The 57671-nt window shown below is 46.8% G+C and carries 39 protein-coding genes and 1 pseudogene (2 of these 40 cut by a window edge); 13 read left to right on the top strand and 27 right to left on the bottom strand.

Features of this window, described 5'->3' with window-relative positions; all coding sequences use genetic code 11:
• Positions 1-244: the 5' end (the start) of a S66 peptidase family protein gene (locus tag GO755_RS18610; protein WP_157586760.1), read on the bottom strand. The gene continues 785 nt to the left of window position 1, outside the view; 244 of the gene's 1029 nt are visible here — the first part of the coding sequence; the start codon lies at positions 242-244; its stop codon lies off the left edge, out of view.
• 113 nt (positions 245-357) lie between these two features.
• On the opposite strand from GO755_RS18610, the gene GO755_RS18605 reads away from it, so the two are divergent.
• The 3 genes from GO755_RS18605 to GO755_RS18595 all read left to right on the top strand — a co-directional run bounded on the left by GO755_RS18605 (position 358) and on the right by GO755_RS18595 (position 3379).
• Positions 358-906, top strand: coding sequence for a DinB family protein (locus GO755_RS18605; protein WP_157586758.1), 549 nt, complete (start codon positions 358-360; stop codon positions 904-906).
• Positions 907-1140: 234 nt separating this feature from the next.
• Positions 1141-2508, top strand: a complete 1368-nt coding sequence (locus tag GO755_RS18600; RefSeq protein ID WP_157586757.1) for a DUF4403 family protein — start codon at positions 1141-1143, stop codon at positions 2506-2508.
• A 97-nt stretch (positions 2509-2605) separates the two neighbouring features.
• The gene (locus GO755_RS18595) at positions 2606-3379 is read left to right on the top strand and encodes a M90 family metallopeptidase (protein ID WP_157586755.1); all 774 of its coding nucleotides are present in this window, start codon (positions 2606-2608) and stop codon (positions 3377-3379) included.
• Between the two features lie 121 nt (positions 3380-3500).
• Here GO755_RS18595 and GO755_RS18590 read toward each other — a convergent pair whose 3' ends face one another.
• Positions 3501-4874 (bottom strand): amidohydrolase family protein, encoded by a 1374-nt coding sequence (locus tag GO755_RS18590; RefSeq protein ID WP_157586753.1) that lies wholly within the window; start codon positions 4872-4874, stop codon positions 3501-3503.
• A gap of 230 nt (positions 4875-5104) precedes the next feature.
• Here GO755_RS18590 and GO755_RS18585 point away from each other — a divergent pair.
• Positions 5105-5765: pseudogene (locus GO755_RS18585) on the top strand (epimerase).
• Positions 5766-5868: 103 nt separating this feature from the next.
• Here GO755_RS18585 and GO755_RS18580 read toward each other — a convergent pair.
• The 3 genes from GO755_RS18580 to GO755_RS18570 all read right to left on the bottom strand — a co-directional run bounded on the left by GO755_RS18580 (position 5869) and on the right by GO755_RS18570 (position 8023).
• Positions 5869-6219, bottom strand: coding sequence for a YciI family protein (locus GO755_RS18580; protein WP_157586752.1), 351 nt, complete (start codon positions 6217-6219; stop codon positions 5869-5871).
• A gap of 202 nt (positions 6220-6421) precedes the next feature.
• Positions 6422-7195 (bottom strand): helix-turn-helix domain-containing protein, encoded by a 774-nt coding sequence (locus tag GO755_RS18575; RefSeq protein ID WP_157586750.1) that lies wholly within the window; start codon positions 7193-7195, stop codon positions 6422-6424.
• 24 nt (positions 7196-7219) lie between these two features.
• Entirely contained in the window at positions 7220-8023 is an 804-nt protein-coding gene (locus tag GO755_RS18570) for a hypothetical protein (protein WP_157586748.1), read from the bottom strand.
• Positions 8024-8095: 72 nt separating this feature from the next.
• On the opposite strand from GO755_RS18570, the gene GO755_RS18565 reads away from it, so the two are divergent.
• The gene (locus GO755_RS18565) at positions 8096-8821 is read left to right on the top strand and encodes a pseudouridine synthase (protein ID WP_157586746.1); all 726 of its coding nucleotides are present in this window, start codon (positions 8096-8098) and stop codon (positions 8819-8821) included.
• 82 nt (positions 8822-8903) lie between these two features.
• On the opposite strand, the gene GO755_RS18560 is transcribed toward GO755_RS18565, so the two are convergent.
• The 3 genes from GO755_RS18560 to GO755_RS18550 all read right to left on the bottom strand — a co-directional run bounded on the left by GO755_RS18560 (position 8904) and on the right by GO755_RS18550 (position 13814).
• Complete coding sequence (locus GO755_RS18560; protein WP_157586744.1) at positions 8904-11861, bottom strand: helicase-related protein; 2958 nt, start codon at positions 11859-11861, stop codon at positions 8904-8906.
• Positions 11862-11878: 17 nt separating this feature from the next.
• A complete protein-coding gene (locus GO755_RS18555) occupies positions 11879-12577 on the bottom strand; it encodes a nucleotidyltransferase domain-containing protein (RefSeq protein WP_157586742.1) in 699 nt (232 codons plus the stop codon).
• A 154-nt stretch (positions 12578-12731) separates the two neighbouring features.
• A complete protein-coding gene (locus GO755_RS18550) occupies positions 12732-13814 on the bottom strand; it encodes a PDDEXK nuclease domain-containing protein (RefSeq protein WP_157586740.1) in 1083 nt (360 codons plus the stop codon).
• Positions 13815-14055: 241 nt separating this feature from the next.
• Here GO755_RS18550 and GO755_RS18545 point away from each other — a divergent pair, with 241 nt between their 5' ends.
• The 3 genes from GO755_RS18545 to GO755_RS18535 all read left to right on the top strand — a co-directional run bounded on the left by GO755_RS18545 (position 14056) and on the right by GO755_RS18535 (position 19097).
• Positions 14056-14934: a ThuA domain-containing protein gene (locus GO755_RS18545; RefSeq protein ID WP_317165902.1), complete on the top strand. Its 879-nt coding sequence runs from the start codon at positions 14056-14058 to the stop codon at positions 14932-14934.
• A gap of 3 nt (positions 14935-14937) precedes the next feature.
• The gene (locus tag GO755_RS18540; protein ID WP_157586738.1) at positions 14938-18135 is read left to right on the top strand and encodes a PVC-type heme-binding CxxCH protein; all 3198 of its coding nucleotides are present in this window, start codon (positions 14938-14940) and stop codon (positions 18133-18135) included.
• A gap of 95 nt (positions 18136-18230) precedes the next feature.
• The gene (locus tag GO755_RS18535) at positions 18231-19097 is read left to right on the top strand and encodes a sugar phosphate isomerase/epimerase family protein (protein ID WP_157586736.1); all 867 of its coding nucleotides are present in this window, start codon (positions 18231-18233) and stop codon (positions 19095-19097) included.
• Between the two features lie 103 nt (positions 19098-19200).
• On the opposite strand, the gene GO755_RS18530 is transcribed toward GO755_RS18535, so the two are convergent.
• The 17 genes from GO755_RS18530 to GO755_RS18450 form a co-directional block, all read right to left on the bottom strand.
• Positions 19201-20154: a sugar ABC transporter substrate-binding protein gene (locus GO755_RS18530; protein ID WP_157586734.1), complete on the bottom strand. Its 954-nt coding sequence runs from the start codon at positions 20152-20154 to the stop codon at positions 19201-19203.
• A gap of 7 nt (positions 20155-20161) precedes the next feature.
• Positions 20162-21088, bottom strand: a complete 927-nt coding sequence (locus tag GO755_RS18525; RefSeq protein WP_227687002.1) for an ABC transporter permease — start codon at positions 21086-21088, stop codon at positions 20162-20164.
• A 228-nt stretch (positions 21089-21316) separates the two neighbouring features.
• The gene (locus GO755_RS18520; protein ID WP_157586730.1) at positions 21317-22816 is read right to left on the bottom strand and encodes a sugar ABC transporter ATP-binding protein; all 1500 of its coding nucleotides are present in this window, start codon (positions 22814-22816) and stop codon (positions 21317-21319) included.
• Between the two features lie 156 nt (positions 22817-22972).
• Positions 22973-24136 (bottom strand): Gfo/Idh/MocA family protein, encoded by a 1164-nt coding sequence (locus tag GO755_RS18515; RefSeq protein ID WP_157586728.1) that lies wholly within the window; start codon positions 24134-24136, stop codon positions 22973-22975.
• Between the two features lie 91 nt (positions 24137-24227).
• Positions 24228-25256 (bottom strand): sugar phosphate isomerase/epimerase family protein, encoded by a 1029-nt coding sequence (locus GO755_RS18510; RefSeq protein ID WP_157586727.1) that lies wholly within the window; start codon positions 25254-25256, stop codon positions 24228-24230.
• Positions 25257-25279: 23 nt separating this feature from the next.
• Entirely contained in the window at positions 25280-26503 is a 1224-nt protein-coding gene (locus GO755_RS18505; protein ID WP_157586725.1) for a class I mannose-6-phosphate isomerase, read from the bottom strand.
• A gap of 131 nt (positions 26504-26634) precedes the next feature.
• Positions 26635-27702 carry an aldose 1-epimerase family protein gene (locus GO755_RS18500; RefSeq protein ID WP_157586723.1) on the bottom strand — a complete coding sequence of 356 codons (1068 nt, stop codon included), beginning with the start codon at positions 27700-27702 and terminating at the stop codon, positions 26635-26637.
• A 115-nt stretch (positions 27703-27817) separates the two neighbouring features.
• On the bottom strand, positions 27818-28597 hold the full coding sequence (locus GO755_RS18495; RefSeq protein ID WP_157586721.1) for a 3-keto-disaccharide hydrolase: 780 nt from the start codon (positions 28595-28597) through the stop codon (positions 27818-27820).
• Between the two features lie 68 nt (positions 28598-28665).
• Complete coding sequence (locus tag GO755_RS18490; protein ID WP_157586719.1) at positions 28666-31365, bottom strand: c-type cytochrome; 2700 nt, start codon at positions 31363-31365, stop codon at positions 28666-28668.
• A 357-nt stretch (positions 31366-31722) separates the two neighbouring features.
• Positions 31723-33240 (bottom strand): RagB/SusD family nutrient uptake outer membrane protein, encoded by a 1518-nt coding sequence (locus GO755_RS18485; RefSeq protein WP_157586717.1) that lies wholly within the window; start codon positions 33238-33240, stop codon positions 31723-31725.
• Positions 33241-33337: 97 nt separating this feature from the next.
• The gene (locus GO755_RS18480) at positions 33338-36556 is read right to left on the bottom strand and encodes a SusC/RagA family TonB-linked outer membrane protein (RefSeq protein WP_157586715.1); all 3219 of its coding nucleotides are present in this window, start codon (positions 36554-36556) and stop codon (positions 33338-33340) included.
• Between the two features lie 257 nt (positions 36557-36813).
• Entirely contained in the window at positions 36814-39000 is a 2187-nt protein-coding gene (locus GO755_RS18475) for a c-type cytochrome domain-containing protein (RefSeq protein ID WP_157586713.1), read from the bottom strand.
• A gap of 101 nt (positions 39001-39101) precedes the next feature.
• Positions 39102-40556 carry a DUF1501 domain-containing protein gene (locus GO755_RS18470; RefSeq protein ID WP_157586711.1) on the bottom strand — a complete coding sequence of 485 codons (1455 nt, stop codon included), beginning with the start codon at positions 40554-40556 and terminating at the stop codon, positions 39102-39104.
• A 115-nt stretch (positions 40557-40671) separates the two neighbouring features.
• Positions 40672-42984: a PSD1 and planctomycete cytochrome C domain-containing protein gene (locus GO755_RS18465; protein WP_394351033.1), complete on the bottom strand. Its 2313-nt coding sequence runs from the start codon at positions 42982-42984 to the stop codon at positions 40672-40674.
• A 61-nt stretch (positions 42985-43045) separates the two neighbouring features.
• A complete protein-coding gene (locus tag GO755_RS18460; protein WP_157586708.1) occupies positions 43046-44482 on the bottom strand; it encodes a DUF1501 domain-containing protein in 1437 nt (478 codons plus the stop codon).
• A 242-nt stretch (positions 44483-44724) separates the two neighbouring features.
• Positions 44725-47091: a DUF1549 domain-containing protein gene (locus tag GO755_RS18455; RefSeq protein WP_317165906.1), complete on the bottom strand. Its 2367-nt coding sequence runs from the start codon at positions 47089-47091 to the stop codon at positions 44725-44727.
• 40 nt (positions 47092-47131) lie between these two features.
• Positions 47132-49267: a bifunctional aldolase/short-chain dehydrogenase gene (locus GO755_RS18450; RefSeq protein ID WP_157586706.1), complete on the bottom strand. Its 2136-nt coding sequence runs from the start codon at positions 49265-49267 to the stop codon at positions 47132-47134.
• Between the two features lie 156 nt (positions 49268-49423).
• Between GO755_RS18450 and GO755_RS18445 the strand changes: the two genes are divergently transcribed.
• The 3 genes from GO755_RS18445 to GO755_RS18435 all read left to right on the top strand — a co-directional run bounded on the left by GO755_RS18445 (position 49424) and on the right by GO755_RS18435 (position 53100).
• Entirely contained in the window at positions 49424-50440 is a 1017-nt protein-coding gene (locus GO755_RS18445) for a GntR family transcriptional regulator (protein ID WP_157586704.1), read from the top strand.
• 338 nt (positions 50441-50778) lie between these two features.
• The gene (locus tag GO755_RS18440; RefSeq protein WP_157586702.1) at positions 50779-51537 is read left to right on the top strand and encodes a class I SAM-dependent methyltransferase; all 759 of its coding nucleotides are present in this window, start codon (positions 50779-50781) and stop codon (positions 51535-51537) included.
• A 60-nt stretch (positions 51538-51597) separates the two neighbouring features.
• The gene (locus GO755_RS18435; protein WP_157586700.1) at positions 51598-53100 is read left to right on the top strand and encodes a Gfo/Idh/MocA family protein; all 1503 of its coding nucleotides are present in this window, start codon (positions 51598-51600) and stop codon (positions 53098-53100) included.
• An 88-nt stretch (positions 53101-53188) separates the two neighbouring features.
• On the opposite strand, the gene GO755_RS18430 is transcribed toward GO755_RS18435, so the two are convergent.
• Both GO755_RS18430 and GO755_RS18425 read right to left on the bottom strand, forming a co-directional pair.
• Positions 53189-53587 (bottom strand): hypothetical protein, encoded by a 399-nt coding sequence (locus tag GO755_RS18430; RefSeq protein ID WP_157586698.1) that lies wholly within the window; start codon positions 53585-53587, stop codon positions 53189-53191.
• A gap of 80 nt (positions 53588-53667) precedes the next feature.
• Positions 53668-54807: an FG-GAP repeat domain-containing protein gene (locus GO755_RS18425; protein ID WP_157586696.1), complete on the bottom strand. Its 1140-nt coding sequence runs from the start codon at positions 54805-54807 to the stop codon at positions 53668-53670.
• A gap of 524 nt (positions 54808-55331) precedes the next feature.
• On the opposite strand from GO755_RS18425, the gene GO755_RS18420 reads away from it, so the two are divergent.
• A complete protein-coding gene (locus GO755_RS18420) occupies positions 55332-56219 on the top strand; it encodes a Nif3-like dinuclear metal center hexameric protein (protein WP_157586694.1) in 888 nt (295 codons plus the stop codon).
• Positions 56220-56822: 603 nt separating this feature from the next.
• Positions 56823-57671, top strand: partial view of a SusC/RagA family TonB-linked outer membrane protein gene (locus tag GO755_RS18415; protein ID WP_157586692.1) — the start only. It continues 2382 nt past the right edge of the window; 849 of the gene's 3231 nt are visible here — the first part of the coding sequence; it begins with the start codon at positions 56823-56825; its stop codon lies beyond the right edge, outside the window.

Below are 57671 nucleotides of genomic sequence, written 5' to 3'. Positions count from 1 at the left end.
GGTACCCGTAGCGATCATAGATATGTGGGCCGAGTTTGGTTTGAAATCCCAGCGCCAGCAATGACTCCTGAGCAATCTTCACCGTTTCCTGACTGTAGGCTGGAGCCGCCGGACAAAACAGGCCAATTGCATCGCCCTGCTTTAACCGGCTGGGTTTTATAATTGTAGTTGGCGGCTGATTTGACGTCAGCGAAAGAAAGGGTGCAAGGCTGGTCGCCTGTAGAAATGAACGACGTGAAGGCATCGAAATTGGAGATCTATCTGTGCAGAAAGATAACCGAAAACAGGCGACTGGGCAAGCGCACTCAGTAGCTCTATACTCTATAGACCTTTTGATGTGAATTAACCAACATAGCTATGCTAACCAAATCACATTTACGATTCCTTCGCGTCTTATTGGGCCTGTTTTGGGCGTTTACAACAGTCCAGGCCGCTGCGCCATTAACAACCATTTCGCAACTGACGGCCGACTGGCAACGGGCTAAAGAATACACCAAAGAGTATTTGGATGTAATGCCAGAAGACGGAGTAAACTACAAACCAACCCCCGAAATCCGCAGTTTCGCCGAGCAGATGTTACACTTAGCGGCCGCCAACTACAACTTTGGCGCATTGGCCAGTGGCAAACCAAATCCAATGCAGGGCAAAAAACTGGAAGAAATGGCCGAGCTTAAAAACAAGGCGGCTCTGACCAAAGCCGTCATGGACAGCTACGATTTCATGATTGACGGCGTGAAAGGTATGACCGATGCTCAATTGGGTGAATCGGTGAAAATGGGGCAACGCGAAATGACGAAAGAAGTTGTTTTGTCAAAAGCGTTTGAACACCAAACCCACCATCGGGGTCAGTGCACGATCTATATTCGAATGAAAGGGGTTAAGCCACCGCAGGAGAAATTGTTTTAATATTGAAAACATGAAGGCTCGCCCAAAGCGGGCCTTCTTCATGTTTAACGTATAGCGTTATAAGTCATTCAATTCTACCCACGGGCTTTAGCCTGTGTTTTATTTCGATGCATGCACGGGCTAAAGCCCATGGGTACAACACGACGCTGAAAACATACACACCGGCCCATCAGTTATTGAATAGCCAGTTTGCAAGAACGTTTTGACTTGCAATCAATTGGGTATTTTCTGTTAATGAGGACACCACCATCACGTTATTATTTTATTGCTCTTGGACTTATTGTTCTTCTAGGACAATGCCAGAACAAACAGCCTCAAGCCCCCAAAGCCGAAGGTTTCGATCCGCCTATACCTGAAACGATGTCGTATGTGGCTGGCCCCATTACATTTCAATTGACCGAGTTACAAGAGAAAATCAATAAGGAGCTCAACCCTGTTTTGGTCGGCAAACAAACCAAAGACGGCAAAACGAAAGGGATTATGTCGCTTCGGGTCAAGCGCCTGGGTTCGGTTCATGTTGAGTACGCCGATCAGCAGATAAAGCTGTCGGCACCACTTCAAATGTGGCTCACAAGGCCCTTTAGCCGCGATACGACGCCCCCTGAAAAGCCTTTTTGTGCGATAAACGTACATTTCAAAAGTCCAATCAGCGTAACACCCGACTGGCGTCTAGCCAGCCATACAACCTTTACGGATTATACCTGGATCGTTCAACCCAAGATTGTTGGCATTTCGCTAACCAATCTGGTTGAGAACCTGTTGGAAAAGCACAAGAGTGCGATTGAAATGGCCATCGATTCGGCAGTTCATAAAGAACTCCGACTCGATAAAATGGTGAAACCGATCTGGCACGATATGCAAGACCCGCTGCTGATTAACAAGGAGTATGGTCTTTGGTTAATTCCTAAACCCGTCAGTGTATCATCCGGCTTAGTGACAGGCGATTCGACCCAGTTAACAACCCATGTGCGGATTGCCATGGAAACGAAAACAGAGGTAAAGCCCGAAAAACCAGTACATGCGCGCACCCCATTGCCTCTTTTGCAGAAACGGGAGCAGGTTTCGCAAATCTCGGATTTGCATCTGATGAGTTTTGTTCCCTACTCCGATATTAATCGAATGCTGGCGCTTACAGTAAAGAATAAAAAACTGGCACTGGGCAGCCTGACAATCAAAAGTATTTCGGTTTATGGAGGCCAGCATTCGCTGATTGTAAAAGCCGATCTGGCTGGACTTCTGGATGGCATCGTTTACTTACGAGGCAAACCAACGTTCGATACGTTAACCAACACACTGAAAATCAAAGATCTAGATTTCGATGCAGAATCGGGCAGTGTATTGTCGAAAAACACAGGAGCTGTTTGGCACGACGGTTTGCGTACCTTATTGCAAGGGTTACTGACGATTCGATTAGCCGATGATATTGCTAAGATACCTCAGGAAATCGATAAGGCGTTTGAGAAAGGAGGAGCCGGGAAGAAAACGGATCTGGGGATAAACGCCTTTCGATTTACACCCCAGAAAATAGCCATTCGACCCGACGGCATCCAGACTCTGATTAATGTTGAGTCGAAAATAGTGTTGAAAGTAAACAAGTTATAATCTTTATTTTTTGACAGGATTTACAAGATTTTCAGGATTTTTATTCTATCTACTAATCTTGTAAATCCTGTTAATCCTGTCGAAAACAATTCATTTTATGGTTCTTTTTATCAGCCTAGTTGTATTAATAATTGGTTGGCTCGTTTGGCGATACCTGAGCCAGAAGCAACAGGACGCGCAACCCCTGCCCAGCAACTATCCGCAATTATTACAAGCCTATATCCCTTATTATCAAGAACTAAGTCCAGACAAAAAGAAGCTATTCGAAGATCGGGTCAATCATTTTCTGCATCATGTCAAGATCGAAGGCGTAGCTACGACTGTCGACGATGTTGACAAAGTTTTAGTAGCCAGTAGCGCTATTATTCCTATTTTCGGTTTCACCGATTGGTATTATCCGCTGACCAACGTACTACTCTACGAAGGCAGCTTCAACGCCGATTTTCAGACGACGGGCGAAGGGAGAAATATTCTGGGTATGGTCGGTGAAGGCGGTGCCTTGCAGAGCACGATGGTATTGTCGAAGCCGGCTCTGCACGAGGGGTTTGCCAATGAAACTAGTAAAGGCAACACGGGCATTCATGAATTTGTCCATCTCCTCGACAAGGCCGATGGCTCTACGGATGGTTTGCCAGAATATCTCCTGGAGAAAGACCACATTAAACCGTGGTTGCAATTGATCCATAAAAGTATCCACGATATCAAAGCCAATCATTCCGATATCAACCCATACGGTATTACTAACGAAGCCGAGTTCTTCGCCGTCGTATCTGAGTACTTCTTCAAACGCCCTGATTTACTGCACGAAAAACACCCGGAGCTTTTCGCAAGACTGGAAGAAATTTTCCATCAGCATCCGTTGGAAGAGTAGACAGACTGGCGCAGGTATATCGAGGTACTATTAGCCCACGGCTTTAGCTGTGGGCTAATACAGGTCTGTTTCCGGCGATTGTTTAACTCAAATTAATTTATTCGGACTAATTCAACCCCTTCTACTGCTTCTCCAGTTTCTTCAACTCCTTCTGAATATACTCTTTCGATAACCAATTCGTACCAATCATAACGCCTTCGATGTTTTTGGTCTGATTGATATCTTTCAATGGGTTGCCGCTAAGCAGCACTAGATCTGATACGTTACCAGTTTTAACGGTTCCCCAATCTGGCTTGTTGAAATAAGATGCGACGTTGACGGTTCCGGTGCGCAGGACTTCATAGGGCGTTAATCCAGCATCGACCATGTACTTCATTTCGTGGTGAATCGAGAAGCCAGGCACGTTGAAAATTTGGGGAGCATCGGAGCCAAGCAACAGCTCAACGCCGTTTTTCTGGCATTCATAAATCAACTTCCGGCGAATCTGAATCAGCTTTTCGGCGTGTTCTTTTGAAAAGTTGGGATTAGCGAGGTAGCCAACTTTTGTGTTCACCCAACCTTTTAGCTGTTCTGGTTTCATATATTTCATTTCTGGATCATTGGAAAACGCATCTGCCGGAAGTGGAGAAAGCCAGCGTTCAGCCAGTGCTTGCGTGGGCACCACTCGAATATGTTTTTCCCGCAATCCTTTCACGAGTTTCGGAATTTGCGAAGCATCGGCCCGATAGGCAATCCAGGACGCAAACAAACCCGTTTCTGGTTCAGCTAACGTATCGGATCGTGGGACGATGGCCTCGACAAATCCATCCATATGGTCAATCGACGAATAACCTGCATCGATAGCTCGCCAAACACCTACATTAAAGGATACGTGACCTGCAAATGGAATACCGACTTCGTGGGCCGTTTTGGCAATCGCTGGAAACGTCTCTTTGGTAAGCCCCGGATGTAGTTTCAGAAAATCATAGCCAGCCGCTTTCTGCTCCCTCACCATTTCGGCACCTCGCTCGGCAGTTTTTACCGTTTGACCATTGAATGACGGGCCAGTTGCATAAAAGTGCGGACCAAGAATTTCACCATTATTGATTTTGCTGCGTAGCTCCAGATGTTTAGGGTGTCCCAGCATTCCCCGAATGGTTGTGATGCCGTTTGCCAGATAGAGAATCAGCACTTCTTTCATCGGTTCAATGTCATCAATAGGCGGAACGTGGGCGTGGATTTCGGCCCAACCGGGCGTCAGGTATTTGCCTTTCGCATCAATGACCAATGCCTCTTTACCGAATTTCACGCTTCCCTCATTGCCCATTGCTGTTATCCGACCATTGCGCACGACGACAGTCTGGTTGTCAATCACGCGCTCCCGATCCATAGGAATGACATTCACGGACTTGAATACAATGTCGCGCTGGCCGTTGCTGGTGAGCTCCTGAGCGAGAAGCAGAGAGCACGGAGCCAGGAGCAGGGTTATGAGTAGAAGGGAGAGGAGGAGTTTCATAGTTATACTAAAGCTTTTGGTTAGGAGGTCCTTGTACCCATGGGCTTCAGCCCGTGTTTCATTCTCTAATTAATACACGGGCTAAAGCCCATGGGTACAACCTAATTAGCTAAGTCGTTGAACCTATTCGGATTGGTTCGGTTTGGACTAATAGCCATCAGGTCGGTAAATTTATTCAATTCAGTACGAATTACCGACGAATTTTAGCTTAGCCTAAAACGATCTACTCTATGAAAATCAACGCAATAATAACGGGTGCCACGGGCATGGTGGGCGAAGGTGTCCTGATCGAATGTTTGCAACATCCTGATGTAGAACAGGTGTTGGTCATCAACCGGAAACCGGGCGGTGTAGTGCACCCCAAGCTGAAAGAAATTATCCACAAGGACTTTTTCAATCTGGCCCCCATCGAGAGTCAACTGAGCGGCTATAATGCCTGTTTTTTTTTGCTTGGGTGTCTCGTCGGTTGGAATGAAAGATGACGAGTATAAGCGTATGACCTACGATCTGACTATGAACTTTGCTAACGTACTGGCAAAGCTTAACCCTGACCTGACCTTCGAGTATGTGTCTGGCGGTGGTACCGATAGCACCGAGAAAGGTCGTCTGGCGTGGGCACGTGTGAAAGGTGCTACCGAAAATGCGCTGATGCGACTGTTCAAAAACTCGTATATGATGCGTCCGGGCTTTATGAAGGCGACGCCCGGCCAGAAAAACGTGAAGAGTTATTACAAATACCTTGATTGGTTATATCCTATTGGCCGGGCGCTTTATCCTTCTGGCTTTTCAACTTTGCAGGAGTTGGCGCTCGCCATGATCAAATCGGCTGCGAATGGGTACGAAAAGCAGATTCTGGAAGTGAAAGACATTGTTGCGCTAGCAAAATGGTGATTTTTTAAACGCAGAGAAAGCGGAGGTTTCGCAGAGAACACAGAGATTAATTAGTTTAGGCTCTGTGTTCTCTGCGAAACCTCCGCTTTCTCTGCGTTTAAAACTAGTTTGCAGGAATAGAGCGTATTTGTACTTCTCTGACCTCTACGGTGGCTCCATAATCCAGCGTTGGGCAGTCTTTGGCCATTTCTACGGCACTATCCAGATTGGCGGCCAGTACTCGAATTACACTCGTTACTTTAAAATCCGCATCGGCCACAACTCCCTGTTCTACTTCTCGTTGTGATCCTGTCACAACAAAACCGGGCTGTGTAATCAGGCTACTTCCTACAAAGGTGCCCTGGTCTGTCCAGAATTGAATCAGTTTCCTCCACTTTTCGGTATTCAGCGCCTGTTGCTCTGGCGTTAAAGTCTTCTGGATACTGAATCGTATCAAAAAAACATACTCATTCATAGTCGTTTGTGTTTTGTTTATAGCCTAATTGGCCGACACAAAACTAGATGGATGAGCAAGTCCAGAATTGTAAAAAATCACTGACTTGATAGTCAATAGAACGCAGATAATTATGAGGTCAATGATCAATTATGATTTAGCATTAAGCTGATCGTAAAAATCTTGTAAAATCAGAAGGATCATAAAAATCAGCGGCCCATCTTCACCAATAGCCTCCTGATTGAAAGAAAAGATGAGGAACCTGGCCTGTGAATGACCGAAAGTCTTTGATGAAATGGGCCTGATCGAAATAGCCAGCCTGGTGGGCCATTTCTGTCAGACTTTGCGTAGAAGAATACTGATTAATCACCGAACGTAACCGTACGATTTTCGAAAACTGCTTGGGTGAAGTTCCTACAATTCGCCGGAAGCGTTTCTCGAAAGGGTCCTGACTAATGGGCAAATCGGCTAGTAATTCGTTGATGCGTACCGTGCCGTTGGACAATTGAATTTGCTGGATGGCCTGCTGCACTAGCCAATCGGTGGTGGTTTCCTGTAGCCTCGCGATTAGGAAGTGCTCTACGATTGTCACACGCTGTTGATTGTTTTTTGCTTCGGCCAAACGTTCTTCCACTTCGCTTACAATCTTGCGTGGCATCAGCTCATCTAGTGTGGCACTGCTACCAAATAATTCGTGAAGAGGTTCTCTAAACAAAGCCGCAGCTCCGCCTTCATTAAAAATGACCAATAACGTAGCTGCCTCCGGAGTATAATCAACCAAACGCATTGAGTTTCGTAAACCCGTTATCACCGCTGTGGGCATAGGCCCTACGTTGACGCCTTCCGCATAACGCACGTTTCCTTTATACCGAAACGCCATGACAATAGACGTGCTAGGCAGCAGTTTATTAACCATCCCTTGTTCACTCTCAATGAGCATGAACGCCTTGACAAATGGCCTTAATCGCTCAACCGGGAAATAGCGTTCTGTTTTCATCGGCGTACCTTAACTGGCTATTTTTCACTCAACTACCGAAACGATAACGTAATTGTCGTTTCGAGTAATTCCGTAAAACACCTGTTTGTTTTTGATGCTTCGGTCGATAGCAAATGCCTGCCCTTCGCTGACGGTCGGAATGGTTTTTACGTATTGAAGTGTATGTCCACGTTCGGGTAATTTCAACGCATACATCTCGGGTTTATCGTGACCAGTGCAGTAAAGAAGACCATCAGGCCCCCACGTTCCACCCGACGTGCTGTAAGGTGCAAAAGCTTGCAACACATTCGCTGGAAACGCCCAGACTTCGAGTTGCTGCCAATTCTCATTGAATTTGACCAATGTTGTCCAGCGATTATCGCGCCCCTCGGCCATCGACTTGTTTGAGTAATTTGCAAACGCTACCCACCAATAACCGTCGTGAAAATCGGCCCAGGTCATGGAACCGGGAAAGAGCCCAAAGCTATGATTGCCAATGTGCTTCAACGTTCGCGTGTCGAAAATCTCAATCGAACTCGCCATCGGTACGTCGGGGTAATTCGAGTGTGTGCAATAGAGTTTCTGACCAATCACTACGCCACTGTTCATGTGTTTCAACAAGCCCGTACTGTCACTCCAGGCCGCGACCTGCTTGCCATCAGATTTGGTATGCTTCGTCAGCGAGTGATTGTTGATGACGTAAAAATAGGTCTGATCGACCGCGACGCCCTGCTGAACTTCTTTCAGCTGAAACCGCCGGATTTCGGTCGTCTTCTGGGCTTTACTTATAGTTGAAGAAACTAGAATTAGTAGCAGAACAACACTCGTCTGTAGCCAATAAACGCGCATGTTTTTTGAGTTTCGCTGGTAATGGGCGTAAGTTACAGGGCATCCTACTATTTTTGGTATTATTTGTCGCGAATGAATTCATCTCCAGATACAGCTCCTCTTCTCACCATTCTTTACCAGTCCGCTGATTTAGTTGCTATCAATAAACCACACGGTTTGCTAGTTCACCGTTCTCCCATTGCCAGCAATGCCAGCGAATTTGCCGTACAGATTCTCCGAGATCAGTTGGGGCATCGTGTGTATCCCGTTCACCGGCTCGACCGCAAAACGGGTGGCGTATTACTCTTCGCCCTAACCGAATCCATGAACTCGCTCATGCAGCAGCAGTTTATGGAAGGTGGCGTTGATAAAAGTTATCTGGCCATTGTCCGCGGTTTTACACCCGACGAACAGACCATTGATTATGCTTTACGTAACGATGAAACGGGTGTATTCCAGGATGCAGTAACCCATATCAAGACGCTTCAACGAACCGAAATCCCTCTGCCATTTGGCAAACACGCTACGTCTCGTTATTCGTTGGTGGAGCTAACCCCAGATACCGGCCGCATGCATCAGTTGCGCAAACACATGGCGCATATTCTCCACCCCATCATCGGCGATCGACCTCACGGCTGTAACAAGCAAAACAAGCTGTTTAAAGAGCATTTCGAGATGAACACCATGCTTCTACACGCCCGTCAGCTCAAGTTTACGCACCCCATTACTGAGGAACGGATTACGATTATAGCCCCTTTTCAGACGGAGTTTGAGCGGATGTTGGGGGAGTTGTTTCGCGAGGCTAGTCCAGTGAAATAATTAGGTACAACTTTTTATTATTTATTTGCAGCTAGCAGCTAGAGGAATAATGTAGTCAATACTCAATTCCATATGAGCCTTATTAGGTATTGCCTTTATTAGTAGGATTATGTCTGGCTTTCTTTTTCTGTCGGAATTTCTTAAGTAAATCGTCAGAAAACGTCTTCTTCCACTTTGGGGCCAAATAAATACTACACAAAATAAGCAGGTCATCCGTTGACGACGTGCTTATTTTCTGCCAGTTATTAACAGCCCGTTTCGTTGCTCGTTCTACAGTTCCGACATCAATAGGCGCATTATCGGTGTCTTCTTGACAGGCAAGCAGGTCAATTACAGCAATCGGATTGTTTTCATGCTCGAATGCTCGCGATTTGAGATTGTAAAGGATAATGTGTTTTTGTGCATCCTTCTCAATAAGTACAGCGATTCGTGGTTCGTTACTTTTGTAAATGCGTGATGAATATAAACTGTCGTTAAGCTTCGCAACAAGATCTCGGTGTTTATCAAAAATGGCGGTGTGATGAGCGAGCGGATCATGGATGGTACCGTCGTCAGCCGCGTTGAAACTGCCAACGAAAGCCGCTTCTTGCTCAGGATTCGTCAGATCAATTTCCTCTTCATCGGATTCGGGCAGAATCGATAAGCCAAACGTTTTATTAGATCGATCGTGGTGTTTCCGCATGCTCTCAAACACGGAGGCAATCTTGTTGCAGGCTTTAGAAGCCGCATCTTTTTGGCTTGGCTCAAACGTGTAGATATACACTTTACGGGCTGGGTCAACCGTGAAGCGAATAATTCGCCCGGCCCGCTGAAACACAATATCGGCACTGTCGGCCGGATCGTAATTAACAACTACGTTTGCATCCTGTAAGTTGACACCGATGCCGTTGGCATCGGTACAAATAAGTACATTGACAGGGAAAGTAATTTTCTTTGTGCCGCGCGAGATAGGCGAGAAATTATCCATAATCTCGTTACGCTTATCGGTATCTTTCAGTGCATATCCTTCTTTTCCTTGCCGTACCACCATACACTCGACTGATAAGGACGGCTTTATCTTTTGTAAAAACTCAGTAATAAACAATGCCGTTGCATGACGCTCAACGAAAACCAATGCCTTCTCTTTTCCATCAACTACATGTACTTTAAGCAGGTCGCACAGTTTCTGAACCTTATCATCTCGTTTCAATAACTCAAGACGTTGCTGAATATGGTACAGTTTTTCCCGACGAAGTTTTATGTCTTCACGCATCAGAAAACCGTATGGCTTACCAGCTTCTTCATCTGGGAAAGCCGCCATTTCTTCCTCTGAATATCGTTGATAATCAGGAAATAAAGGAGGAGCAGGTGCTTTAGCCTGATCGTCGCGCTTGCCAAGCGTGAGCAGATTTTTTATCAGGCATTGTACTACAGCAGGGGGTGAACCCAGCCATGATGTAATGAAATGTCCATTAGCTGAGTTAATCCCGAATGAGCGGTAATCATCCCGCCTGTCATCAAAACCATCACCTACATTTGGTGTATCCTGCGCAAACAAACCGGCGTCAAACGCTGCACGTAGGTCTTCAAACTCGGGTAGCTTATAGCTAACTTTCCGTAAATAAACTCGTTCCGGCATGAAACGCGGTTGTGTGCCGAATTGAATGAAGACACGGTTGTTTACAGTATCGCCCCGCTCCCTTGCCAACGTCAATACCTGTCGAAGGCCAAGTGAGCTAACAAAATTCAGTTTGGTTAATTGGGCTAACGTTAGTCCTTTTCGTTTCTTTTCTACGTTCTGTTTCTCCAAGGTTTCGGGCAAAAAGCGGAGCAAACTCTCAATATTACCCGGATTGGTGCCATAAGGCGTGGCTGTTAGCAAAACAATCAAGGCTTTTCGCTCTTCGACAAGCGGTCGTATCCGGTCAAGAGCAACACCGCCACGGGCTTTTTCGCGCTTAGCTTCGTCTCGGTATTTTTTGTCTTTCTTTTGCCAGTCGGAACGATCTTGATTGCGGTATGTATGGGCTTCATCAATGAGAATGAGCGTCTTGTCTGTCACATCGCTTAGGCGCTGGTCTAGCTGGGCCACTTTGTGGTACGGTCGCTCCGAGGTGGACATGAATAACAAGTGACTATTAAACAGATCGTCATGAAAATCTCTAAGCTTCAGTTGTTTCTTCCACTCAGCGTGTACGGCAGACGGTGCTATCAGGACTACGTTCTGAATAATATTCAGATGCTTTAACAGAAACACAAGTTCAGCCCCAATAATGGTTTTGCCCAAGCCTGTAGCAGCTAGAACTACAGCAGCCCTATGTTGTTTACAAGCTTCGATAGCCCGCACAATGACCCACTGCTGATAGTAGACAGGCAGATGCAAACCAGGTACGTTACCTCGATCAAAGAGAATATCGAAAGCTGTCAGGAATTTCAGGTAAGCATGAAAAGGTGGTGCTAGCTTGAGCCATTCTTCCAAAACCTTTAAAATGGGTAGTGTAACATCTTTAGCTGTTTTTGAGGCCTCATCGAACCAATCGCTGGATTCTTTGATGACGGCTGAATCTCGGCTGGCACTGATCTGTTCGTGCTGCGTAAGGATGCCATAGACTGTATAGTTGCCGGAACCATGGCATAACACTGTTTGGTCGCAGATGTAGAACTTACAGTGGTAATCTACATCCATAGAGCGAGCATCATAGATAATAAACTCCTTCGCTTTTATCCGTCGAATAACATCTCGCACAATGGGCGTATAGTAACCTGTTTTTTTTCCTTTATCTAACTCAGTTTTAATCTCATCACGTACGGCCAGCCGGGCGTTGTCGCCTTCGTTACGGCCAACCAGAATATGAAACTGAACCGATGATTGATTCGGGAGGAGATAACGACGGCCAAGGGTGTAGCCAGCTAACCGGAAGTAGCCACTGGCAACGCGAATTAGCTTTCGGACTTCGGGGTAATAGGCTTTCAGAAACACACCAAGCGTACCCGCACCAACGCCATGTAGCGGCTTACCCGTTTCCGTATCCAGGATGAGCCGGGACTTAGGTTGCTTCATGAATAGGTTATTGTCAGCTACGCCAGAAGATCTGTCAACTGTGTGATAAGTGATTTAGGATATATCTGTAAAGTCTCCGTCTCTTTCAAGACTTCGTCGTCTATTGGGTGTAGGCTGATGTAACGGGACTTGTTCCTAAGAAATACCTTCAAGTCAGATTCTGGGAAACACAGCTGCTCAAGGAATCCGCCAATATGCCGTCCGCTTTTCATGGCTGCTCTTGTATATTCCTGTCCCTTCTTACGGCGCACTTCTGGATCATTAAATTTTGATGTTATTTCAACCGCAATATCAACATCGCCTAAATCTGTACTATCGGGCCGGATATAGCTACCAAACAGAATTACTTTTGTTATCTTATGCACATACTTTTCATTGCAATTCACCTCCTCTACGCGTTTCATAAATTCTGCTAAAATTTGATCAGCTTTCTGCCGACTAATCCTTGGAACCGCGCGTGCTAATCTCAACGAACGGCCAAGTGGAAGCAGTTCATGCCATACTTCTTCATTAAAATCTGGGTCTATCTGATCACTGATGATTTGCTCACAATAGCCAAGTCCTATCAATTCTGAACAAAATCTATTTGCGTCTTCCGGAGACATAGCAAAAAAGTAGGTGATACTATCTAGACAGAACCGCTCATGTCGTTTGAAGAAGTCTCTAACTTTTAGGACTGGCTGACCTGCGATGATTTGGCCTTTTTCAATTTTCATTGGTGTGGGATGTTACAATTAATGACGCAGCAAGTTATATTTTCGGGCTTATAAGGTTATAGTGTTTATAGTTAAACGGTTATAAATCCATCTCTATCTTAAGATATGCGTTTTATACGGCATTAGAGAAAGTGAGAATATATTGTATAGTATCTCAGTCAAGCAGCTTCCTCAATGATTCAGGATCAGGCAATACGTTCCGCAGGTGTTCCGGTAGGTCTGAACTGAGTTGATAGGTTGCTACACCCATCGGATTTTGAATGGCCTGAAAGGCGTAGTCAACTGTCTTGTCGTTTTTCTCTTTGCACAGCACAATACCTACTGCCGGATTTTCATCGGGCATTCGCTCCTGATCATTCAATACATTTAGATAAAAGTTTAGTTGTCCAGCATCAGCAGGTTTAAACCTTCCCTTTTTCAGTTCAACGGCAACCAGGCATTTCAACTGGCGATTATAGAAAAGCAGATCGACAAAGAACTCTTCGTCATCGACCAGTAGCCGGTGCTGATTCCCAATAAAAGCAAATCCTTTCCCTGCCTTAAGAATAAAATCCTTGATATTTTGCACAATACCTTTCTCAACAACTCGCTCATCATCTGCTTCTACATTAATAAAGTCGAGCAAATACTCATCTTTGAAAGCCTGAAGAGCTGACTCCCGAATCGTTTCCGAGAGTGTATTTGAGAAATTATTAGCTAAAGTCTGGTCGCGTTTCTGATAGACTTTCGCCTTGATTTGCCAATCAAGCATTTCGTGAGTCCACTGATTAGCTACAGCTTTTTGCATGTAAAATACGCGTTCCTGTAGATCGTGGCAACGGTTCAGTAACAGAATATGATGCGAGAAGCCAATCCCTAAAAAGATATTTAATTCGATATCATTCAATTGGGCAGACACCGTCTGCCCAATTGAATTCCCTTGTTCATTCGCCCCTTTTGGCTGATTAGTCATCAATTGACTAAATACCTGCGAATAGGCATCTGCGAACTGACGCATATTCTTTAGGTTTCTGTAAGAGAAGCCCTTAAGACCTGGCAATTGTTTCTGCAAATCGATTGAAAGCTGTTCCAAAACCTTCGCTCCCCATTTTTCAGCGGCAATTTTTTCGGACAATCGTTTCCCTACAGCATAGTAAAGCAGTAATAATTCGCTATTGACCATACGGGCTGCTCGGTAGCGGCTTTGCAGGATATGGTCTTTAAGTTCCAGTAAAAAGCTAGTATAGTTTGGTTCCATAATAAGGTTACGGTTAGGCGTAAGAACAAGCTAAAGTAACCAAATAAATATATTTTAATTACTAAAAGACAAAAAAGCCCATTTACAGATTAATAGGCTCAACTTCGAGCGCTTCATTTCCTTATTTTGCGTGACAGCGGATTTATGCCGCATCCCCCTATCCTCACCCATATCTATAACCTCATGTTTTTTAATAGTAGGCCAATCAAATTTTTCGCTTTTCAATTGTAAAAAATCTGACGTGAACACGAAACGTAGAACTTTTCTTCAGACAGTCGCCGGATTAGTCAGCCTGAGTGCCCTACCGGGTCTGGCCACGGCAAAAGCCCCAAAGAAGCCACTGGTGGTGTTTGTTACCGGCGATCATGAGTATAGTGGCGAACTAACCTTACCACTTATTGCCGCTGAACTTGAGAAGAACTACGGCATGCGGACCAAAGTCCTGAAGGCTTACCCCGACTATAATGGCGAAAAAGATATTCCCGGCCTTGAAGCCCTGAAAGAGGCCGATCTGGCCGTTTTTTATCTGCGTTGGCGTCAACTCCCCAAGGAACAACTCCAATTCATTGACGACTATCTGAAATCAGGCAAGCCTGTCATGGGCTTCCGTACCACAACGCATGCGTTCAACTTTCCCGAAGGTGATGAGCGCATCCGGTGGAATTCGTTTGGCGAGTTTGCATTTGGCGCTCCTCCGGGTTGGGGTGGCAAGGCGGCCCATACACACTACGGACACAAGAGCACGACCGATGTGACGATCATTCCAGAAGCGGCCAAGAATCCGATTCTTACGGGTGTTGCTCCGAGCTTCCATGCATCGTCCTGGCTTTATCGCGTTCAGCCCGATTATCCGGCCAAAGGGTCAACCTGGTTGCTGATGGGCAAATCGGTGAACCCTGATAAGCCAGCCATCGAAAACCCTGTTGCCTGGACATGGAAAAACGAATGGGGCGGCAAAGCTTTCCTGACCACGCTAGGACACCCCGAAGATTTTCAGGTCGAATCGTTTCAGCGGCTAGTTATCAATGCGATTCACTGGGAGTTAGGGCTGCCGATCCCAAAAAAATGGAAGGGAAAAATTGACATCAATGTGCCCTACGGCCACCCAAAAAAATCCTGATTTATGAAATCGTTTGTTTCTAGTAGAACTAACATCTATAGCTTACTCCTGATTGTTGGCGCTATCCTCATCGGGTTTAGTGCTTTTCAGTCAGGCCAACTGTCAAGTTCAGGTAATGCCTTTCAGCCGATCACGCTGAAGAAAGGCACACATATCAGTCTGATTGGCAACAACTTGGGCTCTCGAATGATGAATTTCGATCATTTTGAGACCGAAATGCAGGTTCGCTACCCCGACGATCAGCTTTATATCCGTAACATGTGCGATCCGGGCGACACACCCGGTTTCAGACCTCGTTCGAGCCGGTTTTCGCCCTGGGCTTTTCCGGGTGCCGAGCGTTTTCAAACCGAATATGCGAACCCATCGGATAGTCAGGGCCAGTTTGAATCGCCGGATGAGTGGCTTACTCGGCTCAAAACCGATGTGATCATCGCCTTTTTTGGCTACAACGAATCCTTCCAGGGAAAAGCGGGGCTGGACAATTACAAAGCTGAGCTGGACGCTTTTATCAAACATACGCTGAGTCAGAAATACAACGGCACTACAGCTCCACAGCTGGCTATTGTATCGCCCATCGCGTTCGAAAACTTATCCGACAAATACGATCTACCAAATGGCAAAGTCGAGAACGAGAACATTTCGCTCTATGCGAATGCCATGAAGGAAATCGCAGAGAAAAACAAGGTCCTTTTTGTCGATGCCTATACACCTTCTCAGCAGTGGTACGATTCCATCGCAGAACCACTGACAATTGATGGTTCTCAACTAACCGATGAAGGTTACAAAAAGCTAGGCCCTCTGCTCGTCGACCAGGTTTTCGGCAAATCGTCGCCTAAAGCTGAAGCCAGACGGAAACTGGTTTATGATGCTGTTATAGAGAAAGACTGGATGTTTCATAACGACTATAAAATTCCGAATGGCGTTCACGTCTACGGTCGTCGCTATAACCCATTCGGGCCTGACAATTATCCTGCTGAAATCGAGAAAATCCGGCAGATGACGGCCATTCGGGATACAGCGGTATGGCTCGCGGCATCGAAAGGCGAAAAAATGGACGTTGAAGCTGCCGATGAGCGAACAAGAAAACTGCCTGAAGTAAAAACCAATTTTAACCCGGAGAAAAACGGTAGTCTGACGTATCTGTACGGGCAGGAAGCACTGAGCAAACTTAAAGTGCCACAAGGCTATAAAATCGAATTATTTGCTTCCGAAGAAGAGTTCCCCGATCTGGCGAAACCCATGCAAATGTCATTCGATAACAAGGGGCGGCTTTGGGTGGCAGCTATGCCCAGCTATCCGCACTACAAACCCGGTGACCCGAAGCCCAATGACAAAATCCTGATTCTGGAAGATACCAACGGCGACGGGAAGGCCGATAAGCAAACGGTTTTTGCTGATCACCTGCACCTTCCGCTTGGCTTTGAAATCGCTAAAGAAGGCGTCTACATCTCACAGGGACCGAATTTAAAGCTTTTCACCGATACAAACGGTGACGACAAAGCCGACAAAAGTGTGATTCTGATGAGTGGCTACGACGATCACGACACCCACCACAATAGCCACGCTTTTTGCGTTGATCCATCTGGCGCGATTTACTCTGGCGAAGGGGTGTTTTTGCACACCAACGTCGAAACTTCGTATGGACCGGTTCGAGCTACGAATGGCGGATTTTATCGTTATGCCCCCCAACTGCACAAGCTGGAACGCACGGCGCAACTTTCCATCCCGAACCCCTGGGGTATTGCCTTCGACGATTGGGGTCAACCGTTCTTCGCCGAAACCTCCAGCCCGGATGTTCGCTGGATGATGCCCGGTTCGGTACTACCTCGCTATGGCGAATACACCCACAAGTCGGTTCAATTGGTTGAAGATGCGCACCGGGTTCGGCCTACTTCTGGTTTGGAATTCGTATCCAGTCGCCATTTCCCAGACGATATTCAGGGTGATTTCCTGATCAATAACACCATCGGTTTCCTGGGCACGAAAGAACACACGCTCGTCGACGATGGAACCGGCTATAAGAGCAAGCACCGCGCGGATTTAGTAGTAAGTGAAGACCGCAATTTCCGGCCGGTCGATATGGAGTTTGCTCCCGATGGTTCACTGTATTTGATCGACTGGCACAACATTCTGATCGGCCACATGCAGCACAACGCCCGCGATCCCCTGCGCGACCATTCACATGGCCGGGTGTATCGGATTACGTATCCCTCACGCCCACTGGTGACGCCGGCTAAAATAGATGGCGCCAGTGTCGAGCAATTGCTGGACAATCTCAAACTGCCAGAATACCGCACCCGTTACCGCACCCGCCGTGAACTCCGCGGTCGGGATGCCTCGGAGGTATTAGCCAAATTGAAAACGTGGGTAGCTGGTCTAGACAAAAAAGATCCTCGTTACGAGCACCATCTGCTGGAAGGCTTATGGGTGAGTTGGGGCATGGACAAAGTCGATCAGACTCTGCTCCGGCAAGTGCTGAAAGCCAAAGATTACCACGCCCGAGCTGCTGCCGTTCAGGTAGTTCGATACACTGGGCACCAAGTGAAGGATCAGGCTGATTTGTTGATGCAGGCAGTTAAGGATGAGAATAGTCGGGTTCGGCTAGATGCTATCGTTGCCGCTTCCTGGATCGGGAAAGAAAAGGGTCTTCCTATTCTGGCCGAAGCTGCCAAAAAGCCACTGGACGATTGGATGATTCATGCCTACGATGCCGCCGTTGCGCACCTGAAAGGCGAAAACGTGAAGAAGGAGAAAGAAGTAGCAGAGAAAACAACGCTAAAAGGCCCGGATTTGGCGATGTTTAATATGGGTAAAGCAATCTACGCCAAAGAAGGTTACTGCACCACTTGCCACCAACCCGATGGCAAAGGCCTTGCGGCTTCTGGATTTCCGCCACTTACGGGTACGAATTGGGTGTCTGGCAACGAAGAACGACTGATAAAAATAGTCTTAAAAGGTGTTATGGGACCAATCGAAGTGGTTGGTAAGAATTATCCTGGACAAGTGCCTATGACCCCCTTTGGCGGCTTGTTGAAAGACAATGAAATTGCTGCCGTATTGACCTACGTACGGAATTCCTTCGGTAACAACGCTTCGCCCATTACGCCTGAAAAGGTGAAACAGGTCAGAGCGGCCACGGAACGAAAAAAAGACTTCTATTCGCCGGATCAATTGTTGAAAGATCATCCGATGGAGAAGTGATTATCAACCAGAGAGTGGTGTCAGATTCTTAAATCTGACACCACAAGTCAAATAGTGACTAGGCCAACTACATGAAAAAACAAAGTCTTTAACTAATGCCCAATTCACTAGTTTCACCCGTCGGCTTCAACGTATTAGCCTGGACAGCTGTAATGTCCGAAGAATTGAATCCGATCACAGAGCGGCTTAAAACCATCGGTTATGATGGAATCGAGTGCTTTGTCGATAATACAGATGTTTCTGCCTACCGCCAGTTTGGCGATCACCTGAACCAGCTTGGCTTGCAAAGTACTTGCGTCGTGGTGGTGGGTCCCGACGAAAATCCGGCCAGCGAATCAGCTAAAGTTCGGGAGCAAGCCGTTGATTTTTTGAAAGGTGTCATCGACCGCGCCCATGCCATGAATGCATCGGTTCTCTGCGGCCCATTTCATTCCGCTTTTGCTACGTTCACACGCCGGGAGCCACAGCCCGATGAATATGCACACAGTGCCGAAGTGTTGCACATCGTCGGCGACTACGCCAAACAGGCAAACATCGTACTGACGCCCGAAGCGTTAAATCGCTTTGAGTGTTATCTATGCAATACGATGGAGCAATTGTCGCATCTGGTTCACTTGGCCGATCATTCGAATGTTCGGGCGATGTTCGATACGCACCATGCCAATATGGAGGAAAAGCAATTTTCGAAAGCAATTCAGACCATTGCTCCCGTACTGGCACACGTACACATCAGCGAAAATGATCGGGGTACACCCGGTGACGGACACATTCCCTGGGATGACACCTTCCGAACACTAGCCGAAATCGACTATAAAGGCTGGATGACGATTGAAGCGTTTACCCGCAATGACATTGATTTCGCCAATTCGATCAACGTCTGGCGCGAATACAACGACCCCTGGGATATTGCTGAAAACGGCCTCAAGTTCATCAAAGCCATGCAGGCTAAATACGCCAATTAATCGTGTTTTGTCATTCCTACGAAGGAGGAATCTCAAGCTTGACTGATATGAGAGTTTGAGATTCCTCCTTCGTAGGAATGACAAAAAAGGAGAAAAACGGATTCTATTTCAAAAACTTAGTCAGGTTTTCTTTCGTCACTAATTGAAACGGAATGAGCGTTTCTTTACCATAGGCTTGCCCTTTTGCGGCTTTCACAGCGGTTTCAACAGCTTTCGATCCTTGTTCTTCAGCATTTTGAAAAACCGTAGCGTCCAGTGTTCCTTTCTTTACGGCCTGTAGACCATCTGGAATAGCATCGATACTCACGACAATTACTTTGTCTTTCAGACCAGCATCGGTCAGGGCTTTCACAGCCCCTAAACCCATCTCATCATTCTGCGCGAAAACCGCATTGATCTGAGAGCCATACGACTGAATCCAGTTTTCCATCAGCGACATGCCTTTTGCCCGATCCCACTCGCCGGTCTGATGAGCAAGAAGTTTCAGGTTTGGGTATTGTTTCAGAATCTCCCGAGCGCCCTGCTCCCGTTTTATCTGCGCTGCCTGACCCATATAACCGTGCATCATCAGTACATTGCCTTTACCGCCCAGTTTCTCCGCAATGTATTTCATGGCAATTCGAGCTGATTCCACGTCATCGGAACCAACAAAAGCCGTGGGTTTTGCGCTCGTTTCTGAATTTACGTTGATGATTGGGATTTTGGCAGCCAACGCTTTTGTTACGGCTGGTGAACTGGCTTCTACTTCGCAGGGATTCATAATGATAGCATCCACTTTCTGGGCAATGAAGCTCTCAACCTGCTCCACCTGTTTCAGTGCAGAGCGCTCGGCATCAACCGTAATTAGCTCAACACCATCGGCTTCAGCCTTTTTAACCATGGCATCATGTACGTTGACGATAAATTCATTCTGCATACTGAGCATAGTCACACCCACTACTAGTTTTTTGCCTTCGCCATCGGCACTTTTTTCACTAGTTGACGATTGACTACACGCGGCAAGCAGGACACTAAGAAAGAACAAACTGCTCAGCGATGTTAACTGAATGCGTTTCATTATAAAATCAATTAGAAGGTTGTTTCAAACTATTCAGCACTACGGCCCCAATGATGATAACACCCATTACAACCTGTTGGTAATACGATGTTACGTTGAGCAAATCCAGGCCATTGCTGATAACACCAATCAGTAAAGCGCCCAACAGGGTTCCGATCATCGTTCCAGCTCCCCCCGATGTACTGGTTCCACCAATGATGGCAGCGGCTATAGCGTCCAACTCAAAACCTGCTCCGGCATTCGGCTGGCCGGTTGTGATGCGGGAAGTCAGGAGGATTCCGGCGAGGGCAGCCAATCCACCGCATAGGGTGTAAACGACCATTTTTACTTTGCTCAATTGAATTCCCGATGCTTTAGCTGCCTGTTCGTTTCCGCCCACAGCATACATATAGCGCCCTATAACGGTCTTCTTCAGAATAACTGTACAGATGCCAAAGAACACTACAAGGATAATAATCAGTGTGGGGACACCGAGTACTTTACCTCCCCCAATAAAGTTGAATGAATCAGACAGGTTAGAAATTGGTCGCCCTTTGCTCAGAATCAGGGCTAATCCCCGGCCAATGGTCATAGTGCCGAGGGTAACAATAAACGGAGGTACTTTCGTACGGGTAACAACAAAGCCGTTGAAGGCCCCAAACAGCAAACCCGCCAGTAGGCCAACACCAATTGGCACGATAACCGGATACGTATCAGCATGTGCAAACGAAGCCGCCACAACGCCCGTAACAGCAACAATCGAACCGATAGAGAGGTCGATGCCGCCTGTGATAATCACAAACGTAACGCCAAAGGCCAGTAATGCATTTATTGACACCTGCGTGACAATAATCATCAGATTCTGAATCGTGAAAAACCTCGGGGTTGTCATCGAAAGGGCAATGCAAATCGCCACCAGAACGATCAGAAGGACATATTTGCCAATATTTCGCATATGTAAAACGCCATAGCCGTCGCCCTTAATCAACGTAAAGTCTTTTTCCATGTATTGTAAGTAACTGGCAAACGTTAGATTAAATCATCTGCTGACTTGTATGACACCGATGGGGTCAGATGTTTATAGAAATTTCTACTTGCTATAAACATTTGACCCCATCGGGGTCATACAAAAATCTTAAACTGCAATGCACTTTATTCCAATAGAGACATTTAATGGATTATATCAAGGCTCCATCGCGTAGTGCATAATCGTTTCCTGAGTGGCCTCCTTCGCCAATAAAACGGCAGTTTGTTTTCCCTGCGACACAACCAGTATTCGATCACTTAGGCCGAGAAGTTCTGGCAGTTCGGATGAAATCAGAATGATGGCCGTTCCCGCTTCTTTCAATTGATTGATGAGTTTGTAAATCTCGGCCTTTGCACCAATATCAATACCCCGTGTTGGTTCGTCGAGAATGATGAGCGATGGTGAAGAAAGCAATATTTTGCCGATGACTACTTTCTGCTGATTACCACCACTTAGCTGCACAACGGGTTGATTCGAACTGGATGCTTTTATCCGTAAATCGGCCATCATTGCATCGGCAACTTCCGACTCACTTTTTGCCTGGACCAACAAGCCTTTTGCATACTTTGGTAAGCTGGCCAGAGTAATATTTTCCCGAACCGATAAGCGTGGAATAAAACCGAACTGTTTTCGATCTTCGCTAACGTAGCCGATGCCATGCTGAATAGCATCCTGCGGTGCATTTATGACAACCTTTTCGCCTTTGATGTACAGTTCTCCACCATCAGCGGGATCAAGGCCGTAAATGGCGCAGGCAATCTCGGTTCTTCCTGCACCCATCAGACCAGCAATACCTAACACCTCCCCTTCATGAACGTCAAAATTGATGTCGGAGAACTTCCCCTTTCTGCTCAATTGTCTCACAGACAGTACCTCTTTGCCAGGCTGAATAGTCGAAATTGGAAACAGGGTATCGATCTCGCGCCCAACCATCATAGTGATCAGGGTATGTATATCGAACTCAGCAGCGGGCTTGGTAGCAATGTATTTCCCGTCTCGAAGCACCGTAATGGTATCGGCAATGGTAAAAATCTCCTCCATTTTATGGGAAATGTAGATGATGGCCACGCCCTTTTTCTTCAGGTCGATGATAATACTAAATAACATAGCGACTTCTTTATCCGACAGGGCCGATGTGGGTTCATCCATGATAATCACCTTCGCATTGTTCGAGATGGCTTTGGCGATTTCGACCATTTGCATCTGCGCCACGCTAAGGTATTTCATCTGGGTATCAGGGCGTATGTTCACGCCCATTTGCTTGAGGAGTTGGGCTGCCTGTTCCGTTAAATTTCTGTCGTTTAACCAGCTAAACAGCTTCCCGTTTGCTTCCCGACCCAGAAAGATATTTTGTGCGACAGTTAATTCAGGTACAACCAGCATCTCCTGGTGAATCATGGAGATGCCTTGCCTGATAACATCCCTGACATGACTAGTAGTTAAGTCGTTACCGTCAAAGCTAATCTCGCCAGAATCGGGTTTTAGAAGCCCGATCAGGAGTTTCATCAGTGTAGATTTCCCCGCTCCATTCTCCCCCATCAACGCATGCACTTCTCCCATACGTACGTTCAGTTGAACGTTGTCCAGGGCCACTACACCCGCGAATAGTTTCGTCAGTCCACGTACTTGAAGGATGTAGTCTTGGGGGGAAGCCATAACAGCGTCAGCGTAACGAATATTGATCAAAAATGAACGTGGTTTTGTCATTCCGACGGAGGAGGAATCTCAAGCTCGATTAATATGTGAGCTTGAGATTCCTCCTCCGTCGGAATGACAAAACCAACGTCTTTTCTATGCTTAAAAAGAAACTTTTTACTGCGTAAACTCCTCAACACCCGTGTCTTTCCAGCTTCTGGAAGCGGCCGATTCCAGCACGGCTTCGCAGACTTTCTGAGTTTCCAACGCATCCTGGAAGTTTGGCGAACAGGGAGCGCCAGTTTCCAGACTTTTCAGAAAATCGGCTACCTGATGAATAAAGCTATGTTCGTAGCCGATGCCTAATCCGGGTACCCACCATTTATCCATGTAGGGTTGATCGCCATCCGTTACGTGAATCGAGCGCCATCCACGAACGATACCTTCGTCGCTATGGTCAAAATATTCCAGACGATTCAAGTCATGCAAATCCCAGCGGATCGAGGCATTTTCACCATTGATTTCAAGGGTGTAAAGGGCTTTGTGTCCACGGGCATAGCGCGTCGACTCGAATAGACCTAACGATCCGTTTTCGAAGTGGCAGTGGAAGATACAGGCGTCATCAATACCGACAGGTTCTACTTTTCCGGTTCCCTGGTGAAACCGTTCCTTTACGAAAGTTTCGGTAACGGCCGATACGTCTTTGATCGCGCCGTTCAGCCACATAGCCGTGTCGATGCAGTGAGCCAACAGGTCACCGGTTACGCCAGAACCAGCCGCTTCAACGTCCATACGCCAGGTACCCGCACCACCCTGAGGAACATCAGCACTAATGGTCCAGTCCTGCAGAAAGTTAGCCCGGTAATGAAAAATCTTACCCAGCTTGCCTGAGTCAATAATCTGTTTCGCCAACGAAACCGCTGGAATGCGTCTGTAGTTATACCAGACCGTATTAGCCACACCCGCTTCGTTCACTGCGTCGACCATCTGTTGCGCTTCAGCTACTGTACGAGCCAGTGGCTTTTCGCAAAGAATCATCTTCCCAGCCTTAGCTGCAGCAATCGCGATTTCGGCATGCGAATCGTTGGGTGTACAGATGTCGACAGCGTCAATATCATCCCTCGCAATTAAGGCTTTCCAATCGGTTTCTATGGATTCGTAACCCCACTGATCGGCAAACGCCTGTACTTTGGTTGCGTTACGCGAACAGACAGCTTTCAAAACCGGCGTATATTCCAGATCGGGGAAAAAATTAGGGACTCGATTATAGCCATTGGAGTGTGTTCGGCCCATGAATCCGGTACCGACTAAACCAATTCGTAGTTCTTTTTTAGTTGACATATTGTTGGATGTTCTGTGATCCCAAGATCTGTGAGGACACAGACCCTGGGGATAAAACGTATACGTCAGCAAGACTGACGACTATTGACTATTATTCGTACCAGCCGTGTGCTTTCCGGACTTTAATCATGGTGGCCAGAATGTCGTTCCAGGTTTGCTGGTTCGTCATCACCGAATTTGGGAACATACAACCATCCCAGCAGATGTGTTTAAAGGCTTTGGTCAGGACGCCATTTTCATCGCGCAGCCAATAACCCGCATCATGAACAACATCGAGTTTGCCATTTGGATCTAGAGCCTGGCAATGGCGACCCGTTTTATCGTGAGAACCTGAGCCAAAGACTGTTCCATCATTTTGTGCGACGTGGAAATCGATTGTCCAGGGGCGCAATGCATCCGTTAAGGTTTTAAGAGCAGCTTCAAGCGTAGCTCGGTCACTCCAGTCGAAGTCAGGCGGTAAAATGCGGTCCTGCTCACGGTTGTAGCCCATTGTGTACAGCAACGTATGCGCCATGTCGGCCTGGAAACCCATGTTTGGACGATCAACCAATTCCAGCGTTTCGAGCATGGTTTTCCAGCTGTGCATACCGCCCCAACAGATTTCCCCTTCGGCAGCCAGTTTTTCACCGTATTCAGCGGCAACGTCACAAGCTTCACGGAAGGTCTGGGCAATCAGTTTCGTGTTTCCGGTTGGGTCAGCATCCCAATCGTGCGGAGAGCTGGCTGAGTCGATACGTACTACACCACTCGGACGAATGCCGAGTTCGGTTAGTTTCTGCCCGATATGGCAGGATTTGCGAACCATCTCAACAAAGTTGGCGCGATCTTCTTTGCTGCCCATCGCTGGACCACCCCAGATTGGCGCCACCAGCGAGCCAATTTTCAGGTTATAACCACCTACTTTATCGGCTAGTTTTTTAATCTCATCATCCGATATATTCACATCGATATGCTCGAAGAGAGCCAGATCGACGCCATCGAATTTCACACCATCTACTTCAGCTCCGGCTGTAAGTTCCAGCATGGTATCGAAGCCAACAACAGGTTCGGAATCGGGGCCTTTGCCAACAACCCCCGGCCACATGGCGTTGTGGAGTTTAGGATAGTTATTCTCGTTCATGAGAAGGGTATGGTTTGTTCTGTTTACAATACTAAATCAGGGTTGCTTGGACCAAAGTGTTTCAGCATAACAATCGGGTCGGTAGTAGACTGGTTGACGATGACAACACCTTCCAATGCCGCTTTTTCGCTCACAAAAAACTCATCGTTGGTCAACTGACCGTACCGAATCATGGTAGGGGTTTCGATGTCCCAATCGTTTAATTTACCGTGTCCCTGCATCATGATCAGACCATAAGCAGCACTATCTTTGATCGTTACCGTTTGACCGGGCAACACAGTTAACTCTTTGGCACTGAAGGCATCCGACTTGTAACAAACCCAGACCTCACTGTATCCAACGGCTGTCATCTCTTCCACATCCCGAACCGGCAGTGGTTTCATGAATCGGTTCGCCATCATTTGCGGATCGGTATTCAGATCCCAGTCGATAGCTTCCATGAGTTGATCGTAATCGCCGATGCGATCTTTTGGTGTGCCGTTCCAGAGCAACTCTTCAGGAATAATAGCTTCGTTCACCAATGACTGGTACATGGCAAATACGTCAGATGCTTTCTGAGGCTCGTAGGTACACATACTTCCAGGCGCGTGGAGCAATCCCGGCGGTACATCCCAACCCGTTCCCGGCTCTAGACGATAAGCCGATGAGTAATTGGTAATCTTATTATCGCCTTTGGTGAAGTTCTGTAAGCACTCTTTAATCTGCTCTTTCGACGTGCCGGGAGCGATACCGATGAACGTATAGGGAAAATCGCCACCGTGGTTATTGACTTGGGGTGGGAAATAATAGGCTTCGGGTTTACCCAACTGACCAATCAGAGCAGCCTGTTCATCGTTGTGGTGTAGGTGGTGCGGCAGTGGGCCCATGTTATCGAAAAACTTGGAATACATTGGCCAGGCACCATACTCATTCCACAAACGGTCACCAATCAATTCACCTTTCAGTTCACTAACGGCATCTTTCAGCAAAAACTGGACTTCCTTGCCTTCGTCGTTGAAAATTACGTGGCTTAAGCCTTCGTTTTCGCCGGTTAATGGACCATTTTTAGCCGGTGTGGTAGAGGAGAACCAACGCTCGTCGATACCTCCCCGCTCACCACCTAATACGTAGTAATCGTCTGGGTGCAGTTTAATCCGACGGCCAGGTACGCAAAACGACCGGGGCACCCAGGTTGGGGTCAGCCGTAAAACTCCTTTTCCTTGTTCTAATGCTTTTTCAATTACACTGAGTGTTGGCGTTGTTTCCATACAGGATTTATTTGTAATCAGCTTAACAATGTTATTGGTAATTGAACGTCGATCTTTATGATAAATATGCTTAGATTATGATTTTCTGTTTTACCCCAACAAATCGGCAAAAATCTTACTAATCATAAAAATCAGCGTCCCATATGTTTTGAGAGAAAGTCATTAACAGCGGCTTTCTCATGTAAAATTTCGATTTCTAAATCATAAGACTTGATTTCGCCCGGTGTTAGAAACAACAATTCGTTCTGCTCACGAGCTTTCGATTGGCCAATCAAGGGGTTAGTCGCAGGTTCTAATCCCGTCACATACTCACCTCTACCCCAATGTTGCCAGTTAATCAACCAGGGCAGTTGCGCTTTCTGAAATCGGAGGGCAACAGCTATGCCTAGTTTCGCATTATGCAAACCAGCCGTGCATTGACCAGTACTATCCGGCGTACTGTCAATTGAAGCAACCGCTTCGCCGGTTCCACTATGCGAGTCTAATGGAGCCGGACATTTCCGGAAGTCATTGCCTTCCCGAAAGATGTCAGCGTTAATACCACCTTCACGTGTTTGCCACTCACCCTGCCAAATAATATCAGTTCCTTCATCGACTAGTGGCCAACCGAAATTGAAATGGTAAAGGAGCATATGCGGAACTGGCATATTACCTCGGTTTATCACTTCGTCATGAGTTCGAAGAAAAGGCTGTCCCAATATGCCAGATATTGTGCGTCGCAATTCCAGACTAGGGCCAAAAATCTTCGTTTCCCTAATACGTCCGGTAATGCTCATTTCCAGTCTGCCAGTTAGTGGATCAGGCTGGATGATGGATTCAATTTCGGCGGGGCAATTGCTTATTTGCCCATGCAATCCGCGTTCGCCATAAGCATCCTGTTCGGGTCCGCCTACATGTGAGAGGCCGCAGGTAGTAAGTAAGCCACCACCAAATGTCCGAAGCCAGTCAATCCCTTTATCCGAAAACGGTTGGGGTGGAGTAACTCCTGTATGACTAAGCCAGGCCAGACTATGTTGATTGTAAAAGGCTTCGGCAATATCCATTGCCCGGTCGATGACCACTTTGTAACGCAAGCCCGTTCCGGTGTTAATCCAGGCAATTCGGGTGCCACGGCCAGATCCGTTATCTAGTATAGAGGTTTCGATGCCGCCGATCTGAGCCGGATTTGAGACTTTATCTGTCCAGGATTGTTGAGTCAAAATTGGCAAGTGAGTTTACGGTTTTGTTTCAAGTTCAAGGTTTCAGGTTCCAAGTTATGCCATAGGAGTTTCCTCGTTGGAACCTGAAACCTTGAACTTGAAACAAAAACAAAAATTACAACTGTTTCAGCATCAGGTTCCGGTACTGCACTTTCATGGGTGGACCTACGTGTACCTGTACCCCCAGCAACCCTTTTGATTTTCCGTTAACGGTGTCTTCATCGGTGACATCGCTCATCAATACGTCATTGATGTAGTGTTGCAAACGATTACCTTTTATAACTAACCGAAATGTGTTCCAGTCTTCGCTTTTGATAAATGTCTTCAGCGAATCAGAGCTGCCCAATGAACCGGTTACGGTCAGGCCGTTCCACGCATTGTTTTTCACGTTAGCTCGAACACCTTCAGGCGTTGCAGGGCCGGTATAGGGCGGTATCGTTGTTTTTTGACCCCGGTACGCCAACGTTGTCCGTTTCCGTTCTTCGTAGTTCTGACCCGTATAGCGAATTTTCCCATCGATGTCGGCCTGGTAACCACGTAAAGCGAAAGGTACATCCGTTAACTGATCGCTACGGTAATTAATACCAGAGTTGCCATCCTGCGTGATATTGAACTCCCCTTTGAACTCAAAATCGCCGGGTTCCCCACCTTTCCAAATAATGAACGAGTTGGTTTTCAGCAGCGTAGCGGGGGTTATTTCACCCACTAGATTACCATTTTCAACGCGCCAGTAAGTAGGATCACCATCCCAGCCTTTGAGCGTTTTACCGTCAAAAATCTGAACAAAGCCGTCTTTCTTTTTTTGCGCTACGCAGGATGTATTAACAGTGACGGCTGTCATAACCGCCAGCAGTAATCCTAGCTGGATAAAGTTGAGGTTTCTTCTTTTTAGCATGTCAATTTCAGTTTTTGAGTCTCGTAGCGCGTATTTCCACCGAAACGGCAGTCTCTCCGCGCTACTTATCATTTGCCTTTCGATCCCGATTTATATACATCATTTGCCTGATTACCACCCGATTTCAGGTAAGCAATCAAGTCTTTCAATTCATCAGGATTCAGACTGTTGATCAGACCAGGCAACATAATCGAAACCGTTGAATTCTTCTTCGAGGCCACGCTGCTTTTCTGAATCTTCCGAGTTTGATCGGGCGCAAATGGATTCTGTGAAATCGTATAGCTTGTCTTATCTTCACTAAGCTGGCGTCCTAACACAGATTCACCGTTTTTCAGCGTGAAAATGGTAGACACATACTGATCAGAAATGGCTTTATCGGGGTTAATGATAGCTTCCAATATGTCTTTATTGGAAAAACGAGTACCCAGTTGTGTCAGGTCGGGGCCAATATCGCCACCTTGTCCACCCATCGAATGGCAGCGGCTGCACAAAACGGCCGAATAGATTTTTTGACCAGTAGCAAAGTCTCGTGTTCCAGTTCCACTGTCGACAATAGCAACCGCTTTGTCCAATTTCCATTGACGGCCAGGCCCTTTAGTCGAGTAATCGCTCACAAAATCGTTACCCGATGCGGTCAGTAAATCCGCACCCGACAGCTTGTTGTATTTTTCAAACTGTTCCTTAGGAACATGAGCCAGTGCCAGTTTCCGCGCCCGATCAATGAATCCAACGTAGCTTCGACCTCCCTGGAATTTGAACGCATTAGCAAACCAGGCGAAGTATTTATTACGCAGTTCGGGTGTCCAGCCTGTATCCTCCCGGCTCAACATAACGGCATAAAATGTCTGCTGTAATGGTGGTACTTTCTCCAACATCTTGGCAATATCCAATCCGTATTGCGGGTTACGCAAAATCAGGTCAGATGAGGCCGTTGATGTTTCGAGACCAAGATCATGGCTACCAGGTTCATCTTTTATATCCATCAAGGCCAAGGTCTTGTTAACCACACCCGGGGCTTCCAGCGAAATCAATACTCGGCTCAGCCCTCGATTCATCAAAGCCGTCTTAGCAGGATAGTGGGGATTTAGGTAAGCAATTACCTTATCCCGGTCGGCACCTTCGGGCATACCCATCCGTAGGAAAACCAGTTCAAACGCACGACATAAATCGAATTGCTGTGACTCGGGCAATTGGTCGTATTTAATTTTCACCAATGCGTTCAATAGCTGGCTTTTCTGAGCAGGATTACCCTGACGGGCCAATGCAATAGCTGATTGGGTCAGGCGTTGCGGATCGGTTTCGGCAAATACCTTATCCTGCCATTGCGCTACAGGCTGATGTTCAACCGCAATACGGGCAGCATAGCGTACAAATCGGTCAGGATGACTCAGATTAGGCCAGGCAGCCGCAACAGCTGCGGGATTAGGCCCTTTATGATACTCTTCCAGTTGTGTTCTAAGCTGATGTTCCTTCGTAATAACAGGTGCTTTGGCAACTGGCGTTACAGATTCAGTGCCAGTATATGTAATCCGGTATAAATCTGACTCCAGACGGCGGCCACCAGTCAGAAAATAAAGGGCACCATCAGGGCCGATCATACCATCGGTCAATGGAAGTGGCGAGCCCGAAATAAATTCTTCGCGCTCTGCTTCGTAGGATGCGCCCTTTGGTTTCAGATGAACTGAATAAATAATCCCAAAGCTCCAGTCAAAGGCCAGTAACGATTGTCGATATCTCTCCGGGAATCGTGCATTACTCGCATACAGCAAGTTCGTAGGCGATCCCTGACCAATGTTCAGAACAGGAGGCAAATTATCGGGACTGGCTGGAAGCCATTTGCCATTACCAGTACGCCAGCCAAATTCACCACCACTGGTAGCATGACAAATACGAGTTGGACGATACCAAGGCAAACCAAAATCCCACTCCATGTCCGAATCATAAGCAAACATATCGCCCGCTTCATTGAAAGCAATATCAAACGCATTCCGGAAACCAGCGGTTATCAGCTCCCAGCGCTTTCCTTCCGGATCAATATTAGCAATCCAGCCACCAGGAGCCATCCGATCGTTGGCGTGCCCGCGTGGGTCTTTTATTTGGGGGAACAGATTATCTTCTTTCCAGTTAGACGGCAAGCGATAGGCATCCATTTGAGGCACATCAGTGTGGTTCCCCGCAATGACGTATATGGACTTCCCATGGGGAGCGAGCTTCATACTGTGTGGACCATGTTCGCCCTCCTGCCCTTTTAACTCTTTCAGTAAGGTGATCGTCTCGAACTGATCGTCGCCATTGGTATCCTGAAGGCGATATAGTCCTGTGGGTTTCTCAAATTTTTTGTTTGGCCGGTTATTCACCATAACATACAGGCTATTGAAGGCATATAATAAGCCTTGCGCATAGCCCATGCTAACCGTTGTATCGCCGGGTTGGAGAACGCCAATTTTCAGTTTCTCAATTTTAGGCTGTTGTGATCCAGAACCGATGGGCGGCAACTCTAGACGATACAAAAATCCGTACTGATCGGAGGTGATCATTCGTCCTTTATCGTCGAATGCCATAGCTACCCAAGACCCTTGTTTATTGTCAGAGGGGCTATAGAGGTGTTCCGCTTTGAAACCGGGTAACAGTTTCAGTTTGTCAAGCTTGGGATTGTCGGCCTGGGATGCTTCGGATGTCACCCCGCTCATGTTGACCCAGGAGGCTCCAATCAGAACGATGGCCGAAACGGCAAGCATCAACTTGGCTGGTCTGTAGGTAAAAAACATAATCGTATTGAGTAAGTAAGTTAATATCGATGCCTAATGGCGGTTAGTCGGACTGATAAAGCGGCTTATATGCGTATAAAGCGCCGATATAGGGCAATATACCGGCTTAATACAGGATGGTATGAGAAAGAAAAGAAGCAGAGCCGAAACGATTCTGCTTCTATTGATTTAGTCTTACCAACCTATGTTTAACTAAATAACTGTTTAGGTATGTATACCGCTGGCACAGGAAAAATGACTACCAGACGTATACATAAATTTCAGATTGATTCGGGTCACTAAGTTGTCCAGTCGGCGTGACCCCGATGGAGTCACACCGATTTGACACATACTTAGTTTTATTACTGAATGTAAAAATTAGAAATTGGGTGTTAGGGCAGCCTCAACCGCTGGCAGTCCATAATAATCATCTAAAACCGTAAAGGCGTTTGGCGGAGGAACAGCTCCAGCTGGGAAATAATACGCTGCTGGATTAGCTTTCACCTTAGCACCATAGGCACCAATGATCTCCTTCACGCGGCCTGTTCTGGTCAAATCGAACCAGCGCTTGTTTTCGAAGGCCAGTTCAACACGTCTTTCTTTGAATATAGCTTCCCGCATATCGGCCTGAGCTGATGCTGTGGTAGCCGCCAAACCTGCGCGAGTCCGTACCTGATTTATATAGGTTGCAGCCTCGCCGGTTTTACCCTGCTCGTTTAACGATTCTGCTAAAAACAACAGTACTTCGGCATAGCGATAAACAGGCCAGTTCTGACCGGTATTCTGATTCAGCGAATGGGGCCGGGCGTATTTTTTGATATACGGATAGTTTTTGTCGGCTCGCAGACTTCCGCTTAAAAGAACGGTTCCGATAGAAATATCTTTCCGCTTATCACCGGTTTCGTAGGCTGCAATCAGATCCGGTGTCGGAATGTTATTACTCTCCTGCGAAGTAGGCTGCGGGTTCGATGTTCCCGTAATTGGTGCGATCTCCGCTGCAGAGATTGGAGAGGGCAGAAACCGGTAAATCTGGTTACCATTATATCCGGCCGAGCCTTCCATATACTGAATCTCAAAAATAGATTCCGCATTATTCTTATTCGTACTGGTGTACGAAAACGCATCGTTATAATCCGGCATCAGTTTATAGATATCGTTCGTAACAATATCTTTCAGTATCGCTTCAGCCTGCGCCCATTTTTTCTGTGTGATATACAGGTTTGCCAACAGAGTTTTAGCTGCTCCAGACGTTGCCCGACCTGGGTCCTGAGTCGCTTTCTTCGGCAAAGCGGTGCTGGCAGCCAGTGCATCTTTTTCGATTTGTGTATAAAGCGCATCCGTTGTGGCCAGCGGCAAAGCAGCATCTTCCCGACCAGTAATAGGCACTAAGTGCAGCGGTACTTTACCGAACAAACGGACCAGATCGAAGTAGGCAAAGGCTCGTAGGAATAAAGCCTGCCCTTTCAGATTGTTTTTTGAGGCATCGGAAGCGAACGTTAGCCCAGCGCCGTCGATAAGTGCCAAAATCTGATTGGCACGGGCAATAATCACATAATTTAAGCGATACTGCACCAGTACGTTGTCATTGGCAGTAACACCATTCGCCGTTGGAACGGCAAAATCAGCTACGTTTTCGGTTGGGTCAACAGCCCCATAGAGTGTATTACGGGCATAATATGTATTGTCGGAGTGCATTTCCTCCAAAACCCACGCACGCTCGTTATACATCTGCCGGAAGGGTACATAAGCCCCATTGACAGCCTGCTGAAAGTCGGCTTCGGTCTTAAAAAACGTGGCCGAACTCAGTGCTGTTTCGGGGACCACGGTCAGGAAATCTTTGCTGCAACCGGTTAAGGCAAGTGCTAAAAGCCAGGTCGCTATATGTTTACGTTTCATATATTCAGAATGATTTATAGGTCATTGACTGATTATTGAGTTATCATTTGATTGTAATTACCTGAATGACAACTCAATGATCAGCAATGAGAATGAACTAAAAGTTTAGGTTAACGCCCATTGTATACGTGCGTGGAACTGGGTAGTTCGAGAAATCAACACCCTGGCTCAAGTTGTCACCAGGTCCATCGCCAGCACCGTTACCGCTAGTTTCCGGATTAGGACCACCCCAGTATTTCGTGAATATATAGACCTGTTGAATCGACGCATATACTCGAGCTGACTTGAAGAGTTTATTGACTGCTCCGATGTTGTAGCCCATCGTTATGTTTTTGATGGTGAAAAATGACGCATCAGCCAGGAACTGCGAACTATGCCAGTCACGCTCAATACCCGTGTAGTTACCACCGTTGTTTGTCGCCCCAAACATACCCGCTCCCTGAGTAATTACATTCGTCGCTACCCCAACACCGTTAACCATGGTATTTTGAACCCGGAAACGGTCTTTTACGCCTTCAACCATGTTGAACACAGCATCCAGATTAGCCGTACTGTACAAATGGCGTACCCAGAGTTGGTTGCCGTAAGAGCCAGAACCTGTAATCGAGAAATCGAAATGGCCGTATTTCAGATCATTGGTAATCCCGTATGTGAACTTAGGGAATGGACTTCCAAGAATGGTCCGGTCATCAGCATCACCACCGTTCGTAATAATTCCATCGCCGTTTATGTCCTTAAACTTGATGGTACCAATAGCCGAACGACCTGGAATGATGGGGGAACTCTTAAGTTCTTCAGCACTTGTGTAATAGCCCTCTTTAACTAAACCATAGAATTGGCCGAAGGGCTTTCCAACCTGCGTAATGTGGAAGCCTGTGCCACCATATACGCGGTCGATACCAGGAGCCAGCGAGACAACCAGGTTACGGTTGAACGAAATGTTGGCATTGGTAGTCCATTTCAGTTTACCCACTGAGTTTTTGGTTGTCAGCGAGAATTCATGCCCCCAGAACTTGATTTCGCCAATGTTGTCATTGAAGTTCGTGAAGCCCGATTCCTGTGGAACCTGTACGGCATAGAGCAGGTTCGTCGTACGTTTTGTATAAAAATCGTAGATGAACTGGATACGGTCGTTCAACAAACCCAGATCAAGCCCTATGTCAAACTGCTTGGTTGTTTCCCAACCTAGGTTTGGGTTAGCCAACGACGTAACGACAGCTCCCGTAGCCACTGTGCTACCAAATACGGCATTCGTTGTATTGTTCACCAACGCATACGACGTGTAGTTACCGATGTTGTTATTACCGATTACGCCATAACTAGCCCGAACTTTGGCAAACGAAACCGGCAGAACCGTTTTCATGAAATCTTCATCTGATAATACCCAACCTACTGAAGCCGATGGGAAGGTACCAAACTGGTTATTTGCGCCAAATCGAGACGAACCATCTGTTCGAACAGCCGCGGTGAATAGGTATTTACCTTTATAATTATAGGTCAGGCGAGACAGGTAAGAGGTCAATGTCCATTGGTTGACACCATTCGACGTATTTGAGCCACTTCGATCTATGTTAAGCGCCCCCTGAATCGTTGGCAGCCGGTCATCCGCATATGTATTGGCCTGGATACGGCTGGACTCCTGTCGATAAAACTGATTGGTAAAACCAGCCAGCAGCTCAAAGTTGTGGTCGTTAAAGCTACGGGTATAAGTCGCCAGGTTTTCGTTCAACCAGGATGTATTCTCAGTGCTCTGACGAATCGAGACAGCCGTGGTTGGAATAGGCACGTTGATGGCGCTGGTAGCCGTCGACGGGTTAAAGAAGAAGAATTTAGAATTTTGGTATTCGATGTTCATCGTCGACCGGAGGGTTAACCCAGTAATCGGCCGATATTGTATATAAGCGTTCGCCAGCAGGTTCGTATTCTTGGTTTCGTTGATCAGCTCGGTAGCAGCTCGCACCCAGTTCGGATACTGGAAAATATTACCTGTACTAGCCGGAAACTGGTTGAATTTGGTCAACTGTCCATTGGCATCGTAAATAGGCATAACTGGCCATGTATGCAGCGCGTTAAATAAAATCCCGGTTCCGCGGTCACCATCTGTCCGAGGTGTATTGTCGTATACATAGGAAGGGGCTACGTTAAAACCAACTGTTACCCGATCCGATATATTATAATTTGAGTTCAGACGCAGCGAATACCGTTTGTATTTGTTATTCAGTACCACACCATCCTGATTCAGGACACCCGCTACCAACGATGTATTGGCTTTGCCTGTATTGTTGGAAACACTCAGGTTGTAGCTCTGAATGGGAGCTACACGCAGCAAAGCATCATACCAGTCGTTATTTTTCCCTTCGTATTGAGACGGGTTTTGAAACTCGACCGGTACAGGCTGCAACTGATCTTCGTAATATTCTTTCTTGAACTGAGCGAACTCAACGGCGTTCAGCATTTTCACCCGACCTTTCATCGGTACCTGCTGTACACCCGCAAACGTATTAAAGCTAATGTTTGTCTGACCAGGTTTTCCTTTTTTAGTGGTGATCAGTACAACTCCGTTGGCTGCCCGCGAACCGTACAGCGAAGTTGAAGCGGCATCTTTCAAAATCGAAAGATCTTCAATCTCATCGGGGTTAAGTTGGGCGATGTTCCCCGTTATCGGGAAACCATCTACTACGTAAAGAGGGTCACTACCAGCCGAAACTGACACCTGGCCCCGAATACGGATACTAATACCCTGACCAGGTTTACCAGTAGCCTGGTTGATTTGAACCCCCGCCAGTCGACCCTGTAATTTCTGACCAATCTGCGAAACTGGTAAATCTTTAATTTCTGCTGCACTTACGGTTTGCACAGCACCCGTAATTTCCTTCTTGATCTGGCTACCGTAGCCAACTACAACCACTTCATTTAGGGTCTGATCATCTGGAGTCAGTGTTACATTTATCGACGTTTGATTGCCGACAACTACTTCTTTCCGACCATACCCAACAAAGCTAAATACAAGCGTCGAACTGGCACCAGGCGCTACAATTTTAAAGCTGCCCGTGGCATCTGTATTGGTACCTTGTGTAGTGCCCTTTACAATGACGCTTACGCCGGGCAAGGCGGTTCCCTTCTCATCGACCACTTTACCTGAAACCGTAACATCTGCGATTGCTGCCGATCTAAGGCTTGAAGCTGGCGTGTTTCGCGCCAGGAACTCTGTGGGACGAGGGAGGTCTTTTTGTAGGACATCTTTGGGCACCTGAGCGAAGCTCGTAAAAGAGCCTGTCAGTAGGCATAGTGCCACCAACTGATAAAGTTTTTTCATAAAAGTATTAGATAGGTAATAAGGTTAGCTCGACCAACTGTCCTGAGGAAAAGTCAGTTTCATGGCCAAATATTACCAATCAACTACCATTAACTTTCCCATACCTACCCACACTTCGTACAATTATTTATAAAAATTATCTATAATCTATTTATTAATTGGTTCAGTGGTTCGTAAACAAGCGATTAGCTGAGCCTATCCAATGGGCACATTATAAACTGAACCATAAAAATATATGGAGAATAAACAGGATAACGCTAGTTGATAAACACCTCATCAACAAGCAATAAGGCGTTGTTCCCTTTATTCGGATGCCAGTCGGGGATCTGCTTGACAGGCTTTGCTATAATTTTCAGAAAGGATACGGTTTGCGGCTTAAATCGGCATTCTACCGCTTTCAATATAGGAGGGATTTTCTTAGTAGGTTGCTCGGGCTTGAGCGTACCTAGTAGTTTCATTTGATCTCGGCTGGAACCACCCCAAACTTCAACTACACTCGGTGGAAAAATACTAGTCTCCTCCTCAACCATGACGCGTAGGGCAACCGAACTTACCGTGATAGGCTTTTTAAATTCTGACACCAAAGCCATGTCATTTTTCCTGAATCCTGCCCAGTTGTTGGCCCAGGCCGGACTGTTGGCATTGAACGTACCAAGCCTACCATCGAAAAACGTATGGGCACCATCTGCCTGGTGAACGGGATTTAAGGGCATGAGCAAATTCACGCTATCAGGCTTGAGACTGCTTTTGTAAAAATCGAAGGTGGCAACATTGCTCCCAAACCAACCTGTTTTATAGGCCTTTGCTTTTACCAGCGTCGGTTGAGTAAGTACGGTTTGCCCATTGAACACTGAGGAATGGATACTATCGGGTTCAGTACCATCGGTCGTATAGCGGATTTGAACGCCTTTGATGGGGTGTTTTAGTTGCAAAACAAGCGACTGACCGAATATGGTTGAGCTGTTTTTTACTTGTGGTGGGTTCAACTTAATGGGCTCACTACTAGCACCATCGAATCCGGCAATGAATTGAATGCCTTTGTTCGATTTTTGCAATTGCGCTATTTGGGCAGTTGTCAATCCCGTATTCCAAACCGCCAGGGTCTTCAGCTGTTTAAAGGCACCAAGCTGCTTTTGTAAGGCTTCAAACGTCACACTCGTACCCGCCAACGATAGCATTTGCAACTGTTTTAAGGAGGTAAGGTCGCCTAAACCAGCGCCTGTAATATCGGTAAAATTGAGATCTAGCTTTTGAAGATTGTCAAACTCACTGACACGTTTTAAATCAGCGTCTTTCACTGGCATTTTATTGAGATTCAGATATACGATCTGCTGTTTAACCGGGCTTAATTCTGTTATTTTTTCAGCGGTAAAGGCTGCTTTATTATAGAGATTGACTGCCAGCGCAGGCGACTCCTTTGCTAATGGAGCAACTGTGCGATAATCATTATTCAGGCTTTTAACTGTTTCCTCATCGGCCGCATCAAAATCAAACTCCTCGACCTGTTCACTGGGTTTAAATAAGCCAGTCGCTATGAAGCGCAATGAGTCGTTAGCTGGTAAGTCGATTACGCGCTTTTTAACGTCGGCGTTCTCTTTTACCCACAACGCTAACAAGGTCATTTCCTGTGGTGTAAGCTGAGTTTTCCCAGACGGCGGCATATGCTTCTTTTCGTCCAGAGGCAGGTGAATCCGTTGCAATAGCAAGCTGACATCAGGCTTTCCGGCTACGAATAATTTACCCGTTTTACCCCCTTTCAGCATAGCCTCAACCGACGCAAGGTTCAGTTGTCCCTTCAGTTTGTCGGGATTGTGGCAACTGATGCACTTTTGCTCAAAAATGGGCTGAATTACATTGGCATACACAAGCGCCTTATCGAGCGAAACAGGTTCCGGCTTAAACTGGCTGCTAAGCGGCTCGAAGAGAAAGTTATCGCCGTGAGTTAAGGTGGCTCCGTAATGCCCTGCTCCTATCAAAAAGATAACTGTTGTCAACGCTCCAACTTGGGCAATCCGAGCATTATACCATCGCTTGTTACGTATCCAGTAGACAAGCGAGGCCAGAAAAAAAATGCCCACGCCTGTCCATTTGTGCCACAGAAGCGCCTGCCCGCTATAGCCGTCTTCCTTGGATAGAAACAAGCCCATAATAACCGTAACCCCAGCCGACAAAGCCCCAATAAGCAATAGACCGCTCAGAAAATCTCGGTAAAACTCCGAGACAGCAGGGTTCGCCGTCTTGGCTATACGAAAGCGAAAAGCCTCCATAATCATAGCCAGCAACAGAATCACAATCGGGAAATGAAGCAACAACGGATGCATTCGTCCCAACGGTTGCAGCCAGAGAGGTACGACGAATCTGTCGTTGAACAGCAATAAAAATAAGATGAAGATTGTCGCGGCAAATAACGCCTGTTCCGCCAATCCAATCAGCCGTTTATTCATAAAGAATATTTTTGACAGGATTTACAGGATGAACAGGATTTAAAAAGAGAATTAGAAAATCCTGTTTATCCTGTAAATCCTGTCGAAAAGAAAAAACTTTGTCACGCAATAATATCATGCACGACTTTCCCAGAAACATCCGTCAACCGATATCGACGGCCCAGGTGTTTGAAAATCAGCTTCTCATGGTTGAGGCCCATTTGATTGAGTACAGTAGCCTGAAAATCATGCACATGAACAGGATCTTTGACAATATTATACCCCATTTCATCGGTTTCACCATACACGATGCCGGGTTTGATGCCACCACCTGCCATCCAGATCGTGAAGCATCGAGGATGGTGGTCACGACCATAATTGTCTTTGGTCAGTTTGCCCTGCGTATAGCTGGTGCGTCCAAATTCACCGCCCCAAATTACCAATGTTTCATCCAGTAATCCTCGCTGTTTGAGGTCAGTCACTAATGCCGCTGATGCCTGATCGACATCTTTAGCCTGTTTGGCGATCTCAAATGGAAGATTCCCATGCTGATCCCAACCCTGGTGGTACAATTGAACAAAGCGAACCCCATTTTCGGATAGTTTTCTGGCCAAGAGACAGTTGGCGGCAAAAGTGCCAGGAACCAGGCAATCGGGGCCATAGAGTTTGATAATATCGTCTGGCTCTTTCGATAAATCCATGACTTCGGGAACGGCTGTTTGCATCCGATAAGCCATTTCGTACTGCTTCACCTTAGCGGTTATCTCCGGATCACCGAACTCCTGATACGATAAGTCATTAAGCTGAGCCAGATTATCGAGCATATCCCGACGATCCTGCCGGTTCATGCCATCCGGGTCGCGGAGATACAAAACGGGATCTTCGCCCTTACTGAACTGAACGCCCTGATGAATGGAATCCAGAAACCCATTCGACCATAGTTTGGAGTAAACACCTTGCCCATTACCAATTCCCCGCGACAGTAATACGGTAAAATTGGGCAGGTTTTTATTTTCGTTACCGAGTCCATAGCTCAACCAGGAACCCATACTAGGTCGGTTTCCCTGCTGCGAACCCGTCTGCAAAAACGTGAGCGCCGGGTCGTGGTTAATAGCCTCAGTAAACATGGATTTCACAATGCAGAGGTCATCCACGATTTTGGCCGTATACGGAAACAAATCACTAACCCACGCCCGTGATTGACCATACTGCTTGAAATCGACAAACGAGCCTACTAATGGGAATTGCTTTTGGTTGGCCGTCATACCCGTAAGGCGCTGAGTTCCCCGAACTGAAGGGGGTATCTCCTGCCCCATCATTTCCCGCAGTTTGGGCTTGTAATCAAACAACTCCTGTTGCGAAGGCGCGCCATTCTGGAACAGATAAATCACCCGTTTTGCCTTTGGAGCAAAATGTGGGATTCCGGGCGTTAGCCCATCTTCGTCCATCCCGTTTCCGCTAAACAGATCAGGAATCAGCAACGAACCCAGGGCCGCGCTGCCTAATCCCAAACTCAGTCGGGACAAGAAGCGACGCCGGTTAAAATTCAGACCGTGTTCGAGAATTTCTTTTTCCATAACAGTAAACGATTATTCGGCAAGATTTAGAGCCGGGCCGCCGAAGCGGATAAAACAGGATTTTCTCATTCACTTTTTAAATCCTGTTTTATCCTGTAAATCCTGTCGAAAATTCTTATGACTTTGTAATGGTTTCTTCCAGATTATAAATGGTCGTCACAACCCGCATCAAGGCAGCAAGTTTCATCTTGTCAATCCGCGCAGGAATCGGGTATTCGCCAATGGCCAATGATTTCTCCGCACTGGCTGGCGTAAGTTTTTTCAGTTCCTTTTCGTAGTAGACCGTCAACAGATCAGTTTCTTTTTCGTTTGGTTTTCGACTTACGATCAGTCGAAAGGCTTTACTGATTTTATCGTTGACACCACTGTTTTCCTGCAATAGCCGGGCTGCTAATACGCGTGATGCTTCTAGTACGGTTGGGTCGTTGAGCATCACCAAAGCCTGCAAAGGTGTGTTGGTTTTCAGTCGCCTGACTTCGCAGAGGTCGCGGTTACTGGCATCGAAAATCGCCATTGAGGGTGGTGGAACTGTTCGCTTGATTAACGTATACATACCCCGTCGATATAGGCTTGAACCATGATCCTGATTGTAAGCCGAAAGCAGTCCACGTCCCGACGTAGCACCTTCCCACAAGCCCGCAGGCTGATAAGGTTTCACACTTGGGCCACCGATGGTTGGGTTTAGCAAACCGCTGCTGCTCAGCACTAAATCTTTGACAAACTCGGCATGAATCCGGTAACGGGGACCGCGTGCCAGCAGTACATTATCAGGGTCAGTCGCTAATTTTTCGGGCGTAATCACTGCCGATTGCCGATACGTTGCCGATGTGACCATCTGTTTAACCAGCCGTTTGATATCCCAGCCGTGATCCATAAAATCGACAGCTAGCCAATCGAGCAAAGCGGGGTGAGTGGGTAGATCGCCCTGCATCCCGAAATCACCGGAAGTTTTCACAATGCCTTTTCCAAAAAACTCCTGCCACAAGTGATTAACATAAACTCGGGCCGTAAGCGGGTTTTTCTTGTCGAACAGCCATTTGGCCAATCCCAGCCGATTTTTGGGATAGCTAGGATCGAACGGAAGAATAGCTTTGGGCGTTCCGACCTGAACTTCTTCGCCGGGTGCATCATAGGCACCCCGCTTGAGTACGAAGGTTTTACGGGTCGTATCCAGATCACCCATGACCGATACGATCAGGCGATTGGTGTCCCGCTTATTCACGAACGACAAGATGCTTTGAATGTCCTCATCGCAAATTTCCATCAGTGGTTTCTTGGCATACGTATCAGGGCCGCCAATAACCGATTCGATACCTACCTCCTTCACATTGTTGAAAAATGCAAAGAGCTGGTAATATTCTTTATGCGAAAACGGATCGTATTTATGGTCATGACAGTGCGCGCATTCGATAGTTACGCCCAGTAAGCCTTTGCCGAACAGGTCATTTCGATCAGTCACGTACATCGTCCGGTACTCCTCGGGAATGGTGCCTCCTTCTTCGGTTATTTTGTGATTTCGGTTGAAGCCTGTAGCGAGCAATTGCTCCTTCGTTGAATTAGGCATCAGATCTCCCGCCAATTGCCAGGTGACGAAATCGTTGTAATGCATGTTTTTGTTGAACGCATGAATTACCCAATCTCGCCAGGGCCATTGTGTACGGTAGCCATCATCCTGATACCCATGCGAATCGGCATAGCGCGCCAGATCCAGCCAGTGTAGGGCCATTTTCTCTCCATAAGCCGGATTTTTCAGTAACTGATCGACAACTTTTTCGTAGGCATTGGCGCTCTTGTCGGCCAGAAAACTATCCATCAATTGCAGGCTAGGTGGCAAACCGACCAGATCCAGACTCAACCGTTTCAGTAGTCGTTCTTTATCAGCCTCGTCATTAGGCGTTAGGCCTTTTTCTTCCTGTTTTTGCAGGATAAAATAATCGATTTCGTTCCTGGGCCAATCGGTCTGTTTTACTTGTGGAATTGCTGGTTTCCTGGGGGCTACAAACGACCAGTGTTTTTCGTACGTTGCTCCCTGCTGAATCCACTTTTCGATCAGTTTTATTTCACGAGCCGATAGTTTCAGGTTCGACGAAGGCGGGGGCATCATAACAGACGTATCGGGCGAACTAATCCGCAAAAACACTTCCGACATTTCGGGTTTTCCGGGCACCAGAGCATGCGCCGACGGATGTTCTTTCAGAGCTTTATAGGCACTTTCGGCCATATCAAGCCGCAAGCCAGCTTCACGTTTGTTGGCGTCGGGTCCATGACAAGCCAGGCATTTATCGGACAGAATTGGCCGGATATCGAAGTTATAGCTAACCATCTCCGGAATAGCCTCCGATCCAGTATGATTACCCGAACTAGTCGTGCAGGATTGTACGTACCATACAAACCCTGCAATTACAGCCAGCAAATAGTATCGACTCATTCGCATATCGACGATTTGTTTGGTGATAGCGCGAGGCTCCAGCCTCGTGCCGACTATGCCATCAGATCAGCAAATCCATAACGGGTTTGCCTAAGCCATCTGGAGTTGAATAAAACGGGCGCTTTTCGACTTCGTAGTGCGTATCTGGTGGAATACCCAAAGCGTGATAAATCGTTTGATGAATCCCATCAATATGCACCGGATTCTCAATGGTTTTGCAGGGGCGTTCATCGGCAGTTTTGCCGTAGACGAAGCCCTTTTTTATGCCTCCACCAAACATCAGAATGGAGCACCCGTCTGTAAAATGGCGATGCATACCATAGAATTTAAGATCGGAGAGAATATCCGGCTGATTGACCTGTTCCAGTACTTTGGCCCCTGGTCGACCTTCCACCATCATATCGCGGCTAAATTCGCTGGCCAGTATGACAATGGTACGATCCAAATGTCCGGTTTTGTCCAGATCTTTAATGAGTTGCGCAATGGGACCGTCGATCTGTTTTTTCATATCTTCCAGACGTGTATGGCCATTTTCGTGCGTGTCCCAGCCTTTAAACGGCTCATATTCTGTCGTCACGCTGATGAATCGGGCACCCTGTTCGGTGAGTCGTCGGGCAAGTAAACAACCCAGACCGAACTTACCCGTATTGTAGATATCGTAGCTGGCTTTGGGTTCCTGACTCAAGTCGAACGCCTTTGCTTCGGGGGAATTGAGAAGCATATACGCCTGCTCCATCGACCGTTTGAGCGACTCTTTCTGATAATCACTGCCAAACTCACCCATCGGGCCGCTACTGATCAGGTCGTTATACAGTTGGTTCCGTCGCTCAAATCGTTTCGCATCCATCCCAACGGGCGGTCGAACACTTTCCAGACCCTGACTCGGATCGGGAATAAAGAACGGGCCGAATTCATTTCCTAGAAAACCCGCCGTATGGAATGCCTTGAGTTCTTCGGCTTCGCCCACCGTAAACCGTTGACCAATATCGACAAAGGCAGGAATTACTGGGTTCTTCGGACCAAGTTCTTTGGCTATCCACGAGCCCAGATGTGGAGCGGCTACCGTTTGGGGTGGTTCATAGCAAGTGTGCCAGTGGTATTGATGGCGCGAGTGCAGAATATGCCCCATATCGGCAGCTACGTACGACCGAATCAGTGTTCCCTTGTCCATAACTTTGCCAATGGATTCGAGCCCTTCCGAGAAATGAATGCCGTCCAAAACTGTTGGCACTGATTTAAACGTACTTAGCACCCGGTTACCTTCCATGCCCTTCACAAAAGGCGTGTAGCGTTTGGGGTCAAAGGTTTCTGTATGCGCCATGCCACCCGCCATCCAAAGCAGAATTACCGTATCAGCCGTTCCGTTTGTCTGACCCGGTTTCTTTGACGGACTACAGCTTGACAACAGACTCGACATGGGAGCACCAGCCGCAAAAGCGGCCATTGTAGCCGCGCTTGTTTTTTGCAGAAACTCCCGTCTATTCCAGTACGTTTTCATTTCGTTGTGCTCTCCAAAGTACCTCAGCCTGCGGCTTGTGGATTAGGTAGTTATAAGGTACAAGGTGTTATTTTTTACTTTCCGTCCTCGCTTGGCTTCGCCGAGTAGAACGGAGATTTTCCTAAGATGGCAGTTACTTATAACTGCCATCTTAGGTTTCTCAAAACCTATAAGTGCGGACAGTAGGTTTTGAGAAACCTCACGGTGTCAGGTTGAAGAACCTGACACCACGTCTAGAAAACTCAATAAATCAATTGAAATTCAGGGTGCAGGCTAATGGCCCAAACCAAATCCTGAATACCTTCTGTAGTCGGATTTTTGCCGACAATTTTCTGGGCAATGACTAACTCGTTTGGCTTTGGCCCTCGCCCTAAAGCTTTCCAGTACAGATTTTTCACCAACGCATCTGGTGTTGGATAGGTGGCTTTCCATTGCTGGGCACCCCGTTTGAGTGCGTCATTAAATTTCTCGCCGTTGGTGAGTTCAAGCGCTTGTAACAGGTTTGCCTGCGATGACCGACTGGTGCTAACCGTTTCGCGATTCGGGCGACCCAGCGCTGTTAGAAATGGATCGTTTTTAACCAGCGATGCTCGTGGAAACGGCATTTCCTCCTTCAGTTGTTTCGGAAACTGCTTCTCCACTATGGAGGTATCCACGTAGATCGGACTGAACGCCAGACTCACCGCATCGGCAAACTGCTCGGCAGTAAGCCGACGACGTACCATACCCTGAAACACGAAATTGGGAGACGTAATCAGGTCAGCATCTTTAAGACCAACCGAGGGCAACTGGTACGTTCTGGAAGTCAGAATTGTGAACATCAGTTTCTTGATGTCATAGCCATTCGTGGCAAAGTCAGACGCCAGCCAGTCAAGCAAATCCTGGCTCCAGGGTTCGTTGTCCATCATATCGACGGGTTCGATAATACCCCGGCCCATCACCTGCGCCCAAATTCGGTTCACAACGGTGCGATACAACCGACCATCTTTGGGCTGCACCAGAAAATTAGCCAGTTCTTTGAGTCGTTCGTTGGTAGTTGCTTTACCGTTGATTGTTCCCAGCTTCTCAAAAATAATCCTGGTTCCGGCTAGTTTACCAGTAGGTTTATCACAACGATTGATTTCCAACGTTGTGTCAGCGAATATGTTGGCGAAAGCGTAGGCATCAGCCAGTTTCCAGTCGCTGATAAAACTATCGTGGCAGGAAGCGCATTTCAGGTTCAGGCCCAGCAATACCTGCGATACGTTTTGTGCCGCCTGCATCTCCGTCCGCTGGCTCGAATTGATGGTACCGCGCCACTTAATGCCTTTAATAAAACCCGCCGACTGTTTGGTTGGGCTGACGAGTTCCCGGACAAATTGGTTATACGGTTTATTCGTTTTCAGCGATGTATACAGCCAGTTTGTAATATCGAACCGACCACCGGTGATGTAGCCGGTTCCAGTATAATCATTACGAAGCGCATCGTTCCAGAATGTAAGCCAGTGCTGCGCGTAATCGACATTTCTGCCAAGTAGTTCTTTTACCAGAAGCTCCCGTTTGTCCGGTCGGGGATCGGCCTCAAAGGCTTTCAGTTTTTCGGGTGATGGCAATAAACCCACAACATCCAGATAAACCCGACGCATGTATGTTCTGTTGTCTACTACGTTCTTCCAGGCAAGTTTATGTTGCTGAAAATAGACGTTGACAAACCGATCGATGGGATTCGTAATGCCAGCTGGAGCATCAGGCAAAGCTGGCATGCGAGGTTCCAGATCAGCCACTCGATAAATGCTTTTTTCGGCACCATTGGGCCAGGGTGCACCCTGTTGAATCCAGAATTCAAGCAGTGCGATGTCATGGTCGGACAGCCGCTTTCCTTTGGTGGGCATGGCATCGTCGTTACCCGCTGGGAGTTTGATACGTCGGATAATATCACTTTTTTCGGGGTGACCAGCGACCAGAATCTCGCCATCTTCCCCGCCTTTCATAATAAACTCCTTCTTATCCAACCGCAACTCGCCTTTGGTTTTGGTCGCACTATGGCAACTGTAGCAATTGTGTGCCAGAATAGACCGTACTTCCAGATTTAAATCACCAATCTGTTTGTCAGTCAAGGGCTGCCCAGTAGTCGCACTAGCGAAAACGAATTGTGAATTTCCCGAGACTGGGTTGCTGCTTCCTCCTTTGCCAACCGGTAACACACTACTTAAATAGTCGTCGCCGTGGGTGAGCATAACACCATAATGCCCTGCCAGACTAACACCTACAACCGTCACAATCAACAAACCTCGATACAGCTCCAATCGACCGCTTCGCAGGGCGAGCACGGTACCTATCGCCAGTACCATCGTTACTAATCCCAACCATTGGTGAATAGTTACTGTACTCCCGCCGTAATCGTCCTGATTCACTAACAGCAGGCCCAGAGCTGCGGCTATCACCGAACTGATAGCCCCAATCCAGACCATTGCCCGGATGCCCGCCTGCATATCGGTTGATTTGCGAAACCAACCGACAGCTTCGAGCAGCAAAGCGATGCACAAAAGACCAACCGGAAAATGAACGATCAGCGGATGTAAACGGCCCAGAAATTGCCAGAGCCAGAACGATTCGGTTAAGATTGTTATCACGTTAAAATAAGTACGCCAAGCCTCTAATTTACTACCATTACCTGACAAAAGCCATGGCTACGCCCCCATCCACATTGAGTACATTACCAGTCGATTTGTTCAGCAAGCCATTCACAAAGGCAAGGCAGGCATTGGCAATATCGTCGGGTAAAATGATCTCATTGAGCAAGGTTCGCTTGGCATAGTAAGCAGGCAATTCGGCGACGGTGACGCCATAGGCTTTGGCGCGTCCTTCGGCCCAGGCACCGGCCCAGATTTTAGAATCCGAAATAACAGCATCCGGGTTAACCACGTTGACGCGAATATGATCTTTGCCCAGTTCAGCGGCATTCAATCGGCTGAGGTGCAATTGAGCCGCTTTTGCCGAACCGTAGCCCGCATTGTTCGGCCCAGAGACTAATGCGTTTTTGCTAACAATATTCAGCACATCACCACCCAAATCCTGTTTTCTCATCACGGCAACGCCTTGCTGGGTGACTAAAAACTGCCCCTTCACCAGAACATCGTACAGCAAATCCCAATCCGCTTCGGTGTGTTCCTCAATGGGCTTGGAGATTGACAAACCTGCACAGTTGACCACAATATCGACGCCCCCAAAGGCCAGGCAAGCAGTTTTATACGCGCCTGCAATTGCGTCGGCACTGGTCACATCGAGCAGGGCTGTAGTGTGCGTGTCTCTGCCGTACTGCTTCTTAAATTCGTTTTTGGCCGAGGCTAGCCGATCGGCGTCATTATCGTTGATAACAACGCAGGCCCCTTCGTCCGCAAACTTTTTAGCAATGGCCTTCCCAATGCCCCCCGCACTGCCCGTAATAAGGGCGATTTTGCCTGTCAGTGGTTTGGGTTTGGGCATTCGCTGGAGCTTAGCTTCCTCCAATAGCCAATACTCAATATCGAAAGCTTCCTGTCGGGGAAGAGATGTGTAGCTCGAAATCGCTTCGGCCCCCTTCATCACATTGATAGCATTGATATAAAATTCTGCCGCTACACGAGCCGTTTGTTTGTCCTTCGCGAAGGTGAACATACCCACTCCCGGCCAGAGAATAACGACCGGATTTTTATCACGAATGGCAGGTGAATTTGGGTGTTTACACGTATCATAATATTCCTGATACATATCTCGGTAAGCCTCGAACGCAGGCGTCAACGTCTCCCGAATAACAGTAGCATCGGTTACGTCCTGATCGGGAGCTAGCTCTAGCACAAGCGGGCTGATTTTGGTTCGCAGAAAGTGGTCTGGGCAACTGGTACCCATTGGGGCCAGTCGGTCGAGGTCGGCCGAGTTGATAAATTCCAGCACCCGATCATCGTCCGTAAAATGCCCAATCATACGGTTCTGGCTCGAACACAATCCCCGCAGAACGGGAGCTAACTCAGCCGCCTGTGTTTGCCGAGCCTCTTTTGGCAATGATTCACGAATTGATCCACCAAATTGAGCACCTTTTTTCGTGTAGCTATCTTCCAGAAATTGGGCGCAGGTTTCGATAACGTCCAGAGTGTTTATATAACTCTCATACGATGTATCGCCCCAGGTGAACAGGCCATGCGAGCCGAGCATAATGCCCCGAATACCAGGATTTTCAGTGATGCATTGTTCCAGTTTTAGGCCCAGATCAAAACCCGGCCGTTGCCAGTCGACCCAGCCAATAGTCCCTTTGAATAATTCTTCCGTAATACGTTTACCGTCTTTGGCAGCTGCAATGGCAATGGCTGCATCGGGATGGAGGTGGTCAATGTGTTTATAAGGCAAAAATCCGTGTAGAGGTGTGTCGATAGAAGGAGCTTTGGAGGCTAAATCGAAAATGCTATAGTTGAACAACTCAACCATTTCGTCTTCAAATTCCAGGCCCCGGTATACTTCTTTAAGACTATGCAGCCTGTTCATATATAAAGCTGCCAGTCCACCACGTGTGAGGGTACCAATATCCCCTCCGGAGCCTTTTATCCACATGACTTCAGTAGGCTTTCCGGTCAATGGGTCTCGGGAAATGGTTTTGCAGGATGTATTGCCTCCGCCGTAGTTAGTAAGCCGTAAATCGGCTCCTAATAAATTGGAACGATAAAGTAGTAGGGCGACTTCCTGTTCCTGTGGGTTAGCATTAGCCAGGGAGGCCGCTTTTTCTTCATCCCATAAGTAACTGACGTGTCGATAGTCTTTAATGGTAGATAGCATAATTAACCAGTTGAGAGGTTTAGATGATTAGTATTACTACTTGATCGCTTTTGTCTAATGAAGGCTGAAAGTAGGCGGTCGTTATCCAGAGACTTTCCTATACTGTCCTAGTTTTTTGACCATTAAGACTATTTTTTTGTACGAAACTAATAGCCCATGATTTATCACATAAAAATTAATGATTATTCAAATACGCCCAAATACCAGCAGATTTATAATTCAATTGTAGAAGGCATTGAAAATCGGGATATTCTACCGGGCGACAAACTACCGTCCATCCACGAACTTTGTGCCGAATTTGATATTTCAAAGGGCACCATAGAACGGGCTTACGAACTTCTGAAAGAGAAAGAAATTATTGGCGCTGTTAAAGGAAAAGGGTTCTATATAAACTACACGCCGACGGGAAATAACCTAAAAATATTCCTGTTATTCAATAAGTTAAGTGCCCACAAAAAAATCATTTACGACTCCTTTGTGGAGTTATTAGGACCGGGCGTTGCCATCGATTTTTTCATTTATAATAATGATTTTCGGTTATTTCGGGATTTGATTCAGCGGCAGGCTCGCAATCATACGCATTACGTTATTATCGGCCATTTTTTCGAAGGTGGCGAAAAAGCAGATGAACTCATTAATAGTTTGCCGAAGCACAAATTAATTATTCTGGATAAGCTGGTGGAAGGGATAACGGGCAGCTACGGCGCGGTATTCCAAAATTTCGAGCGGGATCTGTATCAGTCATTAACGGATGCCCTGCCGCTGCTGAAAAAGTACTCGACACTGGGCATGTTGTTTCCATCCTACAGCTACCATCCCAAGGCCATTCTGAACGGATTTTACAAATTCTGTTATGAGCATGGGTTTAAAACCAAGGTGATCAATACGGTCCAGAATGAAGTCATTCAGCCTGGACATGCCTATATCAATCTGATGGAAGAGGATCTGGTTGAGCTCATCAAGCGCATAAAAGAAACGCCCTACGTCGTTGGTCAGGAAGTGGGTATTCTTTCTTACAATGACACACCTCTGAAAGAGTTTTTGCTGGATGGTATCACTGTAATTTCAACCGATTTTGCTCAAATGGGTCGAACAGCCGCCCGATTAGTCCTGAACGCCAGTGTCGAACATGTAGAGAATCCGTTTCGGCTTATTGTACGCAAATCGCTTTAACCTACCGTTTCCTAAATCAAGTTGTTCTCTACAAGTACGTTATGTAGATTCACAGACTAAACAAAGTATGCCTGTGATCTCCTTCGCATAACCCTTTTGCAAACGATTTTCCGTTGCACTATGGGTTCATATCTCCCTCTTCTTTAGACTGCTCGCGTGGGTAGCCCATTTTTTACATGTCTATACTTCGCCGTATCATACTGATACGGAACGCATTTGTATTCAAAAAATCATTCTCACCGAGTTTTTAGTGGCGTCAGGTTCGAAACTTGACGCCACTAAAACCGGATGAAACTGCGCATACTTTAATCATTAATTCCAAAAATTTTCCTCAGACAATGAACATATCAATTGATAACGAGTGGTACGAAACTTTCTTTTCTGGCCTTAACTGCGAAATGTGGGAAAAAGCCGTGTCGGCAGAATGGACGACACAGGAAGTCGATTTCTTATTGTCAACACTAGCGGTTCAACCCGGTGCTGCACTCCTGGACATTCCATGTGGCTATGGACGACACACTGTCGAACTAGCCAAACGAGGCTTCACCATGACCGGATTTGACATATCTGTCGAATTTCTCCAGCTACTTCGAGAACGTATTAAAGCTGAGCAATTAGCTGTTCAGGTGATTCAGGGGAACATATTGACAGCCGAGATTCCCGGTAGTTTCGATGGAGCCTATTGTATGGGCAATAGTTTTGGTTACGTCAATTATGAGGGTATGGCCGTATTTGTGAAGAAAGTGGCTGCTACTTTAAAGCCAGGGTCCCGATTTGTCATCAACTCAGGTCTGATGGCGGAGAGTATTCTGCCCAATTTCCCCAAAACAGGTCATTATGTACTTGGCGATTTAACTATGGACATCAGCAATTCGTACGTAGTCGAAGAGAGTTATATGGCTACCGAACTCACCTATACCAAATTAGGCCAATCGGAAGTGCATTACTTTAAGCATTACGTCTACACGCTTTCTGAAATAAAACGATTGTTGGAGCGATATGGATTGCGCACAATTGCCGTTTATAATTCAACTGAAAAGCAGAATTATACGCTGGGCGACCGCCAAATCTACCTGGTAGCAGAAAAATCATACTAGTCTATTGGGTAAATTTTGTCGTATATATTCTTATCAGTCAGAACTCCTATTCATTTTCTCATGAATCAGTCAGATAACTCTACGCCTGAGCAAAACAGCCCGGGATCAACTTCGAGAAGGCAATTCATCCAGGCTAGTGCTTTAGCAGCTACTAGTTTCTTCATTGTGCCCCGACACGTACTGGGTGGAAAAGGTTTCATTGCACCCAGCGATAAACTCAACATTGCCGGGGTCGGCTTTGGCGGTAAAGGGTTTAGCGATACGAACAATTCTTACAACAACGGAGCCAACAACATTGTGGCTCTTTGTGATGTAGACTGGGGGCTTCCTCGTGTCAAAGAGAATTTCACTAAGCACCCTAACGCGAAACGCTACAAGGATTTCCGTGAGATGCTGGACAAGGAAGGCAAAGCCATTGATGCCGTTACCGTATCAACCGCCGACCATACCCACGCAGTTGTAGCTATGGCCGCTATGCAGCGTGGCAAGCACGTGTATGTGCAGAAACCCCTGACACACAACATTTACGAAGCCCGGATGCTCACCGAAGCTGCTCGTAAATACAAGGTTGTGACACAAATGGGCAACCAGGGTTCGTCGAACCCACAGCAGAAACAAATGGTGGAATGGTTCGACAAAGGGCTTTTGGGAACGGTGCATACCGTTAATCTCTGGACCAACCGACCTGTTTGGCCACAAGGCATTCCCGTACCACAGCCAGCCGGTGAAACACCAGTTGATCTGGATTGGGATCTCTGGCTCGGACCAGCTCAGAAAGTTGGCTACACGCCCGCCTATCACCCATTCAAATGGCGTGGCTGGTGGAACTTTGGTGCAGGTGCCCTTGGCGACATCGGCTGTCACATCATGGACACACCATTCCGGGTACTGGGTCTCGGCTATCCAACCGAAGTGGAAACCAGCATTGGTCAGGTTTTCATGAAAGACTGGACACCCGAGTACATTCCCGAAGGTTGCCCACCATCGTCGCACGTGGAATTGAAATTCCCAGCAACGGCCAAAAATAAATCGGCGGTGAAAATGATCTGGGAAGATGGTGGTATCCGCCCCTTCCGCCCAGATATGCTACCTGCTGGCGAGCCCATGCCGGAGAATGGTGAAAATGGCGTACTTATCCACGGCGACAAAGGCTTGCTGATCTGTGGCATGTATGGCGAGGACCCAAAACTGTATACCAAAGACGGACAGAAAATAGTAGGCGATCCGAAACCAAAACCTGCTGATGGTTCTAAACCATTGCCAGAAAATGGTCACCAGGTTCTATGGACCGAAGCGTGTAAAGCAGGTTTCAACAGCAAAGAGCACAAAGCACTTACCTCTTCGTTCGACTTTGCTGGTCCCCTTACCGAATCTGTTCTGATGGGTAACCTGGCTATTCGCAGCTATACCGTTCGTACACCAAAAGCTGACGGAAAAGGCTTCAGCTATCCAGGTCGGAAACAACTGACATGGGACGGCAAAAACATGAAAATCACGAACTTTGACGAAGCCAATCAATTCGTTAAGCGTGAATACCGTGAAGGCTGGTCGCTAAACGCGTAGTATTTAGTGGAATAAGTGAAGTGGGTGCAGTAAGTGAAACAGGTATTTGATATCTATTTCATTTACTGCACCCACTTCACTTATTCCACTAAATACTAAACAACGACTGTACCATTGACCGTAACCTTGCATGGGCTACGTAAGCCCAGATGAGCAGCATGTACATCGAAAAATCCTGGTACGATACAGGCAGTGCTATGTTGTTGAAATAGTAGCGAGTTGCCGTAAAATCGAGTGTAGGTGTAAAGCCGATTAGATTTTCATAGCCCAACATCAATGTTAGGCCAAGCGCATAGAATAGGTATTGAGGTTTGCGAATTGCCCACAAAATGCCTGCGAGAATCGTAGCCCCGAATCCAGCATAATGCTTCCAGGTTAATGCCAGATCCGTAGTGGCGGCAACATAAACAGAATAACCCTGAACGGCAATCAGGACAAGTACAATTAATCCGTAGCCGTAAAACTCTTTCAATTGAGCACGCTGCATACAGGTAGTAGTTACGATAAGCGATCAATACAATTGATAAAAATACGCCAAAAACTACTACGCATATAGGCTAACACCCATTATTTTTTAGAAGCGCCTTCATTAAAAAATACAACCAGTCCATCCTTGCCAGCCACAATAATGTCTTTACGGCCGGTTTTGTGCAAATCGGCTACAGCGAAGTAAATGCCAGTTCCCTTGCCAACACCCGCCTGCCCATACGCGATGTCGTGCTTCACAAACTGCTTTTTCGATGCATCCCAGGTAAAATAGTACAGACCAACGGGATCTTCTTCGCCGGGATCTCTACCATTATGTGCTCGAAAACGTTTACCCGTTAGTAGTTCCGGCCGACCATCTCCCGTAATGTCGATCCACTCCAGACAGTGGTATTGCGAGTTTTTTTCATCAATCAGATGCTTTGTCCAGCCTCGTTGTCCGCTGGCGTCGCGAGTTTGTTCGTACCAGTGAAGACCATAACTATGTCCTTGTCCTACAATAAGATCATTCAGGCGGTCCCCATTCACATCGGCTACAATAATGGGCACACTGGCCGTACCGAATGCAAATTCTTTATGTAATGTCCAGGGGCCAGACTCCCGATTTTCAGGTGCTTCGAGCCAGCCATCGCTTACAATAAGATCACCCCGGCCATCGCCGTTAACGTCGCCGAAGCCGAGACCGTGGCCCTGAGTTGGCGCAACCGTAACCGTTTTGAATACGCCTGGGCTGACCAACTTAAGATATTTGAGGGGATGATTTGGATTGTTGGGCACAATGTCAATAATGCCATCGCCATCCACATCCCAGGCGCGGGTTGTTTCAACGTTACCAACTTTGCCAATCTCGTGCAATGGCCACTGACTATCCTTTTTCGCCGGATTTTCTACCCACCGAAGCGTTTGGTCAAACCAGCCACCCGTTACGAAATCCATCCGCCCATCTCCATTCACATCCAGCGGAATTGTCGAAAAATCGTCGTAATACTGATCTTTTCGGGGCTCGTTTCCAATGAGGTGACGATTACGAAAACGGGGACCTTCGTACCAAAAATCGCCTGACACAATATCTAGAGTGTCGTTTTTATCGACGTCAAATACACCTACCGATTCATAACTTTCGGCAGCAACGAAGTATCGATTGAAGCGGAGTGTGGGTTCGGGAGCGGTTGCCCCAATAAGTACAGATAGTACTAAAAGACTACCAAAAGGTCGAAGCATATGTGAATGGTCTATGTAATTTCAGTATGTTCACTATCACTTCTTAGTAGCACTTCCCTAAGAAAGGGTAGATTAATCAAGAAATAGATTTAGAGAAAATAGACTGATTTACGATCCGATTTGTCGTTATGAAAAAAGGGATTCTTGCACAATTCATACTCTACTTATATTGGGGTTTCTTACCCTGGCCACAGTCAGCCCGTTTGACTCGCCTTTTAAGAATTCATTTAAGTGCTCTCCAAACATATCTGATGAATCGGGTAAGCCTAGAAACAGCGAACTTGATATTTCCCACCTGAACGATTTATCGATAGTTCACTAACAAGAGTGAGGGTTCCGAAAGACCAGGTTACTGAAAGCATGTGAACTGATCCCAACTACGATTCCCTGCCGGACGATCTTGTTTTAGTATCAAAGGTCAGAACTCGAATTGATATCTTTAAACTCAATTGGTTTTCGTATGATCTTTACAAATTACAATAGCCCTGATTGACGATGGCCCAAAGCTCCTACAACCTACTAAAATGGCTACTCCTACCACTTCCCGTCGTACTTTCCTAATGGCCTCTTTAGGCTTTACAGCTACCAAACTAATTAAACCCTTTAGCCATCAAGTACTCACCGCTGGCCAGGTCATCGACCGAATAAAAGCTAGTGTGGGTATTCCCTGGCGCGAACAAACTGTCGATAATCTGATTGCAGGTACTCCCGAAATACCCGTTAAAGGAATCGCTAGTACGATGATGGCCACTCTGGATGTACTTCATCGAGCTGCCGACAAGGGCTTGAACATGGTTATCACCCATGAGCCAACTTACTATTCTCATCAGGATAGAACGGAGCCTATTCAACAAGATGCTCTTTATCAACTCAAGCGCAGTTTTATTCAACAGCACGGCATGGCCGTGTTTCATTTCCACGATCACTGGCACGGGCACCGGCCAGATGGCATCGCGACAGGGATGATCCGGGAACTGGGTTGGGAGAAAAATATTGATTCACAAAATCCCCGCCTATTCACGTTTCAGGAGACACCACTGGCACAGTTTGCTCAGGGAATAGCTTCCAAATTGACTATTCGTACTATGCGCGTCATAGGTGATCCACAATTACCAGTTAGGCGAGTTATGGCCAGTTGGGGCAATGTAAGTCTGATGCCGGGAGTTCCTTATCTAGCGCAGGCTGATGTACTGATTGTTGGAGAGACTCATGAGTGGGAGTTAGTAGAGTATGTTCAGGATGCGATTGCTTCTGGCCAAAAAAAGGCGCTAATTATATTGGGACATCTACTATCCGAACAGGCTGGCATGAAATACTGTGCCGAATGGCTGAAAGGCTTTATCCCCGAAGTTCCCATTGAGTTCATTGCATCAGGCGAACCCTATTGGCGTCCTGATTTGCCTGCCAAATGAATCCTTTAACGATGGGTCAGTCCTGCATTCAACCGAGCAGTACGGAGACTACTATACCGGCATAAAATCGTTCGTAGACTGCACAGGTCTTCGGGCATATCCTACTGAAATTCATCACTGAAAAGTATCTCTTCTACCTCCCCGGTTTAGAGCTTACAGCTTAGAACGTCCTCATCAGAGACATGATTTATCTATTTGATAATTGACTACTATTTAGTGAGCCAGTAAGCGAATAGTGCAATTGGCTCACTGATAAATATCACCTTACTTTCTTTTCTACTGATGCCCTGTAAGCTGCAGTTGGCACTGACTTTGCCACGCCCTCAAGAATATAGTGTTAAGCTAATGTTAGTAATTTATACCTACTATACGCATTACTAACACAATCAGCCCAACAAAGCATATTAGGCTCATATACTCAATTAGTTATCTACTATTTTTTAATAACTTCTTAACTGGCTTTTAATTATTTTCTAATTCTAATGAGTAGGAATGAGATATATACTAGTTTTAACACGTAGAGTTCAATTAGTTTTTAATGTACTTTATACATTTTTAATCTCCATTTACGCTCAAACCTAAGCATTAATGATCACAACTTCTATGAAAAAACACCTACCCCCTCAACCTTGGTTTGGCAGGCAGCTTTATCGCACGGCCACTCCATTGCTACTCGCTTTTTGCTGTATTAGCTTAACCCATGCAAAGAATCCGACTGATCGGGGCACCCTTGAAAGAAACCCGACCATTGTTGCCGACAGGACGCTGACAGGCTTGGTTTCAGATGAAAAAAATGAAGCTTTACCGGGTGTAAGCGTTCTTATCAAAGGAACCTCACGCGGTACAGTTACCGATGCCAATGGCCGCTACCGATTAGATGTACCCGATGGTACTTCTACCCTCGTATTTTCTTTCGTTGGCTACCTTCCTCAGGAAGTTCAGGTCTCCAATCAGGCTTCGGTGAATATTAGCTTAAAAGCCGATAGCAAAGTGCTTGATGAGATTGTGGTTATTGGTTATGGTACAACCAAAAAATCAGATCTTACCGGAGCTGTTGCTGGCGTGAAAGAAGCTCAACTTATGGAGCGTCCGGCCCCGTCGCTGAACCAGGCTCTATCAGGTCGTATGCCAGGCGTACAGGTGAACAACAACTCAGGTCGTCCTGGTGGTCGTACAACCGTCCGTATTCGCGGATTTAGCTCGATTAACTCGTCTAACAACCCGCTCTATGTAATTGATGGTGTGATGCTGCCACAAGGTACAGGCGACCAGTTCAGCAACCCAATCGACTATATCAACCCAAACGATATTGTCAATGTTGAAGTACTGAAAGATGCCTCGTCAACGGCTATCTATGGTGCTCGGGGTGCTAACGGCGTTATCCTGATCTCGACCAAAAAAGGGAAAGCTGGTGAAAGCCGGGTTACTTACGACACCCAATTCAGTGTTAAC

Origin of the sequence: Spirosoma arboris, from assembly GCF_009754945.1 — a bacterium.
In the GTDB taxonomy this organism is placed as follows: Bacteria; Bacteroidota; Bacteroidia; order Cytophagales; family Spirosomataceae; genus Spirosoma; species Spirosoma arboris.
This window is presented reverse-complemented; position numbering and strand designations above follow the sequence as displayed.

Coding starts and splice junctions, on each gene's coding strand:
- GO755_RS18495 (WP_157586721.1), bottom strand. CDS start 28,597: ATGCTAAAAAGAAGAAACCTCAACTTTATCCAGCTAGGATTACTGCTG.
- GO755_RS18550 (WP_157586740.1), bottom strand. CDS start 13,814: ATGGAACCAAACTATACTAGCTTTTTACTGGAACTTAAAGACCATATC.
- GO755_RS18445 (WP_157586704.1), top strand. CDS start 49,424: ATGATTTATCACATAAAAATTAATGATTATTCAAATACGCCCAAATAC.
- GO755_RS18555 (WP_157586742.1), bottom strand. CDS start 12,577: ATGAAAATTGAAAAAGGCCAAATCATCGCAGGTCAGCCAGTCCTAAAA.
- GO755_RS18480 (WP_157586715.1), bottom strand. CDS start 36,556: ATGAAAAAACTTTATCAGTTGGTGGCACTATGCCTACTGACAGGCTCT.
- GO755_RS18515 (WP_157586728.1), bottom strand. CDS start 24,136: ATGTCAACTAAAAAAGAACTACGAATTGGTTTAGTCGGTACCGGATTC.
- GO755_RS18440 (WP_157586702.1), top strand. CDS start 50,779: ATGAACATATCAATTGATAACGAGTGGTACGAAACTTTCTTTTCTGGC.
- GO755_RS18570 (WP_157586748.1), bottom strand. CDS start 8,023: ATGCGCGTTTATTGGCTACAGACGAGTGTTGTTCTGCTACTAATTCTA.
- GO755_RS18485 (WP_157586717.1), bottom strand. CDS start 33,240: ATGAAACGTAAACATATAGCGACCTGGCTTTTAGCACTTGCCTTAACC.
- GO755_RS18425 (WP_157586696.1), bottom strand. CDS start 54,807: ATGCTTCGACCTTTTGGTAGTCTTTTAGTACTATCTGTACTTATTGGG.
- GO755_RS18450 (WP_157586706.1), bottom strand. CDS start 49,267: ATGCTATCTACCATTAAAGACTATCGACACGTCAGTTACTTATGGGAT.
- GO755_RS18580 (WP_157586752.1), bottom strand. CDS start 6,219: ATGAATGAGTATGTTTTTTTGATACGATTCAGTATCCAGAAGACTTTA.
- GO755_RS18505 (WP_157586725.1), bottom strand. CDS start 26,503: ATGGAAACAACGCCAACACTCAGTGTAATTGAAAAAGCATTAGAACAA.
- GO755_RS18525 (WP_227687002.1), bottom strand. CDS start 21,088: ATGCGAAATATTGGCAAATATGTCCTTCTGATCGTTCTGGTGGCGATT.
- GO755_RS18475 (WP_157586713.1), bottom strand. CDS start 39,000: ATGAATAAACGGCTGATTGGATTGGCGGAACAGGCGTTATTTGCCGCG.
- GO755_RS18520 (WP_157586730.1), bottom strand. CDS start 22,816: ATGGCTTCCCCCCAAGACTACATCCTTCAAGTACGTGGACTGACGAAA.
- GO755_RS18605 (WP_157586758.1), top strand. CDS start 358: ATGCTAACCAAATCACATTTACGATTCCTTCGCGTCTTATTGGGCCTG.
- GO755_RS18565 (WP_157586746.1), top strand. CDS start 8,096: ATGAATTCATCTCCAGATACAGCTCCTCTTCTCACCATTCTTTACCAG.
- GO755_RS18490 (WP_157586719.1), bottom strand. CDS start 31,365: ATGTTTTTTACCTACAGACCAGCCAAGTTGATGCTTGCCGTTTCGGCC.
- GO755_RS18460 (WP_157586708.1), bottom strand. CDS start 44,482: ATGAAAACGTACTGGAATAGACGGGAGTTTCTGCAAAAAACAAGCGCG.
- GO755_RS18510 (WP_157586727.1), bottom strand. CDS start 25,256: ATGAACGAGAATAACTATCCTAAACTCCACAACGCCATGTGGCCGGGG.
- GO755_RS18465 (WP_394351033.1), bottom strand. CDS start 42,984: ATGAGTCGATACTATTTGCTGGCTGTAATTGCAGGGTTTGTATGGTAC.
- GO755_RS18470 (WP_157586711.1), bottom strand. CDS start 40,556: ATGGAAAAAGAAATTCTCGAACACGGTCTGAATTTTAACCGGCGTCGC.
- GO755_RS18560 (WP_157586744.1), bottom strand. CDS start 11,861: ATGAAGCAACCTAAGTCCCGGCTCATCCTGGATACGGAAACGGGTAAG.
- GO755_RS18595 (WP_157586755.1), top strand. CDS start 2,606: ATGGTTCTTTTTATCAGCCTAGTTGTATTAATAATTGGTTGGCTCGTT.
- GO755_RS18430 (WP_157586698.1), bottom strand. CDS start 53,587: ATGCAGCGTGCTCAATTGAAAGAGTTTTACGGCTACGGATTAATTGTA.
- GO755_RS18435 (WP_157586700.1), top strand. CDS start 51,598: ATGAATCAGTCAGATAACTCTACGCCTGAGCAAAACAGCCCGGGATCA.
- GO755_RS18420 (WP_157586694.1), top strand. CDS start 55,332: ATGGCTACTCCTACCACTTCCCGTCGTACTTTCCTAATGGCCTCTTTA.
- GO755_RS18600 (WP_157586757.1), top strand. CDS start 1,141: ATGAGGACACCACCATCACGTTATTATTTTATTGCTCTTGGACTTATT.
- GO755_RS18530 (WP_157586734.1), bottom strand. CDS start 20,154: ATGAAACGCATTCAGTTAACATCGCTGAGCAGTTTGTTCTTTCTTAGT.
- GO755_RS18590 (WP_157586753.1), bottom strand. CDS start 4,874: ATGAAACTCCTCCTCTCCCTTCTACTCATAACCCTGCTCCTGGCTCCG.
- GO755_RS18535 (WP_157586736.1), top strand. CDS start 18,231: ATGCCCAATTCACTAGTTTCACCCGTCGGCTTCAACGTATTAGCCTGG.
- GO755_RS18575 (WP_157586750.1), bottom strand. CDS start 7,195: ATGAAAACAGAACGCTATTTCCCGGTTGAGCGATTAAGGCCATTTGTC.
- GO755_RS18540 (WP_157586738.1), top strand. CDS start 14,938: ATGAAATCGTTTGTTTCTAGTAGAACTAACATCTATAGCTTACTCCTG.